The following is a 55,320-nucleotide window of genomic DNA, read 5'->3' on the forward strand; positions in this document are numbered from 1 at the left end:
TTGCTCGCTTTAGCTCTCTAGGGTCTCGATTGCTAGCTATAAATTCTTCCAGAGTCATGAGAACATGGTGGTAAATTTATATTCCATGATATCTCATTTTTCTTCAAAATCATTTAGGATTGGTATAGTATGGCAAGGGTATTACGCAAGAACCAGTCAAATCACTGTATTCGGTTCCCCCAGGACATTGGCAAATGCTCGGATAGCCACACACATTGATGTCTGCTGTGCAAATACCCTGAGGTGGGATTGAACACTTGCCCTCAACAGGTTCTCCAGGACCGTCTGCCAAACGAATGTCTTCGATGATGCACTTGCCGACAGATGCATCATAGGAATATGCAGGCGGGCACTGGCAAAAGCTAGGATTGCCACAAGGATTGATGTCGCGAGTACAGGGCACAGCAATATCAGCCAGATTTAGTACACAAGGGCCAATGGGCTGTGCGATCGCGCCTGGTGCGCTACTTAAAAACAGTTGTGCCGCTACCAACAAAGCGCACAGGACTTTCAACGCTGGGGCGAATTTGAAGTCCATGCCGTTTTTGATAACTTTTAAGATTTTCATCACCTAACTTATCTCTAATGTTTGTTTCTGATGAAACCAAGCTGATATTACTTGGCAACGGATATTATTATCAAGTTATTATCTCCGATCAAATCAAAATAACTGACATGTTCCCCATAGAATAGGTAAAAAATAGCAGGAATATTATTAGTTTAAATAAATAACGTCAATTGCCTATAACATATTAGGCTTAGACGCCATTAAATCGAATATTTTTTTAGTTTTATTAGAAGATAAATTAGTAAGTATTTGTGATATTTTTGAATTCCAACTATCCTACTCCCTACTCCCTACTCCCTACTCCCTACTCCCTACTCCCTACTCCCTACTCCCTACTCCCTACTCCCTACTCCCTACTCCCTACTCCCTATTCCCTACTCCCTACTCCCTAATAGTTTGGCTAGATTATTTAAGTAATGGCTAATAATAAAGTCTATTATAATAAAGGATTTTACCGAGTTTTACAGAAGCATATTATACCAAATACGGCTGGTAAATCTACCATTACCGATAACTAAGCTATGGATGATGGCAGCCATGAAAAATTAATTATCAGCCAGGGAAATAAAGATATGATCAAAGCGGAGTCGGTATTCAGCAAAGATTTTGCAAAATTTTTGTTCAAGATGTTTATTGATGAAAAATATTGGGCAACAATAAGGACATGGCTCGATTTAAACCAATAAAAGGCTATCTATACCTTGTTGACTGTTGACTGTTAAACGTTAACTATTGACTGCCCCCGGGATCTTCATTTTAGGGTTAGATAGAGAGAATTATAAAGGGATAAATTCTGTCAAAATCCGAATATTTGCCGAAAATTAGGCTCCGCTGCTCTACTGCTCTGCCCCCCTCAGTCTAAATCGAAAATGAAACAGCTCTGCCGATCTTCGGGGGTAATGGGGGGAGCAACTGTTGACAGTCAACGGTTAAAACTCAACAGTGAACCAAACTATACAGGTTACATCTTCATTGGTTAACACTCAACAGTGAACCAAACTATACAGGTTACATCTTCATTAACGTCTTATTAACACGAAAAACCAATGATTCGTTACCGACAAAAGAAAATTAGCATTTTATTTGGCAGTCTCTTAATGGTTGGGGCATGGTGGTTACCGGTCCAAGCGAAACAGACCACTAATTTAATCTTAGAGAAAGCCGTTACCACTGACGATCCAACTATTCCGATTGAGGAGCTAGAGCTAATGCTCAAGCCTTTGACTAAGGATGAGCTGGATGGTGAAGCTGAGGCGTGGATGTTCTTGCTTAAAACTAAAGTTAAAGAACTTAGCGATGCTGAAATTGCTGTCAAGCGCAAAAATCGAGAGCTTCAACAAACTAAAGAAGCTGTTGATGCCCTAGAAGATGCCAAAGAGGCTCTTGAGGAAGCGACAGACACTAAGCAAAAAATAGAGACTGAGGGATCGCCGGAGGATCGCGTTAAAGCTTTAGAAGCTGCTAAAGATGCACAAGAAGCTCTCGAAAAAGCTCAGGAGTCAGTAGAAGAAGCAGTCAAAGAAGAGGAAAAGACCAAGCAAGATCAAACTTTGCAAGGGGCGATTGATAAAGCAGTTGAAGGTACTGAAACGGAGAAAGATAAAGCCAAAACCTCAAACGAGGATGTTGCTAAGGTTCAAGAGAAGATTGGAACAATTAGCAACAAAATCGTTACTGATGAACAAGAGCAGAAAAAGACTGGACAGGGAATTGACCAAGCCAAGCAAGACCTAGAAGAAGCGGTCGAGGCGAAGACCGAAGTTAAAAAGCAAGTGCTGGTCAACATGACCACACTGCGGGAGCAACGCACTGCTTTAAGCGATCGCTTTGAGGTGGTACTGGAAGAGCTGGAAACTAAAGGCGGTGATGTTGAGTTGTACGACAAATACATCGATGCCATCAGTGGGATTAAGGTAGACGTCACTGACACTGAAGGAACCTGGATTACCATCGTCGGCTGGCTCCAGTCTAAAGAAGGAGGTCTGCGCTGGGCGAATAACATTGGCAAATTTTTAGGAATTGTCGCTGGCTTTAGCATCCTCTCCCTGATTATAGGGAAAGTCCTCGAGAAATCTTTGTGGATGTTCCCGAATATGTCAGCTATGCTGCGTCAGTTCGTAGTTAGGATAACCCGCCAAGGATTATTTTTGGTGGGTCTTCTTTTAGGGATCACTGCCCTAGAGGTCAGTATTGGTCCACTGATGGCCATGATTGGAGCTGCTGGTTTTGTGGTAGCATTTGCGTTCCAAAATACCCTCGGTAACTTTGCCAATGGGTTAATGATCTTGCTCTATAAACCTTTTGACGTGGGCGATATGATTGAAGTAGCTGGGGTAAAAGGTACGGTTAAGGATGTCAACTTAGTTTGCACCACCATCAAGACTTATGAAAATAAAATCATTATCGTGCCAAACAACTCAATCTGGGGTAACGTTATTGAGAATGAAACCAGTAGCCCCGTCCGCGCTATGTTTCTCACGGTAAGGATCAGCTATAGCAATAGTATTACTCAAGCGATCCAAGTTCTTAAGGATATTGCCAACTCTCATCCTTTAGTATTAGAAGACCCTGCACCTTGGATTGACACTGGGGAATTGGCTGAATATGCTGTTAATATTTGGTTTATGGCCTATACTAAGAAAGAGGATTACTGGACAGCCTATTGTGACATCAGCCGAATTATAAAAGAAAGATTTGAAGAAGAGGGGATTGTGATCCCACTGCCTCAGCAGGAAATATACATCAGCGAAGTTATGGCTCAGCAAGACCTTCCCCGAGCAGGAAGTCATGGCCAGATAGCAAATCCAAAGCCCCATAGCTCTTTCCCCAATGGTAAGACAGCTTGAATCTGTAGACTTTTCTGTAGAATGCCTACTTTCGTATAGCAGCGGTCCAAAATCTATCTAATTAACACAACTGATCCCAAATCCGGGTGCAATACTCCAGTTTAATTAGCTTTTCATTGCCCAGAGTTTTGTAGAGACCTAGCATGCTAGGTCTCTACATTTGTGTAGCCGCAACAATTGGCTGGTCAGGGCAAGGAGGAAATCCCAACAGAGGTAGTAAACCGTCAACCTTGGCCTTTCGGCCACACGTGCGCGTTCAACCGTCAACCGTCAACAATCCTGATTGTAAGAGCAAAGAAATCTCAAGCTCGGGATCATTATATAGTAGTTGGAAATTCCTTAGAGTAGACCCAGCCAAGTCAACAAACCTTGACCAGTGAGCAACTCCAGTAACACGATACAAACTAAGGCAACCATGGCAAACCTGCCATTGATTTGCTCAGCATAGGGAGTCCAACCAAAAGCTGGTTCAGGTTGGTTAAAAGACTCCTGAGACGATTCACTAGAATTGGGTGTTTCAGAACTCATGACTGATCAGATCCTTCAGACTCCAAATTTTTTACCGATTCAATTAGCGATCGCACTTGTGATGTGCCTGCTGATGGAGAAAAGCTCAAGGGAAACTTACCTCTAACTAGCATTCGTAATCCCAGTGGTCCTAGGCTCGCCAAACCTTGGATATCTCGAAATGAGTTACCAACCACCTGCAAGCCAAACTTACGCTCATCAATCCAGCCTCCCTCTTTGACTAAATCAATTAGGACTTTGCGGTGGCGGATTGGACGACTATCATAGGTCTCAATGCCTTCAAGAATATCCTGTTTAATCTTACCGATTTGATCCATAGGAGCCACACCCATCGGGCAAACCGCATTACACATCATACAGCGGGTACAACCCCAGACTCCTTTTGTTCCTTCGTTATATTTCTCCAAACGATTTTCCGTGGTATTATCACGGGAATCTACCACCAGACGCTGTGCTTTAGCCAAGGCATGAGGACCGACAAAATCTCGATTAACTTCTTTGGCATTACACTCAGAATAACAGGCACCACACATGATACAATTACCTGCCTGAGCCAAATGCGATCGCTCTTCAGGACTCTGTAAAAATTCCCGTTCGGGAATCTTCCTAGCAGCAGTGCTGACGTAGGGATCAACAGCTTCTAAGTTATCCCAGAAGCTGCTCATCTCAACGACTAAATCCTTGATTACTGGCATATTACCCAGAGGTGCTATAGTAATCTCCGGGATTTTAGAGTCATCTGGCAGCTGTTGCTTGCCCAATTCATTGCCCACATTTTCCTTACAGGCCAAAGCCGAGCGACCATTGATTCGTATGCCACAGCTACCACAAATCGTGTTGCGACAATTTTTGCGAAAAGCTAAAGTACCATCTTGTTCCCACTTAATACGATTCAAGCATTCCAGAATCGTGTTTCCTTTCTGGACATCCAGCCTATAAGTCTGGAGTAGTGGCGCAGTGTTTTGAGTCTGTCGAATGATTTTAAAATCAACTTGCATAAAACTAAGCTCTTGAGTATTCCAACATATACAAGGATAATCGGTAAGGTTAAGGGATGATATGAGCAACAGGACTACTGTTGAGGTAAGTAGTTACTCTTGATAATTAGGCCATACTTGTTTGAGTAGTCCCTAGGGAAGCAATACCCCTCGCTAGTTGACTTCTGGTGTAAGAGTGCAATCCTATTGGTATGTTTCCTGGATTATTTTCATAGTTATCATCTTACTGCCCCTAAAGGCTTAGGCAGAGATTGTCTGATCTGTTATTATTGAAATACGTAAAGATTTAAACAAATGATCCAAAATATCTTGTCAACTGAGATAGATTTAACGATATATTTTTAATAGAGCCAAAGTTTGGCCATTAATGATCTTGACCACTCTGAAGTTTAAAGGATATCTCGTGAGATTATGCCAGAGATTTCAACTACTCCCCTAACTGGTAAAGCATTACTTCAAAAAGTAAAAGAGCTATCACACTTGCCTCGCCGAGAGACAGCCAAGCGTTGCGGCTATTACACTATAACTAAAACAGACCAGACCCGCGTCAATTTAACAGATTTTTATGATGCGGTTTTAGGAGCCAAGGGTGTTCCCCTGGATCCAGAAGGCACAAAAGATGGTCGGGGGCGTGAACCGACTTATCGTGTGAGTGTCCATAAGAATGGTCAAATTGTTATTGGTTCAACCTACACTCAGTCTATGGGATTAGAGCCTGGTGATGAGTTTGAAATTAAACTAGGCTACAAGCATATCCATCTTAAGCAGGTGGATGGCGATTCTGAAGCTGAATAGGTATCTACTCACAAAGCAAAGAAAACAGCCACTTGGTGTGTGTTCACGCTTCGCTCTCTTGGTGCGCATTCACGCTTCGCTTAAAAAAAAGCGTGGGGTCGCACTGCTTTGAAGTAATCCTTCTTACAGAAAATCCTGCGAGTTTGAAACCCCCGTCTCTAAGGGAGCGGGGATGAAAAACGACAGTTTGGGGCGAGCGACGCCTCCCCATGAAGATTCTTTGGGGACGTGAGCTTTGAAGAATTTATTGGCGACGTGATGGGTAAAGCCCCCGTGATTGATCCGGGGGATATAAGCTTGCTTGACGAATAAATTCGCAACGGATATTTTTTTATTCTGTTGTTGGTAATCCCTAAACTAGCGCTGTCCTATATAATAGGAAGTCAGACAACCAACTTGCCTGAATATAAGTAGACAACGTAAAAACCTGTTAAAAGAATGATACGTGCACCTCGGTTTCGTCTAACGATCTGGGAGTCTATGAAACGAATAAGGTAGATATTGTATTAAAGTTGATTGTCTGCCATTCTAAAAAAGGTACTGTGGGGCACACCATAACCTAGAGCTTAAATCCAAACCCTGGGGCAGATTTGGCCTCTACTTTGCTTTGTGAAAACCATGATAGGTGCGCTCTTACCATTAAGAATTAAATTCGCGTGATTGTCGCACCTGTAGAAACAAAAATCTTCTTTCTACTACCTGAGGAGTCGGTAAACCAGGCTATTATTAAGCAGCCCGATTTACTCTCTCGTTAGGCAACTTGCCATAGTAAAAAAGCAGCCACTTATGGTAGTGTAGTTGAGACCTTATAGTAATTTGATAGTAATTTGATAGCAATTTGCAAATCTCGCCAATGGCTATTCTTGATCAGGCAACTAATGGGTCGTTTGTGTCATTAATGACGTCAACTACTATTTTGAAGCTAGGAACTTTTTTCCTAGCTTGGGTAGTTTTGTGGCTGCCCCTAGCTCTCCCTATAGCTATGGTTTTAAAGTGGCGTCCAAATCAGCCTTTAGCACCAGGCCAAAAGTTACCACTACTCGCAGCACTTTACCTAATTGCTCCCCTAATTTTATGGGGAGCTTCTCAACTAGAGGGGGTGCCTTTCTCCGATTACGGATTGGATTGGAAATTAAGCGTTTTAGGGTCTTTAGGATTGGGACTAGGAGTAGGTATTTTCAGCTTAATCATAGTATTTACTGGGCAATTATCACTAGGCTGGGTGCGCTGGAATTCTGAAAATTGGCAGCGTTTGGTACCGATATTACTGCCAGTGATGTTATTAGGTCTGTGGATTGGGCTTACAGAAGAGTTAGTCTTTCGTGGCTTCTTAGTGAATCAACTAAAGCAGGACTATTCTATCGGGGTAGGAGCAGCCATCTCTAGTGGGGTTTTTGCCCTATTACACCTAGTTTGGGAACAAAAAGATACTATCCCTCAGTTACCAGGATTATGGCTAATGGGAATGGTATTAGTCCTAGCCCGTTGGGTGGATGGAGGCAGTCTGGGTTTAGCATGGGGACTACATGCTGGTTGGATTTGGGGTTTAACTTGCTTGGACTCAGCTGAATTAATTGCTTACACAGGCAGTGGACCAATATGGATAACGGGTTTGGGAGGAAAACCGTTAGCTGGGATAGTTGGTCTTCTTTGTTTATTGGGAGTTGGGGCTTTATTATTACTGATGTTGCCGAATCAGCTGGTCAACATTTGGTGACATCCCCTCAATTAACCTAGGGGAGCCCATGTATCCTCATAAGGGTAGGTTTTTAACAAAGACGTGAGGTGTGGGGTGTGGGGTGTGGGGTGTGGGGTGTGGGGGATAAGAAAGCGATGCAGCGCGGTCTTGGGGGAAACCCCCTGTTCCGAAGCTGCATCGCTAAAAATCATCATTGTCTTGATGCAAAGCGCGAGTGGGGGAAACCCCCTGTTCCGAAGCTGCACCGCTTTTTCGTTGTTTTCCTTTTCTTCTCCCTCTGGGTCGCCCCATGTTTGACCCTAATGAAAAAAACCTACCCCTGTGAGGCCCATGTATCCCGGCGCTAACAAGATCGGATATAGCGCGGGTCTTATCGCTGCCCCAGACCCCCTCGATTAGATAAAAATTTAAGCTGTTTTAAATTGGCTTTAAACCTCTCAACAGACTCCTATATCCGGCAGGCTGTCTTAGCAACTAATGACCAAAAAAAATACCGCCAGCTCATGTTAAACCAGCGATTATCCTATTGAAACAAGAGGCAAATTACTCACAACCATATCAGAGATTATGGTCGGATCTACCATTGACATCATCACGGGTTAAAACCGCATGAATTATTAGGTGCGCTTAACCCATTAAGCATAAAATTGACTACGGGTTGCACCTGTGGCTAGCCCACAACAAAAGGCATAAAACCCTATTGGCTTTAAGCCTTTCAAGGATTTTTTAGGTTTCAAAACCTTGTTATAATGGAAACCTATCACCAACTAAATCAGGAAATTATAGTTGGTGATAAATTACAGGTTCCTGTTAATCAGAGAAATCGGTCAACCTTACATGGAAGAACCAACTCCCACATAGGCACCATAGAAGAAAAGACCAACCACTACGAGGACACCAGTACCAGCGATAGTGGCAACTATCCATAAAGGAATTCTTCCCCCTCCAGACACAGCTTATACCTCCAATTTTAAATCAAGTTTTTTTTCTTACATGTAGTTAACGATAGAAGGCTTAATAACTAGTAATTTCGTTGAAAAGCCTCCCTCGTGGCTTAGATTTTGCGCAACTCCTATCAGGAGTAATCTTTGCCGGACTTCTTCCTGCTTCCGCGAACGGCAGCGATGCAGCAAGGGAACAGGGGGTTTCCCCCATGAGCGACTGCATCAAGACAATGTTGTAAAGGCTTGTTGAGCTAGCAGCACTTTTCCCTTAACTTAACTACTAGTGACAGGGCTACGAAATAGCGTTCATTCGTAGGTGCCATAACCTAAACAACTTAGGAAAAATGTCTATCGCGGTGCATCTTAGCTAGGAAATTAGCGATTAACCGGAAATTACCAGGGAATTAACTAAGAGTCTTTTCCAGTTTACATCCGAGCCGTCTCCAAGATGGGGATTTAGGCGAATCTGTTAAATCAGTTAATTAAAGAAATAACTGGAAAACAGAATACCAAGCACAAAAATCAGTAATAGACCTAAGTAAAGAGACGTCCGATTGAGTTCAACCGGCTGTCTATTGGGATTGGAATTCCGCTCCATAATTGCTTCTCCTATCGTTGAATAAATTGCATGGCTGCGATCGCGCCTAAGAAAAAGACTGAAGGAACGGCTAGGGTATGAACCGCTAACCATCTAACCGTGAAAATCGGATACGAAACTGGTTGATTGGGATTACTGCTAGTCATGATTGTCTGCCTTTATCTAAAAAACCTTATGGAGCAAATTCTTCAACTTGCTGTTTAGCATTGTAGCGGTCGGAAACGATTGGTAGTTCCATCCGCTCTTGAGTAAAGTATTCATTAGGACGGGGTGTGCCAAACGCATCGTAAGCCAGACCAGTGCTCACAAAAAGCCAACCAGCGATAAATAGGGCTGGGATAGTAACACTGTGAATCACCCAGTAACGAACGCTGGTAATAATGTCACCAAACGGACGTTCTCCAGTTGTACCTGCCATCGTAGATTCCTCCTACCAACAACCGTTTAAAATTCCATAACTATAATAGTTCTAAGTGCCGTTTTTTTCTACATCTTGGATGTTGAAAGATAAAACGAAACTGACTGGCATCGATCATAGGGATTTCCAAGCCCTAAGCTTCCTGGCTAGGCAGCTCATACTTGAGTAAAATCCCTTTCTGACCAATGACAAACCCCTGTTCTGGTGTTACAAAGACTATTTTGTAAAAATTCGAGGGAACATCCCTAAGATCCCGGTCTTTTTGCCAGGTTTTTCCACCATCAAAGCTACAAAGCAAATTACCGCTGCCACCTGCTACCCAAATTTCATTGGGTGTGCGATAGGCTAAGTCAAGTAATCCCAAGCTGTTGGAAAAATCTGGATAAATTGGTTCTTCCCACTCTTCTAGGTTTTCGGCAGTGCTAAATTGTACCTGACCACCCCGGGCCAAAATCCACAGACGACCATCGGGGGTAAACCCCATATTCTGGAGACGCTTGGAACTGTAACGATTATGCTGTAACCAAGCACTCTGACCTGGATCCCAAGTGGAGTAAAAGTTCCCTCTAGCAGACACAGCAACGTAACTACCATCTTCAGAGCGGGAAATATTACGGGTGACTCCGACCGCTTGTGCTACCTGTGCCTTCCAGGTTTTACCAGCATCCTTAGTCTGATAAATTGCGCCAACATCAGTGGTCATCTCTGCTGAGTTGGGTCCGAGAGCCAGGATTCTGTTGGGTGAACCTGGTAACTTTTCACTTAAGAGAATGCGAGACCAAGATTCACCCCCATCATTAGTATGAAGCATGATCGAGGGTTGACCAACAATCCACCCCTCATCACCAGCAAAGCTTACAGAGGAGAAGCGATAATTTTCATCTCCTAGATCCAAGCCTTTCTGTTGCCATGTATTACCCCCATCCTTAGTCTCAAAAATTGTGGCATAGCTACCCACAATCCATCCATGACTAAGATCCCCGGTAAAGCCAAGGTCTTGCATGGTCGCTTCTGTAGGTAAGGAAATAACCGCCCAAGGATTATAGCTTATGGATGAAGGAAATTTGCAGCTGACACAAATTAATGCCACCGCCAGTAATATTAAAATTTGTTTCAGCGTTTTCATCAAATATCTCATTATTTCCAGAACTTCTTGAGTATGGCAGCGTTCTCCGTAGGTTTTCAGACCCCACCAAGGGCGATGGCTTCTAGATCTAAGCTTTGGTGATGCCAGCAGTTGCTCACGTTCACGCATACAAGCCAACTGCCCTGATTTCAGTTCAAACCGTAAAGGCTCAGAAAAAACAAAAAGCCTAATCCTAAAGCGGCAAAAATTAAAAGGTTCTTTTGTGCTGGTGTCATGCGGTTAACACCGAAGCCATAGGTAAGATTCTCCTGAAATCCAGACGGGGCATTAACAGCACCAATATTAATAAACTGAATTTTCGGAGCGCTGCACACTGGACAGCGCCAATCATCTGGCAAATCCTTATATAATGTCCCTCCTGGAACATTGCGATTACTATCTCCCTTGGTCGGATCGTAAACATAGCCACAAGCACGGCATTCATAGCTGCTGGGTGCCTGTTCAGCTAGGGTTTGCTCTGGGGCTCGTTCAGTCATTCCTCTGTAAGCTTAAGCAGCAAATCTTAATAACTATGTTAAAAAATATTATCACACACTAAGTGTCAGATTTTCTTAACTTTCGATTTAAGCTCAGGAGTTTCTCCGAGATGCCTGACCCGATTTTTGATCAACCCTTGAAAGAGTAGGGTCTTCTAGGGAGAGGGAGTACAATCAACTACGAGCAACCTTGAAGTCTATGGTAGTCATTGGCTTTTGAGAACCAACCACTGACCCCTGAGGACCGTTCAAAAGGGCAGACCACCTATAATAAAGTTTGTAAAGAAGTACTAACGCCAGTTTTTACCTGGCACTGACCAATTGTGTTTGTTCTTAGCGGTTACGAGTATCTCTTAGGCTTCATACTAGCTTGCAGCTTAGTTCCCTTACTAGCCCTGTCGGCTTCCAAGCTTTTGCGACCTAGCCATCGGGAGCCAGAGCGGCGCACCACCTATGAATCTGGTATGGAACCAGTGGGGGGTGCTTGGATTCAGTTCAACATTCGTTACTATATGTTCGCCCTGGTGTTCGTGATTTTCGATGTTGAAACTGTATTCCTCTATCCCTGGGCTGTCGCCTTCAATCGCCTGGGATTACTGGCATTTGTGGAAGCCCTAATTTTTATTGCAATTCTTGTGGTTGCTCTGGTTTACGCTTGGCGCAAAGGAGCCTTGGAATGGTCATGAAATCTAATGTTACAAAAGATAGTGCTGCTATAGAACAGCAGCAAACAAACAAAATTCTTAACCCGATTGAGCGAACCCAAATCACTCAAGACCTATCGGAAAATGTAATCTTAACTACAGTAGACGACCTTTACAACTGGGCGCGGCTTTCCAGCCTCTGGCCGATGTTGTATGGTACCGCTTGTTGCTTCATTGAATTTGCGGCAATGATTGGGTCGCGGTTTGACTTTGACCGTTTTGGTTTGGTTCCTCGTTCTAGCCCCAGACAAGCGGATTTAATTATCACAGCGGGTACCATAACCATGAAAATGGGACCAGCACTGGTTCGTCTTTATGAGCAGATGCCAGAGCCGAAGTACGTGATTGCCATGGGAGCTTGTACTATCACTGGCGGCATGTTTAGCGTTGATTCTCCAACAGCAGTGCGTGGTGTGGATAAATTGATTCCAGTGGATGTCTATATACCTGGGTGTCCCCCTCGTCCAGAAGCAATCATGGATGCTATTGTCAAGCTTCGCAAAAAGGTGGCTAACGAGTCGATTCAGGAGCGTGGTCAGCTCAAGCAAACCCACCGTTACTACAGCACCACTCACAACATGAAAGTGGTACCAGAGATTTTGACCGGTAAGTACCTGCAATCTGACGAGCGCTATACTCCCCCCAAAGAGTTGACCGAGGGGATGGGAATGGCAGTACCACCAGCACTCAAATCCTATCAAAAGCAGGAGGTAGAGCGTGGCTGAAGAGTCAAAACCCGTAGAGCAAACCACACAATCCTCTGAGATAGTTGAAGCGGGAAAAGTCTCGGGATGGCTCAAGGAAAACGGTTTTGAGCATGAGTTCATGGAGTTGGATCACCTAGGCGTTGAGGTACTCAAAGTTGAAGCAGATGTCTTGCTTCCCATTGCTACTGCTCTGTATGCCTATGGGTTTAACTACCTCCAATGTCAAGGAGGCTATGATTTTGGTCCTGGGGCAGACTTGGTGAGCTTTTACCACTTGATTAAAGTGAGTGATAATACTGATCAGCCTGAGGAAGTGCGTGTAAAAGTATTCCTACCGCGAGATAATCCTAAGGTTCCCTCGGTGTACTGGATTTGGAAAGCTGCTGATTGGCAGGAGCGGGAAACCTACGATATGTTCGGTATAGTTTTTGAAGGGCACCCTAACCTGAAGCGGATTTTGATGCCAGAAGATTGGGTGGGTTGGCCTTTGCGGAAGGATTATATATCACCGGACTTCTACGAATTACAGGATGCTTATTGATTAGCTGTCCGGCAAAATTCATCCCACACCTAATGCGCAGCATAGGTGTGGGATGAATTTTGCACAGAGTATGTATGGAATTGCTATAATATATCTACTGATAAACAAAGCCGTTCACGTAGCGTGGCCTACGGCCTTAAATGCTGGTTTGTCAGCTATTTACTAGGGAAAAAATCGAATTTTTGTATTGTTCCGGCACGGAGGGGCATCCCGGAGACGAAACCTTAGAATAGTGGAGCCTTAATCATAAAGTTTTAACCAAAGGTGCGCTTTCCGTTGGCGAATTAAATTCGCCACGGGTCGCACCTCTTTTATGCATAGCCTGCTAACCATTTTGGCTCCACTATTCTTGCGGTAACTTCTGACCGTGTCGTTAATAAAGCTCGCCGTTCGCGTAGCGTGGCCAAAGGCCTTGTATCCGTTTGCGCAGCGTCGGCGAAAGCCGATACCGTTGGGTGGAGTTGGCAAGAAGCCTAAACTGACTCTTTGAGTTCAGTGTAGGAGTATGTCACTTATGGGTTTGTGATCGTTTCCGATACTTTTTAGCTACCAAAGTCTACCAAGATAGACGTTGGTCCGCCAATGCAAGATGCTTTAACATCCAGGGGGTATCTCCGCGCTTCTCTGACGGAATATCCCGCGAGCGCCATAAAAATGTCAACAAAGTTGGTTCCACCGGGATAGAGAGCGCAACTATTAAACCCTTGGTTTTCGGCTTTAATTTAAGTTACATAATAATCCCTGTCGGTGTTCCCCTAACTTAAGTTTAACAAATAATAAGAGTTTTTGGTAGACTCTGCGACATTTTCTTGTGCTGTTCACTAACATCCCTTAAGTATACCAAATAGTTTGAGATATTGATAGACTATGTGACACTTTTTATAACTGTATACAAACCCTGATGCGATCGCAAACTCAACATCGCACTTTCCTCACTCCCTAAGAGGGCTGATGGGTTATAGTCAAATCAACTTACTTAGGATTCTCGATGACCTGATCAGCTTTTAGCTTCCAGGAAAAAAAGCCCCAAATCTGCAAGCGTGATCGACCACCCATGGCCTACCGCCAAGTGTGAGTGTGGGATTTTTGCACAAAGTCTTTGACACAAAACCGGCAAGATGCCTTATATTATATTGACTGACAAGCAAGGTCGAAAATGCTGCTTGTTGGTGAAATGCTTCACGTATTTGGATGCATCAGTTACCTTAAATCTTTGTCGTTGCTCGTAACTTTGCTCTAAATATCTTTCATTCTGATTACTTTTCAAATATAGCTTAGGCACAAAGATGGTGCCAGTTTTGAATAGATAAACAAAGAGCGCATTTTCCACCATGAAATAGCCCTGGTTAGATATACTTATGCATTGGTTAAATGAGCTAGGTTTTTATTTTTGTCTGATCAGGTACAAGAGCTGAGTATACTTAGATACTGCACCAAGTTAAAATTTTACCTGTAAAACTAGGGAACAGGGAACGGGAAACAGGTAAAAGTGATAATATTTGACTATTTAAGTACTGAAATTGATTGTTATCACTGCCGTTATTAAGTTTTTTGTAGTTGTGCAATATTTCATTATATAGTGTTTTGGTAATTCAATAAACACTATATAATTTGGAAAATCCCTTGTCAACAAGCACAATAAGCCATGGTTAATTAAGAAATATTACCGATTACCTAACAAGATCAAAGATTTATTTATTCTAAATTGCTGTCCGCCTCAGGAGAATAGTATATTAATCCAGGTGAATAAAATTAATGTACTGCTTGGATTTAAGAGATGGTTTATACATCAGACCAACCGCAACAAAGCTTAAGTACTCAAACAGCGCGTAATTTAGCGACGACGACTAAAACAGCGCCCCAAATGCGGGGGAAGACCCCACGTTTACTCCTCAAGCTTCTACCTTGGGTTGAGGTTTCTGGTGGTACTTACCGGGTGAACCGCCGAGATATCAGAGTTACAGAAGAGATGCCCACGAACGATGATGGGGAAAAGAACATTGAAATATTAAGTGGTCACGAAGGCGAACCCACCATAACCCAAACCTTTGTTGACTACGATGATGCACCTCCGGAGTATCCCCTGAGTATTGTCCAGACAATCTTGAAGGTTCATACCCGAGTCGGTGATCTCTACAGCAATGCCACGGATCAGGTGCGAGAGCAGTTGCGCCTCACCGTTGAAGGATTGATGGAACGTAAGGAAAAGGACATTATTAACCATGATGGTGATGGTGATCCCGACAAAGCCTATGGCTTACTCCATGCCGCAGATCCATCTATGCGCATCTCCACTCGTACTGGGCCACCCACACCGGATGACTTTGATGAACTATTGGCAAAGGTCTGGAAACAGCCAGCATTTTTCTTAGCTCACCCCCAAGCGATCGCTGCCTTTGGTCGAGAATGTACGCTTCGGGGTGTTCCTCCTGCAACCGTTCAACTATTTGGTTCACCCTATATCACCTGGCGAGGGGTTCCGGTAGTTCCCAGTAATAAGTTGAAGGTAAACGAGGGCAAAACCAATATTCTGCTGATGCGAGTTGGCGAAGCCGCCCAAGGGGTGGTGGGTCTACACAAAACTGGCGTGTCTGGAGAACAAGTGCCGGGCGTGTCCGTGCGCTTAATGGGGATCAATGACCAGGGGATTGCCACTTACCTGATTACTACCTATTTTTCCGTAGCCTGCCTTGTGCCCGACGCCCTGGGCGTTCTGGAGAACGTAGATATTACGACCTACCATAATTATGACTGAACAACAAGGTTTAAATCTTTCCCCATCGCCTCAGAACAGTCAACCCCTTGAAAGTTCTTTCGGAGGGGATCTATCCGATCCCCAAATGTTAGATCAAATATTGAATCAGCTCTTGGCCCAGCTACCCGAACCGCTAACCTCACCACAGGCAATGGCTGGCATGATACCACAGATGTTGACTCGACAGGGTTTAAGTCAACCCGTAGCGGCTGCTCAATCCCAATCCAGCAGCCAGAGTCCCAAGCAACCGGAGGCTCAACCCCAGCAGACCACTAGTGGGCAAAGTTCAGAGCAATTGCTGTCTGATGCCCAACAGCAGCTGTCCAGCCTACAGGGTCTAGGCCAAATAATAGACCCAATCATCTCTGAGGCTCAACAACTTATGTCTGGTCTGGAGAGCCTAGACCTATTGGGAGCTGAAGCTCAACAGCAGCTGTCCAGCGGGTCAACCCCAGACCAGATGGCTGGAACTAGTCAGCAATCTCCTGATTTCCAGGGAAAAACACCCACATCTGCCCCATTAACGTCAGTGCCTCAGGGGGATACCTCTGGCTCTGCCTTAATGCCTAAGATCTCCTCAGCACAAACCCCCAACTTGTCTCCGACTCAAACCAGTGAGGCAGCAACCAAAAGCAGAACTGCACCCAGCACTGCTACCGAAGCCAATCGGCCAGGGCGTCAAGTACCCAGTCAATCTCCAAGCAGTGAAAATGGCATGACAGGGATGGGGGATCTCAGCCTCAGCGAGTTCCTACCCGACTCAGCCGAATTACAGCGTCTGTTTGAGCAAGGCATGGCAGCCGTTCTGCCAACCAAACCTGCTCTTCCAGCTTCCCCTCAATTTGGCTCAGACCAGATGGGAGCAGCAGGATCTACCAATACAGTATTGCAGAACCCTGAACAGGTAGGATCGGAGGTTGAACCAAAAGCTAAAACGGTGTTAAACCCCGAACAACCTGGTGCAGTAGGCCAACAATCCTCTCCTGATATCCAGGGGAAAACACCGGCTTCTTCCCAACCTGCATCTTTGTTTGATGGAAGTTCCCCCGATTTTTACTTTTTACCGAATCTATCTTCAACCATGAGCTCTGATGCTTCTACGCTACCGGATGGGTCAGCAGCAGGTAGCAACATGGTGGCTCCCGAACAAATTGGAAGGGCAATAGAAACCCAAAGCCGTGAGCTACAAGGTCAAGGGGAAGGGGAAATCCAAAACCTCAAACAACTTGGGGGACCGAGCACGAGCGAGGCTCTACCTCAGGTTGAGATGCTACCCGGTGCCGAGTTCCTGAGCATTTTAGAAGAAGGGGTTGGTCGCATTCCTCTGAGTGAAGCAGATCTGCATCAGTCTCTAACCGAACCTCCAGCAGCGGTGCCCCTGCCCCCTGGAAGCACACCTAAGTTTTACTTTTTGCCAGACTCAAAACCGGCGGAGTCAAGCTCATCCAAGCCTTCCACTGATCAGCAAACCTCGCAACTGCCCCAGGATGGCTTTGATGTGGAAGCGGTAAGGCGAGACTTCCCAATTCTGCACCAGCAGGTTCATGGCAAGCCACTGATCTGGATGGATAATGCGGCCACCAGTCAAAAACCCCAGAGCGTGATCGATACTCTATCCCAGTTCTACGAGCAGGATAATTCCAATGTACACCGAGGGGCTCATACCCTAGCGGCGCGCTCTACCAATGCCTACGAAGACGCTCGGGAAAAAATTCAACGGTTTCTGGGCGCAAGTTTAGCCAAGGAAATTGTCTTTGTACGGGGTACGACCGAAGGGATTAATCTGGTGGCGCAAGCCTATGGTCGCAAGCATGTTAAAGCTGGGGATGAGATTTTGCTCACTACTTTAGAGCACCACTCTAACATTGTGCCCTGGCAGATGCTAGCCCAAGAGAAAGGAGCTGTGTTAAAGGTTGCTCCTATTAGTGATCAAGGGGAAATCCTACTGGAGGAATATCAAAAACTGCTCAGCGATCGCACCCGTATCGTTGCCCTGAGTCATGTTTCCAATGTGTTGGGAACAGTGCTGCCCATCAAAACTATGGCAGCTATGGCTCATCGCCATGGTGCTACGGTGGTGGTCGATGGGGCTCAATCGGTTCCCCATTTCCGAACCAATGTTCAAGACCTCGGGGCTGACTTTTATGTTTTCTCCGGTCACAAGCTCTTTGGCCCCACTGGTATTGGTGCTCTATATGGCAAGGCAGCTTTACTCAAAGAGATGCCCCCCTGGCAAGGTGGTGGCAACATGATTGAGTCTGTTTCCTTTGAAAAAACCACCTTTAACGACATTCCAGCTAAATTTGAAGCAGGTACCGGCAACCTGGCGGCAGCCGTAGGTTTAGGGGCAGCCATTGACTATCTCAATCAAATTGGTTTTGAAGCAGCGGCTAAACATGAAGAAGCATTGATGGCCTATGCCACAGCGGCAATGGCTGCTATTCCAGGATTGCGCCAGATTGGTACAGCGCCGGGTAAGGTCAGTACGTTGTCCTTTACCCTTAAGAATATTTCTTCAGAGGATATGGGGAAATTCTTGGATAGTGAAGGCATTGCCGTACGTGCTGGACATCATTGCGCCCAACCCACCCTGAAACGGTTTGGGTTGACTAGCACTGTGCGCCCATCCTTAGCGTTTTACAACACCTTTGGAGAAGTAGATAAGCTGATTGCAGCAATTAAAAAGGCCAAACACCAGCTATCGTAAAACTCAGTCTAAATATCATAATCAGGGTAAACGCATCTTGTCAATAAACTGGGAGTATTTTTCAATAAACCAGGCTTTATTGCGCTTGTTGACAAGGAATTTTATACATAAGATAGTGTTTATTTAATTTTAAAAACACTATATATATCAATCGTGCCAATTAGATGCGTTTACCGCTAGACCCTAATCGTTTAAGAGAACCGATTCTATGGTTTACACATCGGAGCAGCCACAACAGAGTTTAAGTGTTCGGGCCGCCAAGAAACTAGCCTGTACCACCAAATCCCCGCTGCAAATGCGGGCAATTTCACCACGCTGGTTGCTCCAGCTATTGCCTTGGGTTGAAGTTTCAGGGGGGACTTACCGTGTCAACCGACGGGATGTCAGGATTTCAGAGGGTTTTTCCGCAAACGATGACGGAGAAAAGAACATTGACATCTTAAGTTGTCACGAAGGGGAACCCACCCTCACCCAAACCTTTGTTGACTATGACGATGATCCGCCGGAATATCCCTTAAGGGTGGCTCAAACAATTGTGCGGGTGCATACCCGGGTCAGTGACCTCTACAGCAATGCCAGAGATCAGTTGCAAGAGCAGTTGCGCTTGACTATTGAAGGGCTAAGGGAGCGCAAGGAATGGGAAATTGTCAATAACGATGGCAATGGTGATCCAGACCGAGCCTTTGGGTTACTCCACAGGGCGGATCCTTCCATGCGACTCTCAACACGCACAGGTCCCCCCACCCCAGATGATTTCGATGAACTCCTGGCTAAGGTGTGGAAACAACCTGCTTTTTTCTTGGCTCACCCCAAGGCGATCGCCGCCTTTGGTCGGGAATGCACTCGTCGTGGGGTTCCCCCAGCCACAGTGAACCTGTTTGGATCGCCCTTTATCACCTGGCGTGGAGTTCCCATTATTGCCAGTAACAAACTTGCCGTGGATGCCAAAGGCAAATCCAATATTCTGCTGATGCGCGTGGGTGAAGCGCAGCAAGGAGTGGTAGGGCTACGTAAAACAGGTTTGATTGGCGAACATGAAGAGATTCCAGGTGTGTCCGTACGGTTGATGGGCATTGACCAGAAGGCGATCGCCTCCTACCTCGTCACCCTTTACTTTTCCGCCGCCGTGCTGGTTCCCGATGCTTTGGGGGTACTAGAAAATGTAGATATTGGTTGCTACTATGATTAGGTGTTAGGTGTTAGGGAAATTCCCTTGTGTTCTGCAACGTTTTCTGGTATTATTATTTTATAATTAGATAGATATCTTCGAACTTAAGGTGGGACGCTTTATATAGCAAGGGCTTCAGCTTTTGGACAATTGAGCTATGCTTGGTCGGAATTTTGTCCCGGTTTACAACAGCTGCTCAATATTTTCGTAGAGCTTGGCGATCGCACAAGAAAAGCCAATGCTGGTAAACTTGATTGTGTCTCCGGCTCGATAGATCTGGGGAACCCACAGATTGTTTGACTTACGCTGGAATTGCTCCACTAGAATTTGTTTTTGGTGGATTAGCACATACTCCTCAAATTCTGCGATTGTCTTGTAGTCGGCAAATTTCTCACCTCGATCAAATGCTTCGGTGGAGTCTGATAACACTTCAATAATCAGTTTGGGGTGCATAATAAAGTCTTCATTGGAGTAGCGATCCCTGTCGTCACAGGTTACAGCTAAATCGGGGTAATAGAAGAGATTTAAGGAGGGCAAGCGAAGCTTCATGTCAGTTGCATAAGAGATGCAACCTTTACCGCGTAAATGATTTACTAGTAAAGCCGAGAGATTTCCTGTGATAATGACATGGGCTTTACTCGCACCTGCCATAGCAACAATTTGACCCTGAAGATATTCATGCTTGATGGGACTAACCCGTTCAATTTCCAAGTACTCTTCCGGTGTAAAGTAGCTATGGCTTTTGCTAATTGTCATGAGGGAATAGGGAATAGGGAATAGGGAATAGGGAATAGGGAATAGGGAATAGGGAATAGGGAAGCGTTTATCGTTGCTGCTTCGATGTAAATGGTAAGGTAGACAAGGGAGATGGGGATAGTGAGAAAAAAATCTATTCCACACTCCCCTAACTCTTTCTAAATGGAGCGATCGCTTCCCTTGTGTTTTGAACGTTTTTTGCTATTCTTATCTAATAATGCGATAGGTGTACGCCTATAAATGCAATTTGTCTCCCTTGATTTAGGGGCGGGTTCAACCGAAATTTGGCAACCACACGATAATTGAGCTAAACCCGCCCCACCGGTATCACCGGGGCGGGTTTACCGAATTGATTTGTAAATGTGTCTGCCCAATACTGCATTCTCAATTATTAATTCTCAATTCTCAATTCTCAATTCTCAATTCTCAATTCTACATTCCTCAGGGTAATTGGCATAGTTTCCGGAGCAGGAATAACCCTACCAATCAAGGAGCTTTGCTTGTGGCCAAATGTTTTCAACTTCTTGATACATTCATCAACGTTTTCAGCTGGAATAGCAGCCAGGAGTCCACCAGAGGTTTGAGGGTCAAATAACAACTGGTATTTGGCTAAATCACTAGCCTGGGTAGCATTATTGATGTAGATGGCTAGTCGTAAATTTTGAGGGTGTAGGGAACTGGTAATTCCTGCTTGCACGGTTTCTATGGCTCCTGGCAAAATCGGTATGGCATCTAAGTCTAATTCAACTCCCACTTGGGAGGCTTTTACCATCTCGAACAGGTGTCCGAACAGCCCAAATCCAGTAATGTCAGTGCAGGCTGTTGCGCCGGATTCAAGAAGGACTTGGGCAGCAGTTTGATTGGAGAGCAACATGGATTCAAGGGCCTGCTCAATCCAGCGACCTTTAGCTTGGTAGCGCATATCAGCTGCAAACAGTGTTCCTGTACCAATAGCTTTGGTTAGAATCAACACTTGCCCAGGTTTCATCCCACTTTTGCGCAAAAGTTGCTCGGGATGAACTAGCCCGTTGCAGGACAGACCAAAGGCTAATTCCGCGCCTTCAGTGGTATGACCACCAATTAAGGGACTCTGACAGTCTTGGAGGATTTTATTGGCTCCCGACATCAATTGATAGAGGGTTTCCTCGATCTTTTCGTCTGTCCCGTAGGGAATGGTGACGATGGCTAAGGCACTTTGAGGGGTTGCTCCCATGGCAAAAATGTCACTCAAACAGTGATTGCTGGCAACTTGACCGAAGATATAGGGGTCATCGATCAAGCTACGAAAATAATCGACTGTCTGTACCAGCAGTTGACCGGCTGGCACTTGCAAAACAGCTGCGTCATCTGGGTCCCCCAATCCAATCATAATATCGGCTCCTCCCATGATCGGCAGCCGTTTGATCACCTTTTCTAGGATTGTACTACCCACCTTTGAACCACAGCCTGCACAGTGCATTTTGGGTTTGCTAATCGGTGATGGCAACAGGGAACTGGAGAGATTGTCTTCTTGTCTTTTGGACTCTTGATCTCCCCTACTGCTTGGTTCTTCCGCTTCCATTGACGGTAAATCGTCAAACTTATCCATGAATTTGCGGTCAATTTGGTCTTTCCATAGCCACAGCAGCGGTGAGCGCCACTCCAAAAATGACCAAGAAGCGATCGCTTGTTTGTCCCCCGTGCCAATTAAACTTAAATATCGAGCCTGGGGATGGTAAGGGAGCAGTTTTTGGCCTAAGACAATCCGTCGCAGGTTTTCAAATAATGGTTTTCCCTGACGAACAGCAAATACCCCAGCTTTAGGCCGCTGGTAGTTTTGCATGGTGGCAATATCTCCAGTAGCAAAGACATGGGGATGGGAAATCGACTGTAAGGTATCGGCAACGAGAATGAACCCGCGCTCATCAGTGGCTAGTCCTGAGGCTTTAATCCAACTGGGAGCCGAGGCTTGAGTCACCCAAAAGACATGGTGGCATTCAACTTTTAAGCCAGAGTCACAGATCACCTTGAGGGGTTGGGATTGATCGGCATCAGCAGATATTTGACTCACTTCTTCCCTTAAATGGATTCTAATTCCTCGTTGGAATAAAATTTTTTCTAAGTGACCCCGGACCCAACGATTGTGCTGGGGTAACAGTTGAGTACCTCGATGGAATAAATGAATTTGTAACTTCTCCGTCGGTTGACCAGCATCGGTTAAAATTTGATGCAATTTTGCTTGCATGTTCAGGGCCAGTTCTACTCCACCAGCTCCACCCCCAACAATACCCAAGGTGAGAGGGCCCATGGGATTGTGTTCCACCTGGGCAGCGATTTGCTCCCAGGCTGCCAAAAACAGGGGAACCGGTTTTGCAGGAATCGCATACTTAGCTGCACCAGGTGTTCCAACCCTTGCTGGCGTACTGCCAATATCAATGGATAAATAATCAAAGGCAACAGGGGGATGATTGGCACAAATTACTTTCTTTTCAGTTAACTCCAGACCAATCGCTTGGTCTAAATATAACTGGGCTTTGGAAAACACCGCCAGACGACGCAAGTCGATGTGAGCTTCATCGTAGGTGTAAAAACCGGCAACATGACCTGGTAGCATTCCCGAATAGGGGGTGTGGGCATTGTCGGTAATCAGGGTTATACGGACACCAGGCAGAGGTTTCATGGCAAACTTTTTGAGAGCGATCGCATGGCTGTGACCACCACCAACTAAGACTAAATCTGTGGTGATCGGTTGAGGAGCTGGCTGCATGAGACCCGTTGAAAAAATTGAAAAAGCTGTCTTCAGTTTATCTAATTTTGCTTCAATAAAACCCACATCCCAGACTTGACAGTGTCATAGGTAATAATCAGGCTTTATCTGTGGCTGATCAAACATCGATAGCGCCAAATTCACTATTTATAGGTAAAAAAAATCGCCAAGCTACACAGAATTATTAGCGTATTACTTTAATACTACAACTTGATCGGCGAAATCTGGGATAAAAAAATTAAATTTTTACCTTAGCCAAAGTATAATCTTCACAGTTTGATGATCAAGGAAGAAAACAATGAACAAAAAAATCTTACTAGGTTTTCTTTTAGTCCTATTACTACCGGTTACTGCCTGTGCCCCTAGCTCCGATTCTACATCCTCGTCTGGAAATGGGGCTCAGGTTCAATCTTTTACCACTGGAGCAATCCCCGATCAAGATCCTGAAAAGTTACAGCGACTCTACGGCAAGCTTGCAGCTTACCTAGAAGCGGAGTTAAAGGTTCCGGTAGAATACAAGCCCGTGATTGACTATGCAGCAGCGGTAACAGCTTTTCGGGTGGGGGACTTGGATCTGGTCTGGTTTGGTGGACTGACTGGGGTTCAAGCACGGTTACAGGTAGAAGAGGCTGAAGCGATCGCTCAACGGGATATTGATGCTGAATTTCACACCGTTTTTATCGCCAATAAAAGCAGCGGGCTCAAACCCATTAAGGATATTAAAGATTTAAAAGTTTTGAAAGGTCATACCTTAACTTTTGGCAGTGAGTCATCTACCTCTGGACGCTTGATGCCCCAGTATTTTCTCGAACAAGCAGGGGTAACCTTAGACGATTTTAAAGGTGAAGTTGGGTTTTCAAAATCCCACGATGCCACCATTCAATTGGTTGAGGCAGGGAGCTACAAGGTAGGAGCCTTGAACGAACAGGTCTGGAAGAGTCGCGTTGCAGCTGGAAATGTGGACTTAAAAAAAGTAGAGTTGATTTGGCGAACTCCAGCTTACTATGATTATCACTGGGTGATTAATCCTAAAGTCAAAGAACGCTACGGGGATGATTTTGTCGAGCGGGTTCAAGCCGCCTTATTAAAGCTAGATCCTAATGTTCCGGAGCAAAAAGAAATTCTTGACTTATTTGGAGCTACTAAATTTATTTCTACAAAAAATGACAACTATGCCCAAATTGAGAAAATTGGACGGAAAATTGGCAAGATTAAGTAAATAAGCTGATCTACATTTAAATTGGCTATTCCCCGTTCCTTTATCCGCTGTTCCCTGTTACCTTTGAGCAATTTAGGTGGCGTTGCGTCAGTCTTCGAATGAATAGGAGTAGGGTGGGCATCCTGCCAGCCAGAAAAGATCGCCGAACAGGCAAGATGCCCATTCCACAGGTGCGACCCGTGGCGAATTTAATAATTAGATGCGGAAAGCGCACCTAAAAACTTTTAAAATCATTCCAATATTAAGCAACGCCAAATGCTGAAGAGCTTATCACTAATCACCAATGACTAAAATTCCTATCTTTGAACTCAAACAGGTATCCCAGCAATTTGGCCAGTTTCGGGCATTGACTAACCTTAACCTCAAGATTTATCCTGGGGAACGAGTTGCCCTAGTGGGGGCGAGTGGTGCAGGTAAAAGTACCTTGATGCGCCTGCTCAATGGCATCTTACTCCCCAGCGAAGGAGAAGTCTGGGTCTTAGGTCGTAATCTAGCTAGAATCTCCCCGCGCCAATTGCGTCAGGTGCAGCGTCGCCTTGGCACCGTTTACCAACAGTTCAATCTAGTCAATAACCTCCGGGTGATTCATAACGTTAATGCCGGTCATTTAGGACGCTGGTCATTGATGAAAGCTCTTATTTCTTTATTGTTTCCCCAAGAGGTAGACACTGCTCTCAAGGCTTTAGCTCAGGTAGGAATTCCCGAAAAGCTTTATGCACCAACCGAGGAACTGTCTGGAGGACAGCAACAAAGGGTTGCCTTAGCTAGAGTGCTGGTGCAAAATCCTGACGTGATTCTTGCTGATGAACCGATTTCTAACCTGGACAGGCAAATGAGTCGGGAAATTATGGATTTGCTAAAGGAGATAAGTGAAACCGGGGGAAAGACATTAGTAACTAGTCTGCATTCTATCGAATTCGCCTGCAGTCATTGCGATCGCTTGGTGGGATTGCAACGGGGAAAGATTGTCTTTGATGTTCCTCCAGGGGTTTTGTCTCAGAGCATGATCGACAAATTATATGCTACAGAGACTGATCTGATGAATGTATAGTTTGAAATTTTTAGGAACCTTTCCGTCTCAAATCCTATAGCACTTGGAGTAAATATTAAAACACATTAGAGGTCTATAAATCATCTTTAATCGACTCAACTGAATCAAACTAAACGTTCCAAAAATGATGATTTAAACTTGAATTTTATCAACGATATTACCGTGACCAAAGTAGTTCTATTAATTTTCTAAATTTTGACTACAGTAAAGCTAAGTTATTACATATTTACACTACCATTTATTTCGTTTGTTTCGTCTATTAACCTCTAGTTTTAGGGTGTTATGGTATTCTATAAATTTCTATTTGTGTTCCCTGTTACCCGTTTGATTTTCCCTGTTACTTTATCCACTGTTCCCTTGAAACCAAAATACTATTAAACTAATATACTTCCGTTGCAATAACTTAGATGACTCAAAGTTTATCTCGTCCACCATTACTGAATCGCAGCCTGCTGTGGGGAATTTGTTTTGTCATTTTTATCGGGATGGCGGTTGTTAAAGCTGGTATCTTTGAGCAAGATCTTGTTAATGTGGGAGGATTTTACCAACTATTGCGATTCTTGCGGGCGAGTTGGCACCCCGAAGTGAGTCCTGAGTTTCTGCAGCTGACCCTGAAGGCTACCCTCACGACCCTAGCTTATGCCGCCTGCGGCACTTTTCTGAGTATCTTGCTCGGCGTGGTGGCAGGAGTTATCACCTCCCAGGTTTGGTGGTTGACAGTCTTGCCTCACTGGACTCTGCGACAACCCATCTGGCTGGGAATTCGGGGACTGCTGGCCTTCCCCAGAGCAATTCATGAGATGATCTGGGGCATTTTTTTTGTCAGTATCTGGGGTTTAGATCCTCTGGCGGCCATTATGGCCATCGCCATTCCCTATGGGGCAATAGTCGCGAAGGTCTTCTCAGAAATTCTGGATGAAACGCCCCGGGGTGCTTTGATGGCATTACTCAGTAGTGGCGTGTCCCCCTTGATGGCCTTTCTTTACAGTATCATTCCGCAAGCCTTTTCAAATCTCCTGTCCTACACCCTCTATCGCTTTGAGTGTTCCATTCGTTCAGCTACTGTACTGGGGCTGGTTGGGGCTGGTGGGTTGGGCTATGAGATCTTGCTGAGTTTACAGTCTCTGCGTTACGAACAACTATGGACATTTTTCTATGCCCTAGTTTTATTAAGCGCTGGGATTGACATCAGTAGTGTCATCTTGCGCCGCCGGATTAATTTGAGAGTAGTTTTAATTTTATTGGCTTTGTGCTGTTTGGGGTTTTTGTATGTCAGTCCTGATGTGAGCAAGTTTTGGTCTCCCCGAACTCAAAAACTCTTGGGTGACATTGCCCAAGCATCATTTCCCCTCGATTTTAAGGCTGTGCCCTTGTCGCAGCTGTGGAAGTTATCACTACAAACTCTAGTTATGTCTGTCCTGGCGAGTGCTGGTTCTGGTCTTGTAGGGATTGTTCTGTCTTTTCCAGCAGCCCATAATTTTTTGCTACCAGGGGGATTGCTCAATCCCAGTCCAAAAGCTTCGCGATTAGCTGCCTTACAAGGCTGGTCTATCCTAGTATTCACCAGGATCATACTAATGTTTGGCAGAGCTATTCCTGCCCCAATTTGGGCATTAGTGGTGATGTTTGTCATGTTTCCGGGAGTTTTACCTGGTGCGATCGCCCTAGGATTGCATAATCTAGGCATCCTTGGCAGGTTGATGGCAGAAATAAATGAAAATTTGGAAAAGCCTCCCTTAGAAGCCTTAAAAGCACAAGGAACTCCAGGAGCACTCTTGTTTCTCTATGGGATATTCCCGATGAATTTACCTCGTTTTCTGGCTTATATTTTCTATCGCTGGGAGGTGTGTATGCGGGAGACAGTCATTGTAGGATTAGTTGGAGCTGGAGGATTAGGGGTATTGTTGACCGAACAACTGAGCAGCTTTGATTATCCGAGTGTGGGCATGACGCTGGTTTGTTTTGTCTTTTTGACTTTTTTCGTTGATTGGGTGAGTGCTGCCGCTAGAGAATCGATAACTCCTCATAAATCTCTAAACTATTGACACTCCCCGCTAATCGCGAGACGGGGATTCTTCACTCAATGACTCGGCTTGCTGAACCTGACCGGAATCAAGGACAGTAGAGGCCAAATCTCCTGAAGCGTTTGGATTAATAATCCAAGTTCCGACGTGCCCCGTCGTACTTATGGCTCGATTTCGGATGTTGATAGCGGCATTGTGGTCTCTATCAAGTTCACACCCACATTCACATACATGAGTCCTAGTAGATAGGGACTTTTTAACAGTTTCACCGCATTCAGAACAGTTCTGGCTAGTGTAGGCAGGATTCACTGCAACAGTCATCCTGCCAAACTTAATCCCAAAATGCTCCAACCATTTCCTAAATTGATACCAACCAGCGTCATTAATAGATTTGGCGAGACAGTGATTTTTTACCAGATTCTTAACTCTTAAATCTTCGTAGGCGACCAGATCGTTAGATCGGATTACGCAACGTGCAAGTCTCTTTGCATGTTCTTCACGCTGCCTACTTATTTTAAGGTGCTGTCTACCTAGTATATTGACCGCTTTTCTTCGGTTGGATGAGCCTTTCTTTTTTCGGGAAACCCGACGTTGATAAAATTTTAAACGTCTTTCCCCTTTTCTATAGAATTGGGGGTTAGGTTCAGAATGACCATTGGAGTCTGTATAAAACTCTTTGAGTCCTACATCCAGACCAATCATTTCACCTGTGTGCTCTACTTCCTCTTTTACGTTAACTGCAACGCAAAATTGAACATAGTACCCATCAGCTCGTTTAACTATCCGAACCCGATTAATTTGCTTCTTGTCGAAGCGCCACAAGTCCCAAGTCCCCTTTAGCTTAAGCTTTCCAATCCCTTTTTTGTCTGTGAACGTTATCGACTTTTTATCAGGAGATAACTTCCATCCTGACTTCTTGTACTCGACAGAGCGAGCACGCTTTTGGAATCTAGGAAAACCCTTTTTGCCTGGAACTTTTTTCTTGCAGTTATCGTAGAAGCGAACAATCGATGACCATGCCCTCTCAGATGCAGCCTGACGAGCGGTAGAGTTTAATTCATTAGCAAAGGTAAACTCTTTAGCTAGTATTTTAGAGTACCGGCTAAGGTCACTTTTTCCTGTCCCTTTGTTGTCTAACCACAGGCGAATACAACTATTTCGGATAAACTTAACTGTCCGGATAGCTTCGTCTATAGCTGAATATTGATACTTTTTGCCCTTGGCTTTAAACTCTAGAATGATCATTGACCTTAGATCACGCTACGCGAACGAAATTCGACCTCCTCGACCTTGACCAACGGTCACGCTACGCTAACGGTCGCGCTACGCGAACGATATGTCTTTACTCTAGCAATTTTATATAAAAGCGTCAAGTACTAGTCAAGATTTTTTTCACGGCGACTCAAGTCGCTGCTAGTCTTCATCCCGGAGACGAAACCTTAGAATAGTGGAGCCTTATTACAAAAACCTTCAAACTTTTACTCATAACCTGCCGACTATAAAGGCTCCACTATTCTTGCGGTAAATTCTAACCCGGTTTAAAAACGCGGGGCTTTCGACTTGTGCGTCCCCTCGTAATGGGATTATGCTTCTGCCTTACTGGCGTTGCACAATAACAGGATGATGTACCTATTTGCCGAAGGAAGTTTGAACTGTAGACTATAAGCCACTTTTAGTTATGTGCAAAAAATGGTAACATCCCACAAATGTGCAACGGCTCCTCACTAACCTAAAGCTTGGGCGAGATCTTCTAGTAGATCATCAGTATGTTCAAGACCAACAGACATCCGTAACAGATTGTCTGGGGTTCTGGTACCAGGAAATTCCATGGAAGCACGATGTTCGACTAAACTCTCGACACCACCCAAGCTAGTGGCTCGTGTAAATACTTTCACCTTGGCAGTAAAGGCAAAGGCATCTTCGATGTTTCCTTTCACCTGGAAAGAAATCATACCCCCAAACAGGTTCATCTGACCAGCAGCAATCCTATGTCCTGGATGGTTTGGCAATCCGGGATAATGAACAGCTTCTACTTTGGAGTGTTCTTCTAAAAACCGTGCCACCTTCAAGGCATTTTCTGAATGAGCTCTCATGCGGTAGGGTAAGGTCTGAATGCTCCGCAGGAGTAACCAACAGTCGAAAGGAGCGGCTACTGAACCGCCAGCCATCTGAATTGTTTTAATTTTTTGAAAAAATTCATCCTCAACCTTAGTAATCACGGCACCTCCTAAGACATCACTGTGTCCACCGAGATACTTGGTTGTGGAGTGTATAACCAAATCTGCCCCCAACTCCAAAGGACGTTGGCTAATCGGTGTTGCCCAAGTGTTATCGCAAACACAACAAACATTATGCTGATTGGCAATGTGGGCAATCTTGCTGATATCAGTAATCCTTAACATCGGATTGGAAGGGGTTTCTATCCAAATCAGCTTGGTGTTGGGTTGAACTGCCTCCATGACTGTGGTAGGATTAGCCATATCTACAAAAGTAACCTCCAAATTCCAAGGGCCGAAAATTTCTCGCAAGAGAAACCCAGTTCCTGTGTAACTATCTAGAGGTGCAACTACATGGTCTCCAGGAGACAAAGCCTGGAAGATACTCAAGGTAGCTGCTGAACCAGAAGAAAAAGCGGCGGCGGCTGCTCCCCCCTCCAATTTAGACAGGCATTTCTCCAAACTATCCCGATTCGGGTTATTGTCTCGACTGTAGTTATAACCCTGAGGGTAGCTGCCGTCTGGCTGACGTTCAAATGTAGTAGATAGATAAATTGGGGACACTACTGCCCCTGTGGCTGAGTCAATATTATGGCCAGCATGCACTGCCAGTGTCTCAATTTTCATGCAACCTTTTGCTCAAATCACTGATAATACCTTTTCATAGGGAAGACGCCACATCATCTATATATTATGTATATATATAGAATATAGCGTTCCTCATACTTATGAGGTACAGTCAATTTTCTCCCGCCCTTATTAAGGGGGGCAAGGGGGGATTATTACTCCCTACTCCCTACTCCCTACTCTCTAGTCCCTATTCCCTAAAACCCAGGACTTTGTACCTCACCCAATTGAAAACTACTATATATACATGTTGGCCATATCATGCCGCATTAATCCGGTCTACGTTGTGTGATTGATTACATAAGACTTGCTTATCACTGACAATAGGGGTAAAACTTAATCAAAACCTATAATCAGTAAGGTTTGTTGCCAAATTGCCAGTACCATAAGAAAAATTTACCAATTGTTTTAATGGGGTTGAGTTACTTATGGGCTTCCCATTGCCCCGGTATGATAGGGGAGTTGTTGGTAATTATAAAAAAATTGTGAAAAAAATTACACTCTTAGGTTCCACTGGCTCAATAGGTACCCAAACTCTCGATATTGTTAATCAATACCCCGAGCAATTCCAGTTAGTGGGATTGGCAGCTGGGCGCAATGTGGAAATGTTAGCCGCTCAAATTCGGCAATTTCGACCGATAATTGCCGCAATTCGTGATCAAGAGAGATTGCCAGAACTCAAAGCAGCAATTGCTGACCTTGACCCCCAACCTATCCTCCTAGGGGGCGAAGCTGGAGTGGTAGAAGTGGCACGCTATGGTGATGCCGAAGCTGTAGTTACTGGCATTGTCGGCTGTGCGGGTTTGTTGCCTACTATTGCTGCTATTGAAGCGGGTAAAGACATTGCTTTAGCGAATAAAGAAACTCTAATTGCAGGTGGTCCAGTGGTACTACCCTTAGTGGAAAAACATGGTATTAAGCTGCTACCAGCTGACTCAGAACATTCGGCAATTTTTCAGTGTCTTCAGGGAGTTCCAGCAGGGGGATTGCGGCGGATTATCCTAACCGCATCCGGGGGGGCTTTCCGAGATTGGTCCGTGGACAAGTTAGCTTCAGTGAAGGTTGCTGATGCCCTGAAGCATCCCAACTGGTCCATGGGACGTAAAATTACTGTAGACTCTGCCACTCTCATGAATAAGGGATTGGAAGTGATTGAGGCTCACTTCCTGTTTGGCATGGATTATGACCACATCGACATTGTGATTCATCCCCAGAGTATTATTCACTCCCTGATTGAACTACAAGATACCTCAATGTTAGCTCAGTTAGGTTGGCCAGATATGCGCTTACCTTTACTCTATGCCCTCTCATGGCCGGAACGGATCTATACCGATTGGGAACCACTAGATTTGGTGAAAGCTGGTAATTTGACTTTTAGGGAACCGGATCATCAGAAATATCCCTGTATGGGCATCGCTGATGCCGCTGGTCGGGCTGGTGGGTCGATGCCAGCGGTATTGAATGCAGCGAATGAGCAGGCAGTTGCCCTATTCCTACAGGAGAAAATTGGTTATTTGGATATTGCTCGTTGTATTGAATCTGTATGCGATCGCCACCAAGCTGATAACTGTTCCAATCCTTCCTTAGAGGATATCTTGGCAGCAGATCAATGGGCAAGACAGGAAGTTTTAGCTGCTAGTAAGTTGCTCCGGGATTCGATCACTTTCCCGCAGCCTCTAGCTTCAACAAGTTGATTAGGTTCAAGACCTGCTCAAAAATCTAAAAAACGTTTTGGCAACAATCGCCCATAGCCCCGACCTCAAGGGCTAGCTCAGTCGGGGTAGTTTACGCTATGTGCTTGCCTTAAACTTGTGAGTGGACAATAAAAGAAGTTGGAGAGCTACTTATGGACGCCGCTGCACTCTGGCAACGCTATCAGGATTGGCTTTATTACCACAAAGGGTTAGAGCTTTACCTCGATATCAGCCGTATGGGGTTTGATGATGCCTTTGTGGAGGCGATGCTGCCTAAGTTTGAAAAGGCATTTAAGGATATGGATGCCCTAGTCAACGGTGCGATCGCAAACCCTGATGAAAACCGCATGGTCGGTCACTACTGGCTAAGAGACCCGGACTTAGCCCCAACTCCAGAACTCCAACAAGACATTGTCAACACTCTCGAAAAGATTGAAACCTTTACCCAAAATGTCCACACGGGTGCCATCCATCCCCCTAGGGCACCAAAATTTACAGATGTTCTTTCCATTGGTATTGGGGGCTCTGCCCTTGGTCCTGAGTTTGTCGCTGAAGCCCTCGCGCTAGACTCTCCTCCTTTGGCTATTCACTTTATTGACAATACTGACCCAGCTGGCATTGATGCTGTGCTTACCCGACTCCAAGATCGATTGTCTAGCACTCTGGTATTAGTTATCTCTAAATCTGGGGGAACACCAGAAACTCGTAACGGCATGGTGGAAGTTAAAACAGCCTACGAGTCTCAGAATCTAGACTTTGCTGCCCAGGCTGTTGCCATTACGGGTGTTGGCAGCAAACTAGATCAATTGGCAAAATCCGAAGGTTGGCTAGCCACCTTTCCCATGTACGATTGGGTAGGAGGACGTACCTCTGAAATGTCCGCCGTGGGACTACTTCCAGCGTCACTACAAGGGATTGATATCCGTCAGATGCTGGCTGGTGCTAAAGATATGGATAGCGCGACCGGTAGCAGCCAGCTCAAAAGCAATCCAGCCGCCTTACTTGCCCTATGCTGGTACTTTGCTGGCAATGGTAAGGGGGAGAAAGATATGGTCATGTTGCCTTACAAAGACAGTCTATTGCTATTCTCCCGCTACTTACAGCAGCTGGTAATGGAATCTCTAGGTAAGGAAAAAGACCTAGAGGGCAATACGGTTTATCAGGGCATTGCAGTTTATGGTAACAAAGGCTCAACGGATCAACATGCCTACGTACAGCAACTTCGGGAAGGTGTTCCCAATTTCTTTGTCACCTTCATTGAAGTCTTAGAAGACCGACAAGGCAAGTCTCCAGAAGTAGAACCTGGTGTAACTGCGGGAGACTATCTATCAGGTTTATTACAAGGCACTCGGCAGGCGTTGTATGACAATCAACGGGATTCTATTACTGTAAGCATTCCTCAGGTCAATGCTAGAACGGTGGGGGCATTAATTGCCCTGTATGAACGTGCTGTTGGTCTTTATGCATCCTTGGTGAATATCAATGCCTATCACCAACCTGGGGTAGAAGCGGGTAAAAAAGCCGCCGCTGCCATTCTGGATTTACAGAAACAGGTGATGGAGGTACTACACCAGGAAAGTGTTGCCATATCTATTTCAGAGTTAGCTGAGAAAGCGGGAGCCCCTGACCAAATTGAAGGGATTTACAAATTGCTGCGTCATCTGGCTTATAACCAGCGGGGTATTGTCTTAGAAGGGAATCTGGGGCAACCAAGTACTCTAAAAGTTTCTGCTGTATAAGCTAAGACACATTTCACCTTTTTTGTTGACGGTTGACTGTTAATCCTTGACAACTAACCGTCAACTTAAAGGCTAGTTAACAAAAAAGACGTTAGGCTTCCTAGTCAACTCAAGAAACTTGCTAGAATAGAAATCATAAAAGGTTAGATCATATCTTAAATGTAACGTTTTTTACAAAAAATGTAACGTTTCTTAAAATTTTGGTTACAATGCTGGGCATAAAGGTAGCTGAATTAAAGAGGTCAGAGGTGCAATGGCTCAGTCCGATGTAGTAACTGTCGGTCAATACCTTACTCAACGCCTGCAAGCGGCTGGTGTCAAGCATATTTTTGGCGTAGTGGGAGATTACGTCCTGGGTCTGATGGATGTCTTGATAGACAGTTCTGTAGAGTTAATCTACACCTGTAACGAACTCAATGCCGGATATGCAGCTGATGCCTATGCCCGCCTGAATGGTGTTGGTGGGTTGTGCGTTACCTATAATGTCGGTGGACTCAGTCTAGTCAATGCGGTGGCGGGTGCCTATGCTGAGCTAGTCCCCTTGATCGTGATTAGTGGAGCGCCTAACAGTTCCCAGCGGCAACAGAAGTTACTCCTACATCACACTGCAGGTAATTACAATCTACAGCTGGAAATTTTTGAAAAAATTACAGTGGCAGCCGTGAGGCTTACCAGCCCTAGTCAAGCGGCAAGGCAAATCGACCAGACTATTGCTGCTTGTTTGCGCCACCGCAGACCTGTATACATTGAAATTCCCTCAGACATAGTCAATCAACCTTGTCCTGTTACTGGGGAACGTGACTTACCAGAAGCCCCAATTATGGATGTCCACGCTTTATCAGAGGCAGTTGAAGAGGCCGTAAGTTTACTAGAGCAATCCCAGTATCCCGTTGTTATAGCTGGGGTTGAACTCCACCGCTACGGAATAGCAGACCAACTTACCCACCTGCTGGAGCAGACAGGATATCCCTTCGCTACTACTCTGTTAGGCAAGTCAATCATCTCGGAAAGCCACCCACAATTCATTGGTAGTTATGCAGGAGCGTTCAGTCAGGACTATGTACGCCAACGAGTTGAAACAGCAGACTGTATTTTATGCTTGGGTGCCTTCATGTCAGACATTAATCTGGGTGGTTTCACTGCCCAACTGCCCGAAGAGCGATTAATAAACGCTAATTCTGACAAAGTTAAAATCAAACACCACTTCTATTCTCCAGTGTATCTACCGGATTTCATTGCTGGTCTAACTGCCAAACTTAAGAAGAAAAAATCTGATGTCTTGGATATAAAGCCAGCTATAGAGTCTTTGTCTAAAGGCTTTGAGTCACAACCTGAGCAAAAGCTAACCAACGCCAGATTCTATGAGCGGATGACTCACTTTATTGATGATGACTCAATCGTGATTGCTGAAACTGGTGATGCTTTAATTGCTACCGTTGATTTGGTACTCCAAGGAGACAGCGACTACATTGGACAGGCCCTTTACACATCTATTGGCTTCTCAGTTCCTGCCTGCCTAGGAGTCGGTTTGGCTGTTCCTAACCGTAGACCGATTGTGTTTGTCGGTGATGGTGCCTTCCAGATGACCTGTCAGGAACTTTCTACGATTATTAGGCATCAACTTAACCCGATTATCTTCTTAATTAATAATGACGGGTACACTATTGAGCGGGCTATCCATGAAGGCTCGTACAACAATATTCAACCTTGGAAATATCATCAGTTACCCCAGGTTTTTGGCAATAGCTGGAGTTGCCAAGTGGGTACTGAAGGTGAGCTAGAACAAGCTTTAGAACAGGCAAAAGTAAACCAGAATAGTGTCTCCTTTATCGAAGTTCATTTAGATCGCCTCGATTGCTCTGATGGTGTCAAGCGCTTGGGGAAAGCCTTAAGTGCTATGCAAGGATTATCAGAGTAGTGGCTGGTTTAGGCAAGAGGGGGTGCTGACTGACTAATTAATCACAAGGGTGATTATTTGTGAACCCTGAGCTATGTTGTTGTCTAGGTATCTATATTAATTTTACCAGGCAACTCCTATCTCCAGACAGTTCTGACGGAGCTGGCGTCGCCTTTCGGCGACGCTACGCGAACGAAGTATTTTTAGTCACCAATTGAGCACCAGATGACCTAGCTTAAGAGTAGGTTTGTTCTAAATGTCAGTACTATAGTTATCCCATGCCATTGATTATTCTGGTTGCAGATGACGACCTGGGCACTCGTCTGTCTGTAAGCGATTATCTGGAAATGTCAGGTTATTCAGTTATTACTGCTGAAAATGGTCAGCAAGCGCTGTCTATGATTGAGACTTATCACCCTCACCTTCTGGTTACAGATATTAATATGCCCCGAATAGATGGCTATGAACTGGTGAGAAAAGTGCGTCAGAAGCCCCCATTGCGGTTGTTACCTGTTGTATTTTTAACCGAACTCAATAGTACCAATCAACGCATCAAGGGTTATCAGTCGGGGTGTGATGTCTACCTACCTAAGCCCTTTGAGATGCAAGAATTGGGTGCAGTCATTCAAAGTTTACTAGTGCGATCGCAAATGATTCATACAGAGTTACGATTCTCATCACCACAGACTACAAAAGAGCTAGTTGATAAATCGGCATCGAGATCAATCAACTCCCTAGAGATTAATCATCAATCAGGGAATAATACCCAAGCTCATGCTCTACAGCTGACCGAGCGGGAACAGCAAGTATTGAATTTACTGGCTACAGGTTTATCCAATGTCGAAATTGGTAACCAACTACACCTGAGTCCCAGGACAATCGAGAAGTACGTTAGTCGTCTGTTCAGAAAAACTGATACGAGTAACCGAGCCGAACTCTTACGATTTGCCTTAGAACACCATTTAATCAAATGAATTCATCCAGTTAACCGCCAATGGCATAAAAGCTAAGTTCACCATTGGCAATTAGTAGTAGTTGGCAGTTTTTAGTTTTGCCTAGTCTTGGTGTAATTGTCAACAACGTGTTCCAGCAGACCTTCGCAAGCGTCTAGCAGTAAATCAATCACCTTATTAAAACCCTCTGGTCCACCGTAGTATGGATCGGGGACTGAGCGCTCGGTGTGATGACGGGCAAAATCACACATTAGCCTTACTTTATCTTTATACTTCCCAGCTGGATCAAGAGAGATAATATCTTCGTAGTTTTGCTGATCCATAGCTAAAATCAGGTCAAATTCTTCCAAGTCAGACCGATTAAACTGCCGTGCTTTCCCCTGGAGTACAATCCCCCGACGTTTGGCAGCTGCTGTCATACGCCGATCCGGGGGAGAGCCAATATGATAACTGGAAGTACCAGCGGAATCGCCGACAATTTGGTCAGAAAGATTTGCTTGTGCTATCAAGTGATTCATGATGTTCTCAGCTGAGGGAGAACGGCAGATATTACCAAGGCAGACAAAGAGTAACTTGCAGGGCATGGGTATATTATTTGGTCAACTACGAGCTGCGCCGTGTTAAGTTTAGCAACGAAATTGCTCTATGGGATAGTTGAACCCATGTGGTGGGATGTCGCTTCATGGTTCAATGTCTAGCAACGCAGTGATTTAAAGACACCAACTTGTAAAGGGATACCTCCTAATTTAACGGTTATGCAAGGAAGAGATTTACTATTTAAGTCGCGCCGTAGCCTTTACCGCAAGCGCCGCCGACGGTTTAACCTACTGACGATGCTCGCAGGGATAGTTCTAAGTTTGATGATTGTGGAATTGTTGGCTCGTTTATTAGTGGCTGCGGTCGGCAAAATTAATGAGATAGCTACCTACAAGGGGGCACCCAGAGATTTCACTGTTTACCGTCCCAAGTTCGTTGACCAGACACAGCAGCTTTATGATGGATTACCAGACATTGGTGATCTAGCTGTCCAACGGGATCTAGCTGTAGGTTACAGTTTATTGGGGAAGCAACAGAGTGATTTCTGGCGCATTAATGAGCAGGGTTTCCGGGACGACGACCCCGTTCCCTTGGTCAAACCCAAAAATGAAATTCGGATTTTTTTGTTAGGTGGCTCGACAGCCTTTGGTCAAGGGAATGCCAATAATCAAGTTACCATAGCCAGCTACTTAGAAGCTCGTCTCAATCAACGGATAAAACAGCAAAGGCGTTCCCCACAGAAATACCGGCCAATGACCTTACCCCCCTCTGAACCGGAATTAAAGCAAGCACTTGCTCTGCCGCCAAAGATTCGAAATGGTAAGTATCGTGTCATCAACGCCGCAGTACCAGGGTATACCTCTGGCAATGCACTAGCTCAGTTAGCTCTCAAAATTTTACCTTACAGCCCAGACGCAGTAATAGTGTTGGGTGGATACACAGATTTGATCACCCCCAGTGACCAAAATTTAACAGATATTCCTAACACAGAAGCCTTCTTACAAAATGCGACTGGGCATTTTTGGACTCATCTCACCCAGCAGTTGAAGCATTTAGTTACAAAAACTTATCTCGCTAAAGCAATCACATACTGGGTCTTTGATCCTCAGCCGTCAGTGAGTCAGCGGTCTCTAGTGGTGAGGGGGGAGGTTATGCCACTGAAGAAGTATCTTCCTCAGAAATCCGATGAACTGGAACGTCGATTAACGCGCTATCGCAATAACCTCAGACATATGCTGCGTTTAACAGCAGGACAGGGAATTCCTTTACTAGTTGCTGTCCAACCAGAAATAACTGGTCGTGGCAACAAAACGATCAAACCAGCAGAGAAGGAAATTTTGCAGCAGTTAGGAAAAGTTTACCAAAAACAAGTGCAAGCCAATTATCCCAAATTGGTGGTAGCGGGTCAGCAACTGGAGAAAGGCTTTCCCAAAAATATCAAGGTTCTCAACTTGTACACAATTTATCAAAACTTTCCCGAACTCGCCTTTAATGATGCCATTCACTTGACAGAAGCAGCCAATATAGAGGTGGCTAAGAGCTTATATTATGGACTTACGTCACTGCCAAAACTACAGGTAGCTTCGTTTTACTCAAATCTTGATAAATAGTCAGGAATTAAAAGGACATTCGGCATGAGGTTTGGAACCATTGAGAATGATTAATTTCCTCATGCCCTTAGTTTTTTCCTAGGGAATCCCGATCGGGAATTGACCGAAGAGGTTATAAACCTGGCAAATTTAACCCACTGGTAAGTTCTTCCATGCGCTCCCGCATAGTGGCTGTGGAGGTCTCATAGGCATTTTTCATGGCTGCTAACACCAGTTCAGATAAAGCCTCAGCTCCTTGATTGATAGCATCCTCAGAAATCTCTACACGTAGGGGTTCCTGATTGCCACTGAGAAACACCTTCACCTTACCGTCTTCCCCTGATGTTCCCTCAATTTCCATTTGCTCCAACTGATCCTGGAGCTCTTTGGCACCCTTTTGAACTTCTTGAGCTTTTTTGAACGCTTCGGCTAGTTCTTTCATCTTGCCGAGACCGAGACCAAATCCTTTTCCTTTGTCTTGTGTCATAAAAAATCCCAGTTAAGTTTAGAAACCCCCTGTCTAATGACCGGGGAGGAAAAACAAACGTCAAGCGCGGTTTTAACCGCTGCCCAGGTTGGCACTAAGCCCAGTCTATGGGCAAGGGGTGCGCTGACATTAGAAATCCTGTGGTGATTAACCTTTATCTATTGTGTATCTATCGTGTATCTATTGTGATGCTATTTGACCTTTTCTGGCCTTAAAAGCAGCAGGAAATAGGGGAATAACTTCCCGGTGTCCTTATTCATACATGGGCTGAAGTCATATAGTTAACTTCCTCCCGTTCTTTTCTAGTTTAGCCATGGACAACTATAAACTAAAAATTGATCATGTTGCTGATCAGCTTTGAACTGATATTCCAACAGGATCGGTTTTGGGATATCCACTGGAACCATAGCAGGGAATTTATACCCTCGCTGGTTTTTATCCCTGCTCTAAAGACATAGGGCTTTCAACTGCTAGTTTTTTGGTAAAATCACCTAAAATCCTCACTTCTGGCTCTAAACACAGTGACCAGTGCTTTTCTACTTGCTCCTGTATATGGTGGATCATGCGGAAGATATCACTAGCCTTAGCATCACCACAGTTAAGTATAAAGTTGGCATGGCGTTCAGCGATTCTAGCACCACCAATTTGGTAGCCTTTTAGACCAATTTGTTCAATTAGCCAGCCAGCAGCATAGGGGTCAGGATTGCGGAACACACTGCCACAGCTAGGTAGGTGGTATGGTTGGGTAGTGTGTCGTCTTGCCAAATGATCCGATGTCAATGAGCGCACCTGTTTTGGGTCAGCACCCGGTTTTAACTGAAATGTTGCCTGGCTGACTATGCGATCGCTACCTTGAAGGATTGAGGTGCGATAGCTAAAGCCTAGGTCTTGGCTACTGAGTTGGGCTATTGAGCCATCAGGGGATAGAACATCTGTATGAAACAGAATATCAGCTGTGGAATTTTTGTGGGCACCAGCATTCATCACCACAGCACCACCAACGGTTCCAGGTATGCCCACAGCCCACTCTAGCCCTTCCCAGCCTCGTTTGGCAGCCTGCCATGCCAGTCTGGCAATCGGTACACCAGCACTGGCGGTAATTCTCCCTGTATCTGCATCAAAGTGAGTATGGCGCAGATAGCGAGTACAAATTACCAAACCCGGCAAACCGATATCGCTGACTAGAAGGTTGGAACCGGCACCTAATAGGGTTAGGGGTAATTTTTGGGAGTGAGCCCACTGGAAACTAGCTTGTAGATCTTCTAGGCTCCGAGGCGCGACGTACCACTGAGCTGGACCTCCCACACGAAATGAGGTGAGTTTGGCTAAGGATACCTGGGACTGAAGTGGACAATTGGTTCCTGGAATATACAACTGTAACTGGGAAGGAGTTTTTTTCTGGGTTAGCACGCTAGTTATCATCAGGAAAATCAGGGTAGAGATTCGGAGCTACAGGCAATGAAAATAATGCCGATTGGTTTTTGGCAGTGGAATTGGCTGAAGTTGCTAGGGGTTAGAGTACCCAGAATAGTTCGTGGAAAGTTGATTCACGAGGATAGTAGAGGATTGAGATCATACTGACCTTCTGAGGTAGGTCTATAGTTAAGATTCCCTAGCTTAATTCACAATTATTGATGCTTTTGGGCTAAATTTTGGTTAACTAAGCCATTGTCAGGCTGTTGGTAAAACCCCATGACCTTAGGAATAATCTGATTCAGATTACCGGCTCCCAAGAATAGGGCTAAGTCCCCAGGACACAGAATTTGGTTGAGAAACTCTACCACTGATTCGAGAGTTGGTTTGTAATGCACATCCTTATGGTTAGATGCGATCGCCTGATAAAGGTTTTCCCCACTAATTTCTCCTAAATCTGGTTCCCCAGCACTGTAGATATCACTGATAACCACTAAGTCAGCATTACTAAAGGAAACACTAAACTCGGGAAGAAACCTCAGGGTACGACTATATCGGTGAGGTTGGAAAATTGCAATTATTCGCTGGTCAGGTTTGACCTGAATTCTTGCGGCAGATAGGGTTGCCTGAATTTCACTGGGGTGGTGAGCATAGTCATCCACAAAACTAATATCATTGCACTTGCCCCGCAGCTCAAATCGGCGTTTGGCTCCCTCAAAGCTAGCGATCCCGGAAGCAATTGCCTCAAATTCCAACCCCAAATTTCGTCCTACTGCTACTGCGGCTAGGGCATTGCTGAGATTATGTTTGCCTAGCAATTTCAGCTCCAACCGACCTAAAACCTGATTCCCCTCCCAAACTCTGGCGCTAGTGCCATGAGCTTCATAAGTTACATCATCAACGCTATAGTCAGCTCCCATATCCCGCCGTAGACTATAGCTGATATTCGGTTTTAGTTGCGTACGCACTGTCTCGCAATCAATACATCCCACTAAATTTTTACAGCGCTTCGCGAACGTCTGGAATATTTCAACAACCTCCTCTAACTTCTGGTAATGGTCTGGATGATCCAGCTCAATATTGGTGACTACACCAATCTCGGCGGAGAGCTTAACCAACGAACCATCGGATTCATCAGCCTCAGCAACCAGTAATGGTCCATTTCCCAGCCTGGCATTACCACCGATAGCATCCACCTCACCACCGATAATCATGGTGGGGTCACAACCCGCTTGCCACAGTAGATAACCGAGCAAACTACTGGTTGTAGTTTTCCCATGAGTCCCAGCAACTGCTATACTGGAATAGTCTTCAATCAACGCCGCTAGTAAATCTGAGCGATGGAAAATCGGGCAACCTAGCTTTAAAGCTGCCTGATACTCAGAGTTTAATGGGTTAATTGCTGTGGAACAGATAACTTGAGGCAAGCCTAAACAGGGTTCGGCTAAAGATATAGTCGGACTTGATTGTGATATTTCTGTGAGCGCTTTTGGGTTCAAACTCGTGCTAACCGTTTTAGCTGCTACGTCTTCACAAGCTGGTGCATTCCTGGATTGGAAAAATTCTAAGTTGGCGGCACACTGCTGTTTGAATATATGAGCACCTACTGCTTGCAAACGTTGCGTGATATGGGTTGTCCGAGTATCTGAGCCAGATACTCGGAATTGGCGTTTGGCTAGGATGTAGGCAAGAGCTGACATCCCAATTCCGCCAATACCAATGAAATGAAATGGTTTATTACTGAAATCAACAGTCTTTGGCATTTTAACTCCTTACACACCACACCGCACACGCCTAATTTGCCAATAACACGCGCTATCATATCAGGAAAAAACAATTCCAGGAATAATTTTTGGGAAATAAGTACATATGTACTGTAAATTAAGACAATAATACCTGAAGTTTGATAACGTAACTGTTACATAACTGATTTTTGAGTACCTCGATTGTCGTATATATTACACGTCAACAAGAGTTCTCAATCCGGAAAAACGTCCTAAGACCCATAAACACCCATAAAATAGCACTAGAGCAGAGCTAGTGGTGATTTTTTGAGCTGATCTCCATCACTCCTAACCATGGGGGTTTAGGACTTACATACCAAACTAATCGCTTGAGACTGGTTAGGGGAGAGGGGCTTTGGGAGCGACTGCATGAAGACATGGCGTGAGTAAAATCAGGTTGCCGAAGCAATATCAGATCTGTGCCATGCCCAGAGGGGACTCTGCTGCCAAAACCTCCAGCTTTGGAGATAAGTATACCCATCTAGCTTTAAAAGGAGTACATCAAACCAGATTAGTTCAGTAAAAGTTTCAAATTGTTTCAACCTTTGCGATATTATTAGAATCATTAAGAAAATATTTACTTTGAATTACAGAGGGCAAGAAGCAGTGATTAGAGTAGCGATCAATGGTTTTGGACGCATCGGACGCAACTTTATGAGATGCTGGCTGACTCGGGAGAATAGCCAGTTAGAGATAGTGGGAATCAATGATACCTCTGATCCCAAGACAAATGCCCATCTGCTCAAATACGACTCAATGCTGGGCAAACTTGATGCAGATATCAGTTGTGATGAAAATTCCATAACAGCTAATGGAAAAACTGTCAAGTGTGTATCCGACCGGAACCCCTTGAACTTGCCCTGGGACTCTTGGGGTGTTGACCTAGTTATCGAAGCGACTGGTGTCTTCCGAGATCAAGATGGGGCTGGCAAGCATATAGCTGCTGGTGCGAAGAAAGTGCTCATCACTGCTCCTGGCAAAGGAGACGTCCCCACCTACGTCATGGGTGTTAATCACGAAGACTACATCGACGAAGGAAATAATGTGATTAGCAATGCTAGCTGTACTACCAACTGTCTAGCTCCCTTTGCCAAAGTACTGCATCAACAGTTTGGCATTATCAAAGGAACAATGACCACAACCCACAGCTACACTGGTGACCAGCGGCTTCTTGATGCCAGCCACCGGGATGTACGTCGGGCTCGGGCAGCAGCGCTCAACATTGTCCCTACCTCCACTGGTGCGGCTAAAGCAGTAGCCCTAGTGATTCCTGAACTGAAAGGGAAACTCAATGGTATCGCTTTGCGGGTACCAACTCCCAATGTATCTATCGTTGACTTGGTAGTTCAAGTGGAGAAAAGTACCATTGCTGAGCAGGTCAATCAAGTCCTCAAAGAAGCAGCTGAAGGTCCACTCAAGGGAATTTTGGCTTACGGCGACGAACCTCTTGTTTCCTGTGATTACAGGGGTCATGATGCTTCCTCAATTGTGGATTCTAGCTTAACTATGGTCATGGGTGGCGATATGGTTAAGGTAGTTGCCTGGTATGACAATGAGTGGGGATACTCTCAGCGGGTTGTAGATTTGGCTGAGTTAGTTGCCCAAAAATGGTCGAATTAGTTGTTAGAGCCTAGTTCGTAAAGCAAGAGACTGGGGAAGAGTGTTGATTCGTTAGGGTTCATAGTTCATTGAACCAATACGTTGAACTTATTCCCCTCTCTCGCTCTAAGTTATTGAATCTAACTTATTAGATTTTGAAACAGCCCTGCTCCCTTAACCGTTTCAATCACCTTCTTGGAAGGAGGGGAGAGGTAAATAATCCCTTAATAAGCATCATCTAGAGTCTTTGTCTAGCTCGACGATATAAAGCCATAATTTTTGGTCTGCCAACATTTTGGGAAAACCCTAATCCTAAACGAAATATTTCTGAAATGTAATACTTATCGCCTTCAGCGATAATGACGCCATTTTCCTTAAGGAGGCTAATGTGTTCTGCAGATAAGCGAATACTTTCTAGTTTAAAAGGGCTTTTTTTCTTATCTGGTTTTAATTGACGTAATTTATTAAATACTTTTTTTAACGGTTCATTTTCTACCTCTATTTCTGTAATTTTTGCTTTGCTGCAGTCAGCCAAACAATCTCGAATTGCTTTGGGAGCTAGAACTCGGTCTTGCCAATAATTCTTATCATCAATGGAAATGGATTTTTCCGCCGCAATTTTAAGAAGACGCACGACATCCCTAGACTGGATTTGTCCATTGTAGTCAGATAATGCGGCAATAACAAACTGACCGGAAAACCTGGATCAAAAACCTGGATCAACGGGTCGAGCGACTACAATCCCAAGGGAATGTCTAACATGTCTGGCATACCGTTGTAAATCACGGGCAATGGTGACTCTACCAGCAGGTGATGCATGAATAAAACCGATATTCCCGTCAGCAGTACGATACACTAACCCAGTGTGGGTGACATCTAGACCAGGAATAGTAGTAGCAATGCCAATAATATCCCCTGGTTGCAGTTGATTGTAGGCTTTCCTAATCTGATCATGGGGAATGAAATTAACAGTTGTCTGCTTCAGATTAGCTTCCATGGCTACAATACACTGGTAATTTGACTCATACCTGACCAAAGATGGGTAATTACCCCTGTGTTTACTCATGTAGTTGAGGGTTTTCTGGCGGGATACTCCTCCTAACTCTAGCGCTATGTTTTTAACTGTGCCCCTTCTCTGATTGTCATCAATCCATTGAGAGAAATAGTGTAATCGGCTGCAATAACCATTGAGATTACCATCCCCATAACGCTGGTCAAGAAGGTGATTTACAAAGGTCTGTTGAGAATAATCCTTTACGGCTATCCCTCGCGCTAGGGCTAGAATGGTTTCGACAAAGAGGACGCAGTCAAATTTATTGAGAGTGATAACTAGGGTTTCTTGGCTAGCTTGGTCTAATAAGTGAGCTTTGTAGCTTGCGCCCAAAAATTGCTGTGCGATCGCTTGCATGATCTCTGGGAGCGGACGCTCAGACAAGTGGTTTGCGATCGCATACTCCATCACCTGCTCGAAACGCTTTTTATCTGCTGGGTCACTAATTTCTGGTAGGGGAAATTGGGCTATCATCAGTGACTCAGCCCGATCGTTTAATGATTCGGATATAGTGCTAGTAATTAATTTGCTAGTAATTAATCGTTTATGGCCTAGTTGACCAGATTCGGACTCAACAGTAGCTTGAGATTCTAAACCAGAAGCCACACAACACGTGAGTATATACAAAAGCGCAGCTAGCCTCAAGCTTTTTTTCATTCTTAAACCTATAAACCTAACCTAAACCGAACGCCAAGGGAGAACCACTTTTGATCTGTTAACCCATATCTATTCACTGGTCAGTGTTAACTATTTCACTAGCCACTTTAGGGTCCACAAAATTATTTTCCTGTTCAACGTTGGCCAATTCTTCTTCTAACACTTGAATCGCGCCAGCGATCCGCAGCAACGTTTGCTTGACATTAGCTTGCTTAGTTTCTAATTCAGCCAAAACTTTTTGACCAGATTCGTACTCAGCTTTGAGTTGTTGAAGACGTTTCTCTAGTTGTTCTTTCATTGTTTAGATATTCTGCTTTAGAGGCTTGTGACTGGCTAGGAACTAATTTAACATTTGTATAATAGTTGACATCACTTGAGTTTATACAACAATAGATCAAAATGTTGTGATCTATTCTCAAGTGATGTCTAGTTAACCAGCTACTAGTTAATCGGCTACTAGGAAACAACTCCCCAATCCATATAAGGCAACCTAGCCGCTGTCGCCCGAATCGCTTCTACTTGAGCAACCAGTTGTCCACAAGTATCCCAAGTCCCAGTCAGCAGCATGTTTCTTGGTCCATCCTCCATAAACACAGAAGCCTGCAACTCACCACAATAGACTTGCATCTCTTCCAAATCCAAGGTCATCGGGATTTCAGGATTCTGATGGAGGCTTGTTTGTAATTGCTTCACGGTTTCTGAGTCAGCTGTGACACAGGGAAGCCCCATCGCCAAGCAGTTACCAAAAAAGATTTCGGCAAAACTCTCTCCGACAATACCTTGAATCCCCCATCTTGCGATCGCTTGAGGGGCATGTTCCCGTGAAGATCCACAGCCAAAGTTACCATTTACTACTAAAACCGTTGCACCTTGATACTGGGGTTGGTCAAAGGGATGTTGTCCGTTAGCTTGAGCGCGGTCATCAACAAAAACCTGTTGTCCGAGACCATCAAAGGTCACACAGCGCAAAAATCGAGCTGGGATAATCCGGTCGGTGTCGATATCATTCCCTACTACAGGAATTCCTGTTCCGGTAATCATCTTTACTTCACTACTCATCAGACCTGCTCCTATACCATCAACTCCCGAACATCAGCCACTTCCCCTTTAACCGCTGCGGCTACAACCATTGCTGGACTCATCAACAACGTCCGTCCTGTGGAAGACCCCTGACGACCTTTAAAATTACGGTTAGAAGAGGAAGCACTAATCTGACTCCCTTGGAGTTTGTCCGGATTCATTGCCAAACACATTGAGCATCCGGGCTCTCGCCACTCAAACCCAGCCTCCACAAAGACTTGATCGAGTCCTTCTGCTTCCGCTTCTTGCTTGACCCGTTCCGAACCTGGAACCACAAAGGCTTTGACTCCCTCAGCCACATGATGACCTTGAGCAAATTTAGCGGCTTCTCGCAGGTCAGTCAGTCTACCATTGGTGCAGCTACCTATAAAACACACATCCACCTTTGTGCCTTGAATTTCTGTGCCTGGAGTTAGCTGCATGTACTCATAGGCTTGTTGTGCGATCGCTCTTTCTGTTTCTGGCAAACTCTCCGGTATCGGAATAGTTTCATTAACGGCAATTCCTTGACCCGGTGTAATCCCCCAGGTCACTGTAGGCGCAATGTCCGCCGCCTCAAACCTAACCACATCATCATATACCGCATCTTGATCGGACCGGATACTGTTCCACCAAGCCACCGCCTGATCCCAATCTGCGCCCTTGGGAGCAAAATCTTTGCCCTTAAGATAATCAAACGTTACCTGATCCGGGTTAACGTAGCCGCACCGAGCGCCCCCCTCGATGGACATATTACACACAGTCATCCGTCCTTCCATCGACATCTGATCAAAGGTAGTACCAGCATATTCATAGGCATAGCCAACTCCACCTTTGACCCCCAACGTCCGGATGATGTGTAAGATTACATCTTTCGGGTAAACTCCTGGGCGTAAACTACCATTCACCTCTATTTTGCGAACCTTAAGCTTAGACAAGGCCAAGGTTTGGGAAGCTAAGACATCACGGACTTGAGAAGTACCAATGCCAAATGCGATCGCACCAAACGCACCATGAGTAGACGTATGGGAATCTCCACAGGCCACCGTCATGCCTGGCTGAGTCAACCCTTGTTCCGGAGCAATCACATGGACAATGCCCTGATTCCCAGAGCCGATATTATAAAATCGAATCCCAAACTCCTTACTACTGTTTTCCAACGCTTGCATCATCTCCTCTGCTAAGACATCAGCAAACGGACGAGCTTGGTTTTCCGTCGGAACAATATGGTCTACCGTTGCCACGGTTCGTTCTGGAAACAGCACCTTCAATCCCCGTTCCCGCAGCATCGCAAAGGCTTGGGGACTGGTAACCTCGTGAATTAAGTGTAAACCAATAAATAGTTGAGTCTGACCCGAAGGCAACGTGCCAACACTATGTAAATCCCAAACTTTGTCAAACAGTGTTCTCGCGCTCATTTAGAAAAGGCTTCTTACCTGGAATCCAAGACAGGGGTAATGTATTTTATCCCCAGATTCTACATTCTATTCTAAAATATGTTCTTTTCAACACATATTTGACAATCTTGGTAAAAAAATTAACAGCGTCCCCATAAGTATTCAGCTATCAGCTATCAGCTTATGGGCTACATCACAGCGCTTGTGGCCTGTGCCACGGTACTTGAGGTGCCATTAGCGATCAGCATTTAGCTTATGGGCTATGGGCAACCTACGATAACAGCTTTTGAATAAAACCAGTGAATAAAACCGGTAAGCATTTGTTTAATCTGTGTTACGGAAAGCTGACTGCTGACTGCTGACCGCTGACCGCTGACTGCTGACTGCTGACTGCTGACCGCTGAATGCTTACGCCTCCCCACCAATGACTAATCATCAAATAAACCTAAGATTGGACCAAGGATAGCTCCGAACACAAATCCACCAGCATGAGCCCAGTAAGCAATTCCTCCCCCCTCCATTCCCACTTGAGCCTGGGCTCCCAGACTAGCTATGCCATTAAACGCTTGCTGTAGAAACCAAAACCCTAGATAAAATACAGCTGGTATCCTAGCTACGAAAAATATGAAAAATAGGGGCACTAGAGTCAGGATTTTAGCATTAGGAAACCTGAGAATATAGGCACCCATCACTCCAGCAATTGCTCCACTAGCTCCTAAAGCAGGGATAGGAGATAGAGCTGAAAAAAACCATTGGGCTAACGCGGCTAAAGCCCCACAAGTGAGATAAAAAATTAAGAACCTTATCCCCCCAAGTTTTTCTTCAATGTTGTTACCAAAAATCCACAAAAATAACATATTGGAGCCAACATGAAGAAAGCCAGCATGGAGAAATTGGGATGTGATGAGAGTCAAGGGTTCTGGCACAGGCTGGCCCACAGGAAAACCCTCGAAGCTAGCGGTTAACTCCCTAGGTACCACAGCATAAAGCCTAAAAAACGTGTCTAGTTCTGGTTTATTTAAGCTAAGTTCATATATAAATACTAAAATATTAATAATAATCAGAAGTATCGTAATATATGGCGTGATTGTGATTGGGTTTTCGTCTCTTAGGGGTACCATAAGTAGTTTCTATGAGTTCACCGAAATATTAACACCAGACTTGCATCTTTGATAGCAGTTCTCAATTAATTTCAATTAGTTGAGGTACTTACTAGGAGTCGAGCTTAGGGAGTAGGGAGCTAAGGCCGTCAGCCACGCTTGTGGCCGAAGGCCAAACGCGAACGGAGTAGGGAGTAGGAATCTACCCAAGCCCCCCTCAATCAGTGTCAGTTACCAGTTACCAGTTACCCTCAATCATGCCACAATTGAGCAACGCCATATTCTATTTAGCTTCTTTCGCGAGAAGCCCCACATCTCAATGGGCAGCATGAGTGTGGGATGAATCGCGGACAGGGTCCCTTGGATGTGGCTTACGGCCGACCCTACGCGAACGGGGAAACGAGCTATCAAACTTCTAATTAATTCGGATTGGGTCATTCCAGGTCGATTTGCTTCCTGCTCTAACTGCCTTCTTTCAAAATTTGTAACTCTAATTGTTAATTTTTTATTTTTCATTTTCGCTTGCCATTTGGCAGTAATTGTGTTATTATAAGTCGATAAACAAGGGTAAGCAAGCGTGAAAATTGCATATCAATATCGATTAAAGCCAACAAAACAACAAAGGGCAAAAATAGATCATTGGCTTTCTATGCTATGCTCCCAGTACAATTACTTATTGGCTGACCGGTTTTCCTGGTACGAACAGAATCGTTGTCCCAGAAATGCTTGTCCCCTTGTTTGTCACCTTGCTGAGTTAAGAGATAACCCAGATTACTACAGTCAAAAAAAGACTTTACCTAATCTCAAAAAAACTCACCCTTGGTACAAAGACATACACTCCCAGGTACTTCAGGATGTTGTAAAAAGGGTCAAGTTAACTTTTGATCGATTTATCAAAGGAGACAAGAACGGGAATAGAAGCGGCAGACCCAGATTTAAAAAGAAACACCGCTATCGCACGTTTACTTATCCCCAAATGAAGGAAGGGTGTTTAGAGGACAATCTGATCAACCTACCAAAGATAGGAAAGGTTAAGGTTATACTGCATCGCCCTATTCCTGAAGAATTCAAGATTAAGACAGCTTCGATAATTAAAAAGTGTGATGGCTATTACCTGGTACTATCCCTAGAGGACGAAACAGTTCCTGAGGTCAAACCTGATATTAACCCCGACTCAATAGTTGGCATTGATGTTGGACTTAAAGAGTTTTTAACCACATCCGAAGGCGAGACGATTGAAATCCCCCAATATTACAGAAAGTCACAAAAACGTCTGAAAGTAATTCAGAAGCGTGTGTCTCGGAGAAAAAAAGGGGGTAAAAACAGACTCAAAGCTATCAAGCAACTTGGAAGACAGCATAAAAAAGTAGCGGATAAACGGAAGGATTTCCATTTTAAAAGCGCTAATTATTTGCTTTCAAAGTATGACGTAATAGCTCACGAAAAATTAAACGTCAAAGGACTGGCTAAATCCCGATTGGCATTATCTGTATTGGATGCCGGGTGGTCAAGCTTTCTGACAATCCTGACAAGCAAAGCCTTAAATGCTGGTTTGTTGGCGGTTCCAGTAAGTTCCCGAGATACTTCGCAGGATTGTTGCAATTGCGGAAAAAAAGTCCCTAAAAAGCTGCATGTCCGTTGGCACGATTGTCCCCATTGTGGGTGCAGCTTGGATCGCGATCATAATGCTGCGATCAACATCCGAAATAGAGCGGAAGGGCAGTCCGTTCTTAAAGCCCAGCGCCTCCTAAGGGATACCCGGATTGGCTGGGAAGCCTACACTGAACCTGCAAGGTCAGTGTAGGAGCTGTCACCTTTTGGTGAATCTACCACTTCAGCAGATTAAATTGTTCCATATCCACCGTATCCCGATTACGATATATCGACAGCACAATAGCTAAACCCACCGCCGCTTCTGCAGCTGCTACGGTAATTACAAACACAGTAAAAACTTGACCCTTAATCCCTGCTGAGTCTAGAAAATTAGAGAACCCCATTAAATTCAGGTTCACCGCATTCAGCATTAGCTCAATGGACATCAGCACCCGCACGGCATTGCGGCTAGTCACTAGACCATAAATCCCGATGCAAAACAAAGCCGCAGCAAGCAGTAAAAAGTATTGGAGTTGAAGTTCCATAAATTATGATGTTTTATGTAGGTAATAGTAGCTTTTCAATGGGTAATTAATGGTTGATTTTTGCTCCTTGCTCGTTGACAGTCAACCTTCAACCAAACACTAACAAACACTAAACTGTTGTCTTATTTAGAATCACCTGGGACAGAAGCAAGCTCCCGAGGACGCTCAGGTAATGTCAAAGCTGTAGCAATTTCCTGATCTCTCGACACCAATTCCTCAGGAATATAATCCCGACGAGCTATGATAATTGCCCCTACCATTGCCATTAACAAAAGTACAGAAGCTAGCTCAAACGGCAATAAAAAGTCACTGAAAAAATGCTGACCAATCTCCACAGCAGTATTAGTAACAACCATAGCTGGCTCAATTTCGACTGACCATGGCGTTACCAAAACCATTGTACTCAGAAGCGCAAACAAACCAATACAGACTATAGCCGTTGACCCAGTGCGCACCCAGCGCTTAGTCATTGGTGTAAAATCCTCTCGCTTATTCACCAACATGATGGCAAATAAAATTAGGACATTGACCGCCCCAACATAGATTAATATCTGTGCTGCTGCCACGAAGTCAGCATTTAGGAGAATATACAATCCAGAAATACCGATGAAAACACCAGCCAGTAAAAACGCTGAGTATACAATGTTGGAAAGAAGGACAACCCCTAAAGCCGCCCCAATCATCATCACCGATAGTATGGCAACAGAAATTATCTGAACCCCTTGGGCTAGATTCATGTTTAACTTATCTCCTCGTGATATATTTTTTGCTAATCGTGATTAGTTATAAGTCATTGGTCACAGTCAACATTCACTAGTTAACCGCCACTAGTTAACAGTTAGTATTAACTATTTTGATAGTTAACCTTGGCCCATAGCCCACGGGAGCGTTTCCAACCTACCCTTGACCGAACGCCAAAGGCGAAAAACCTTGGCCCATAGCCCACGGGAGCGCTTTCAACCTTGAACATTCAACATTCAAGCCTTAACCTTTAACCATTAACTGTCAACCTTGGCCAATAGGCCACGCGATCGCGTTTAACCTCGAAAAGACCAATGACTAAGAACTAACTCTTAACGTCTTCTTCCTTTGATTCCATTTGCTCGAGAATTTCCTCTGGACGCATACCAGCCCGTTGAGAACCTGCTGGCAAATCATGAGGATCCATAACCCCTTTTGGTAGATAAGCCAATTCCCGTAGAGGAGTTACCATCGGGTCTTGGGTAACTTTATAGGGGAGGCGTCCCAGGGCTACATTATCATAGTTCAACTCATGACGGTCGTAGGTAGAAATTTCATACTCTTCCGTCGCTGATAGACAGTTAGTGGGGCAGTATTCAATGCAGTTAGCACAGAAAATACAAACTCCGAAATCTATACTGTAGTGCTTGAGATTTTTCTTCTTAGTAGCTTTATCAAACTCGTAATCTACCACTGGCAAGTTAATCGGACAAACCCGCACACAGACTTCGCAGGAAATACACTTATCAAATTCAAAATGAATCCGACCGCGATAGCGCTCAGAGGGGATTAGTTTTTCGTAAGGGTATTGTACTGTAATGGGACGCCGTTGCATGTGATCAAAAGTCACCGATATCCCTTGACCAATGTAGCGAGCAGCCTGCACAGTTTCTTTAGCGTAGTCGCCAACCTGTTTGAGGAACTTCAGCATAATAATAGTTTAGTGTCTCTCTCTTGTCTTGATTGTATTGCTGAGTATTGTGGTACTGATTTATGAATTCTCAATTATGGACTTTTTCCTAATTATATCCTGTCCGTTTTACTACTTATGAGTATGGATTTATACTGTTTTTTTTACTCAAAAATTATAAATTAAACAGACTTGATATAACTAATAACTAACCACCAAAGGCAATTGGAAATGCCAATTTAAGAGCAGCAGTTAATAGAAGATTTACCAAAGCTACTGGTAGTAGAAACTTCCAGCCTAAGTTAAGCAATTGGTCAATCCGAACCCGAGGCAGTGTCCAGCGTAACAGAATAGCTGTAAAGATCAGGAAGTAAGCCTTGAGCAGGGTCATGGTAATCCCTAAAGAAGCAGTAATCACCTGCAACCAGGAACTGGTTTCACTCACCCCTAGCCAGCCGGCGAGTTTATCCAGAGGAATGGGGAACTCCCACCCACCCAGATAGAGCACTGCTACGAGCAAGGCAGACAACACGAGATTGACGTAGGAACCAACATAGAACAAACCAAATTTCATCCCGGCGTATTCTGTCTGATACCCAGCTACCAGTTCTTCTTCTGCTTCGGGTAAGTCAAAGGGGAGTCGCTCGCATTCTGCCAAGGCCGAAATCCAAAAAATTAGGAAACCTACTGGTTGACGCCAGACATTCCAACCGAGAATGCCGTATCCGGATTGCTGATCAACGATGTCAATGGTGCTGAGGCTGTTGGACATCATGACAACAGCTAGAACCGCTAATGCTAGAGGAATCTCGTAGCTGATAGACTGAGCTGCAGCTCTTAAGCCTCCGAGTAAGGAATACTTATTATTAGAGGCGTAGCCAGACATTAACAAACCAATCGGCTGAATGCTCGACAAAGCAATCCACAGGAATATGCCTGTGCCCACATTGGTAATTACCAAGTTTTGTCCAAACGGTACAATTAGGTAGGAGATAAATACAGGCAGTACAACCAGGATTGGTCCGAGGGTGAATAATAAAGAATCAGATTTGGCTGGAATAACATCTTCTTTGAAGACGAGTTTGATGCCATCTGCTACAGGCTGGAGTACCCCTAGAGGTCCAGCGTATTCTGGACCAATGCGCTGTTGAGCAGCAGCAGAAATTTTTCGTTCTAACCAGACCACTACCAAAACCCCTACGGTGGCAACGGTAATCATTAGAAATAGGGGTAATGGCATCCAAATGGCTTTAGCTGCACCAGCGGGGATGCCTAGATCACTTAGCGATTGAATAAAACTGCTTTGGAGGTCAATTCCTGGATTCATATTTTCCCATGAAGGTTATCATTGAGACCATCGATACCGCTGGTATCAGTGGGTATAAGTTTCTTTATGAAGATTTTTTGAGAACTTCAGTGTCTAGTATATACTTGAGAGCTGAATTTCTCCCCATCACCCAATCACTCCTTGTCTATCCTAGACCTAAAGCATTGCTAGGATAGCTCTATCGCTATTGTTTTTATATATAGGGTTCATCACCAATTGGATGGGAGTGCGATCGCGCTGTATTGATACCGCTTAGGCCACGCTACGCGAACACATTTCTACTTCAAACTTCTACTTAACAGACTTCAAGCTAAACTTTCAAGTACATCGACCCATCTTTGACCCCAATGAGCCTGTGCATAAATCCTGGGTGTCCTCAGCCCCGTAACCCTGATACAGACCTATTCTGCTCAAGCTGCGGTTCTGAGTTATTGCTGGCGGGACGTTATCGGGTCAGCCGATTACTTGGAGAAGGTGGCTTTGGACGAATCTATGAGGTGACTCACAAGGGAATTGCCAAGGTTCTCAAAATTTTGATTAACGATGAACCTAAAGCTGTAGAACTTTTTGAGCAAGAAGCCAGAGTTCTGACTCAGCTCAATCACCCAGGTATTCCTAAAGCAGAGGAAAATTTTACCTTCTTTCCCAGAAACCACCAAACCCCCCTATACTGTTTGGTTATGGAAAAAATCTCTGGGCTTAATTTAGAGGAGTATCAAGAAAAACGAGGAAATCGCCCAATTGATGAAAAATTAGCCTTGGATTGGTTATTTCAAATCGTTGATATTCTCCAAGCAGTTCATCAGGAAAACTTTTTCCATCGAGATATCAAACCTTCTAATATTATTTTGCGTCCAGATGGACAACTAGTATTAATTGATTTGGGTGCGGCTCTTATAGAAAGACGATAGAATGGGGAAGAGTTTTTTAACCCAAGCTGTCCTGTAGCAGTGTTTTGAGAGAAAAAACCGAAGGACTCGACAGGCGCAACCGCAGCAGTATGAGCCAGG

Annotated in this window: 53 protein-coding genes; 23 read left to right on the forward strand and 30 right to left on the reverse strand. The window is 44.7% G+C overall.

Annotated elements, in window-relative coordinates; genetic code table 11:
- Nucleotides 1-109: 109 nt before the first annotated feature.
- Nucleotides 110-568, reverse strand: coding sequence for a hypothetical protein (locus tag F6K46_RS18750; RefSeq protein WP_293069112.1), 459 nt, complete (start codon nucleotides 566-568; stop codon nucleotides 110-112).
- A gap of 260 nt (nucleotides 569-828) precedes the next feature.
- Here F6K46_RS18750 and F6K46_RS18755 point away from each other — a divergent pair, with 260 nt between their 5' ends.
- The 3 genes from F6K46_RS18755 (at nucleotide 829) to F6K46_RS18765 (ending at nucleotide 3,414) form a co-directional block, all read left to right on the forward strand.
- On the forward strand, nucleotides 829-960 hold the full coding sequence (locus F6K46_RS18755) for a hypothetical protein (protein ID WP_293117236.1): 132 nt from the start codon (nucleotides 829-831) through the stop codon (nucleotides 958-960).
- A gap of 129 nt (nucleotides 961-1,089) precedes the next feature.
- Complete coding sequence (locus F6K46_RS18760) at nucleotides 1,090-1,254, forward strand: hypothetical protein (protein WP_293026145.1); 165 nt, start codon at nucleotides 1,090-1,092, stop codon at nucleotides 1,252-1,254.
- A 360-nt stretch (nucleotides 1,255-1,614) separates the two neighbouring features.
- Nucleotides 1,615-3,414 (forward strand): mechanosensitive ion channel domain-containing protein, encoded by a 1,800-nt coding sequence (locus F6K46_RS18765; RefSeq protein WP_293067856.1) that lies wholly within the window; start codon nucleotides 1,615-1,617, stop codon nucleotides 3,412-3,414.
- Between the two features lie 339 nt (nucleotides 3,415-3,753).
- Here F6K46_RS18765 and F6K46_RS18770 read toward each other — a convergent pair whose 3' ends face one another.
- Complete coding sequence (locus tag F6K46_RS18770; RefSeq protein WP_071103444.1) at nucleotides 3,754-3,942, reverse strand: chlorophyll a/b-binding protein; 189 nt, start codon at nucleotides 3,940-3,942, stop codon at nucleotides 3,754-3,756.
- Complete coding sequence (locus F6K46_RS18775) at nucleotides 3,939-4,940, reverse strand: succinate dehydrogenase/fumarate reductase iron-sulfur subunit (protein WP_293045253.1); 1,002 nt, start codon at nucleotides 4,938-4,940, stop codon at nucleotides 3,939-3,941. Before F6K46_RS18775 ends, F6K46_RS18770 begins: the two co-directional genes overlap by 4 nt.
- Nucleotides 4,941-5,351: 411 nt before the next feature.
- Here F6K46_RS18775 and F6K46_RS18780 point away from each other — a divergent pair, with 411 nt between their 5' ends.
- Complete coding sequence (locus F6K46_RS18780; protein ID WP_075897544.1) at nucleotides 5,352-5,735, forward strand: AbrB family transcriptional regulator; 384 nt, start codon at nucleotides 5,352-5,354, stop codon at nucleotides 5,733-5,735.
- An 898-nt stretch (nucleotides 5,736-6,633) separates the two neighbouring features.
- A complete protein-coding gene (locus F6K46_RS18785; RefSeq protein WP_366510873.1) occupies nucleotides 6,634-7,452 on the forward strand; it encodes a CPBP family intramembrane glutamic endopeptidase in 819 nt (272 codons plus the stop codon).
- Between the two features lie 11 nt (nucleotides 7,453-7,463).
- Here F6K46_RS18785 and F6K46_RS18790 read toward each other — a convergent pair whose 3' ends face one another.
- The 8 genes from F6K46_RS18790 to F6K46_RS18825 all read right to left on the reverse strand — a co-directional run bounded on the left by F6K46_RS18790 (nucleotide 7,464) and on the right by F6K46_RS18825 (nucleotide 11,017).
- Nucleotides 7,464-7,628: a hypothetical protein gene (locus tag F6K46_RS18790; protein ID WP_293117239.1), complete on the reverse strand. Its 165-nt coding sequence runs from the start codon at nucleotides 7,626-7,628 to the stop codon at nucleotides 7,464-7,466.
- Between the two features lie 639 nt (nucleotides 7,629-8,267).
- Nucleotides 8,268-8,387: a photosystem II reaction center protein J gene (locus tag F6K46_RS18795; protein WP_071986820.1), complete on the reverse strand. Its 120-nt coding sequence runs from the start codon at nucleotides 8,385-8,387 to the stop codon at nucleotides 8,268-8,270.
- A 61-nt stretch (nucleotides 8,388-8,448) separates the two neighbouring features.
- A complete protein-coding gene (locus F6K46_RS18800) occupies nucleotides 8,449-8,601 on the reverse strand; it encodes a hypothetical protein (protein ID WP_293060621.1) in 153 nt (50 codons plus the stop codon).
- Between the two features lie 255 nt (nucleotides 8,602-8,856).
- Nucleotides 8,857-8,976 (reverse strand): photosystem II reaction center protein L, encoded by a 120-nt coding sequence (locus F6K46_RS18805; protein ID WP_071986819.1) that lies wholly within the window; start codon nucleotides 8,974-8,976, stop codon nucleotides 8,857-8,859.
- Between the two features lie 11 nt (nucleotides 8,977-8,987).
- Complete coding sequence (gene psbF, locus F6K46_RS18810; protein ID WP_075897540.1) at nucleotides 8,988-9,122, reverse strand: cytochrome b559 subunit beta; 135 nt, start codon at nucleotides 9,120-9,122, stop codon at nucleotides 8,988-8,990.
- 26 nt (nucleotides 9,123-9,148) lie between these two features.
- Nucleotides 9,149-9,394, reverse strand: a complete 246-nt coding sequence (psbE, locus tag F6K46_RS18815) for a cytochrome b559 subunit alpha (RefSeq protein WP_070391736.1) — start codon at nucleotides 9,392-9,394, stop codon at nucleotides 9,149-9,151.
- A gap of 133 nt (nucleotides 9,395-9,527) precedes the next feature.
- Nucleotides 9,528-10,532 carry a photosynthesis system II assembly factor Ycf48 gene (locus F6K46_RS18820; protein WP_075905841.1) on the reverse strand — a complete coding sequence of 335 codons (1,005 nt, stop codon included), beginning with the start codon at nucleotides 10,530-10,532 and terminating at the stop codon, nucleotides 9,528-9,530.
- A 137-nt stretch (nucleotides 10,533-10,669) separates the two neighbouring features.
- A complete protein-coding gene (locus F6K46_RS18825; RefSeq protein ID WP_293026129.1) occupies nucleotides 10,670-11,017 on the reverse strand; it encodes a rubredoxin in 348 nt (115 codons plus the stop codon).
- Between the two features lie 323 nt (nucleotides 11,018-11,340).
- Here F6K46_RS18825 and ndhC point away from each other — a divergent pair, with 323 nt between their 5' ends.
- Genes ndhC through F6K46_RS18840 form a run of 3 tightly spaced genes read left to right on the forward strand, consistent with a single transcriptional unit; the run spans nucleotide 11,341 to nucleotide 12,969 of the window.
- On the forward strand, nucleotides 11,341-11,703 hold the full coding sequence (ndhC, locus tag F6K46_RS18830; protein WP_070391734.1) for a photosynthetic/respiratory NAD(P)H-quinone oxidoreductase subunit C: 363 nt from the start codon (nucleotides 11,341-11,343) through the stop codon (nucleotides 11,701-11,703).
- On the forward strand, nucleotides 11,700-12,446 hold the full coding sequence (gene ndhK / locus F6K46_RS18835) for a photosynthetic/respiratory NAD(P)H-quinone oxidoreductase subunit K (RefSeq protein ID WP_070391733.1): 747 nt from the start codon (nucleotides 11,700-11,702) through the stop codon (nucleotides 12,444-12,446). Before ndhC ends, ndhK begins: the two co-directional genes overlap by 4 nt.
- Nucleotides 12,439-12,969, forward strand: a complete 531-nt coding sequence (locus F6K46_RS18840; RefSeq protein ID WP_293026125.1) for an NAD(P)H-quinone oxidoreductase subunit J — start codon at nucleotides 12,439-12,441, stop codon at nucleotides 12,967-12,969. Before ndhK ends, F6K46_RS18840 begins: the two co-directional genes overlap by 8 nt.
- Nucleotides 12,970-13,209: 240 nt before the next feature.
- Here the strand turns inward: F6K46_RS18840 and F6K46_RS18845 are convergent, their stop codons facing one another.
- Nucleotides 13,210-13,437: a hypothetical protein gene (locus F6K46_RS18845; RefSeq protein WP_293060624.1), complete on the reverse strand. Its 228-nt coding sequence runs from the start codon at nucleotides 13,435-13,437 to the stop codon at nucleotides 13,210-13,212.
- A 1,309-nt stretch (nucleotides 13,438-14,746) separates the two neighbouring features.
- Between F6K46_RS18845 and F6K46_RS18850 the strand changes: the two genes are divergently transcribed.
- From F6K46_RS18850 to F6K46_RS18860, 3 genes are all read left to right on the forward strand, one after another.
- Nucleotides 14,747-15,724 (forward strand): family 2A encapsulin nanocompartment shell protein, encoded by a 978-nt coding sequence (locus F6K46_RS18850; RefSeq protein WP_293060626.1) that lies wholly within the window; start codon nucleotides 14,747-14,749, stop codon nucleotides 15,722-15,724.
- Between the two features lie 1,477 nt (nucleotides 15,725-17,201).
- Complete coding sequence (locus F6K46_RS18855) at nucleotides 17,202-18,431, forward strand: cysteine desulfurase (protein ID WP_293060675.1); 1,230 nt, start codon at nucleotides 17,202-17,204, stop codon at nucleotides 18,429-18,431.
- A gap of 208 nt (nucleotides 18,432-18,639) precedes the next feature.
- Nucleotides 18,640-19,620 (forward strand): family 2B encapsulin nanocompartment shell protein, encoded by a 981-nt coding sequence (locus tag F6K46_RS18860; RefSeq protein WP_293060628.1) that lies wholly within the window; start codon nucleotides 18,640-18,642, stop codon nucleotides 19,618-19,620.
- Nucleotides 19,621-19,782: 162 nt separating this feature from the next.
- Here F6K46_RS18860 and F6K46_RS18865 read toward each other — a convergent pair whose 3' ends face one another.
- Nucleotides 19,783-20,499: a Uma2 family endonuclease gene (locus F6K46_RS18865; protein WP_366510737.1), complete on the reverse strand. Its 717-nt coding sequence runs from the start codon at nucleotides 20,497-20,499 to the stop codon at nucleotides 19,783-19,785.
- A gap of 268 nt (nucleotides 20,500-20,767) precedes the next feature.
- Nucleotides 20,768-23,101 carry a selenide, water dikinase SelD gene (gene selD / locus F6K46_RS18870; protein WP_293060630.1) on the reverse strand — a complete coding sequence of 778 codons (2,334 nt, stop codon included), beginning with the start codon at nucleotides 23,099-23,101 and terminating at the stop codon, nucleotides 20,768-20,770.
- 298 nt (nucleotides 23,102-23,399) lie between these two features.
- On the opposite strand from selD, the gene F6K46_RS18875 reads away from it, so the two are divergent.
- The 3 genes from F6K46_RS18875 (at nucleotide 23,400) to F6K46_RS18885 (ending at nucleotide 27,416) form a co-directional block, all read left to right on the forward strand.
- A complete protein-coding gene (locus F6K46_RS18875) occupies nucleotides 23,400-24,320 on the forward strand; it encodes a putative selenate ABC transporter substrate-binding protein (RefSeq protein ID WP_293043608.1) in 921 nt (306 codons plus the stop codon).
- Nucleotides 24,321-24,603: 283 nt separating this feature from the next.
- Nucleotides 24,604-25,371: an ATP-binding cassette domain-containing protein gene (locus F6K46_RS18880; protein WP_293060632.1), complete on the forward strand. Its 768-nt coding sequence runs from the start codon at nucleotides 24,604-24,606 to the stop codon at nucleotides 25,369-25,371.
- A gap of 407 nt (nucleotides 25,372-25,778) precedes the next feature.
- Complete coding sequence (locus F6K46_RS18885; RefSeq protein ID WP_293060634.1) at nucleotides 25,779-27,416, forward strand: ABC transporter permease subunit; 1,638 nt, start codon at nucleotides 25,779-25,781, stop codon at nucleotides 27,414-27,416.
- A gap of 9 nt (nucleotides 27,417-27,425) precedes the next feature.
- Here F6K46_RS18885 and F6K46_RS18890 read toward each other — a convergent pair whose 3' ends face one another.
- A complete protein-coding gene (locus F6K46_RS18890) occupies nucleotides 27,426-28,640 on the reverse strand; it encodes an RNA-guided endonuclease TnpB family protein (RefSeq protein WP_075897520.1) in 1,215 nt (404 codons plus the stop codon).
- Nucleotides 28,641-29,119: 479 nt separating this feature from the next.
- Nucleotides 29,120-30,238 (reverse strand): PLP-dependent transferase, encoded by a 1,119-nt coding sequence (locus F6K46_RS18895; protein WP_293060636.1) that lies wholly within the window; start codon nucleotides 30,236-30,238, stop codon nucleotides 29,120-29,122.
- A 101-nt stretch (nucleotides 30,239-30,339) separates the two neighbouring features.
- Between F6K46_RS18895 and F6K46_RS18900 the strand changes: the two genes are divergently transcribed.
- From F6K46_RS18900 to F6K46_RS18920, 5 genes are all read left to right on the forward strand, one after another.
- Nucleotides 30,340-30,534 (forward strand): hypothetical protein, encoded by a 195-nt coding sequence (locus F6K46_RS18900; protein ID WP_293060642.1) that lies wholly within the window; start codon nucleotides 30,340-30,342, stop codon nucleotides 30,532-30,534.
- Nucleotides 30,535-30,723: 189 nt separating this feature from the next.
- Nucleotides 30,724-31,932 (forward strand): 1-deoxy-D-xylulose-5-phosphate reductoisomerase, encoded by a 1,209-nt coding sequence (gene dxr, locus F6K46_RS18905; RefSeq protein ID WP_293060644.1) that lies wholly within the window; start codon nucleotides 30,724-30,726, stop codon nucleotides 31,930-31,932.
- Nucleotides 31,933-32,084: 152 nt separating this feature from the next.
- Nucleotides 32,085-33,671, forward strand: coding sequence for a glucose-6-phosphate isomerase (locus tag F6K46_RS18910; RefSeq protein WP_293060646.1), 1,587 nt, complete (start codon nucleotides 32,085-32,087; stop codon nucleotides 33,669-33,671).
- Between the two features lie 253 nt (nucleotides 33,672-33,924).
- On the forward strand, nucleotides 33,925-35,589 hold the full coding sequence (locus tag F6K46_RS18915) for a thiamine pyrophosphate-binding protein (protein ID WP_293060648.1): 1,665 nt from the start codon (nucleotides 33,925-33,927) through the stop codon (nucleotides 35,587-35,589).
- A 257-nt stretch (nucleotides 35,590-35,846) separates the two neighbouring features.
- Complete coding sequence (locus F6K46_RS18920) at nucleotides 35,847-36,542, forward strand: response regulator transcription factor (protein WP_293060650.1); 696 nt, start codon at nucleotides 35,847-35,849, stop codon at nucleotides 36,540-36,542.
- Nucleotides 36,543-36,613: 71 nt separating this feature from the next.
- Here the strand turns inward: F6K46_RS18920 and F6K46_RS18925 are convergent, their stop codons facing one another.
- Nucleotides 36,614-37,105: a low molecular weight protein-tyrosine-phosphatase gene (locus F6K46_RS18925; protein WP_075897510.1), complete on the reverse strand. Its 492-nt coding sequence runs from the start codon at nucleotides 37,103-37,105 to the stop codon at nucleotides 36,614-36,616.
- 171 nt (nucleotides 37,106-37,276) lie between these two features.
- Here F6K46_RS18925 and F6K46_RS18930 point away from each other — a divergent pair, with 171 nt between their 5' ends.
- Complete coding sequence (locus F6K46_RS18930; protein ID WP_293060652.1) at nucleotides 37,277-38,668, forward strand: SGNH/GDSL hydrolase family protein; 1,392 nt, start codon at nucleotides 37,277-37,279, stop codon at nucleotides 38,666-38,668.
- 112 nt (nucleotides 38,669-38,780) lie between these two features.
- On the opposite strand, the gene F6K46_RS18935 is transcribed toward F6K46_RS18930, so the two are convergent.
- From F6K46_RS18935 to murC, 3 genes are all read right to left on the reverse strand, one after another.
- Nucleotides 38,781-39,134, reverse strand: coding sequence for a YbaB/EbfC family nucleoid-associated protein (locus F6K46_RS18935; RefSeq protein ID WP_008180753.1), 354 nt, complete (start codon nucleotides 39,132-39,134; stop codon nucleotides 38,781-38,783).
- A 435-nt stretch (nucleotides 39,135-39,569) separates the two neighbouring features.
- A complete protein-coding gene (gene murB, locus F6K46_RS18940; RefSeq protein ID WP_293060655.1) occupies nucleotides 39,570-40,556 on the reverse strand; it encodes a UDP-N-acetylmuramate dehydrogenase in 987 nt (328 codons plus the stop codon).
- Nucleotides 40,557-40,762: 206 nt separating this feature from the next.
- Complete coding sequence (gene murC, locus F6K46_RS18945) at nucleotides 40,763-42,310, reverse strand: UDP-N-acetylmuramate--L-alanine ligase (RefSeq protein ID WP_293060657.1); 1,548 nt, start codon at nucleotides 42,308-42,310, stop codon at nucleotides 40,763-40,765.
- 627 nt (nucleotides 42,311-42,937) lie between these two features.
- Here murC and F6K46_RS18950 point away from each other — a divergent pair.
- Nucleotides 42,938-43,951 (forward strand): type I glyceraldehyde-3-phosphate dehydrogenase, encoded by a 1,014-nt coding sequence (locus F6K46_RS18950; protein WP_293060678.1) that lies wholly within the window; start codon nucleotides 42,938-42,940, stop codon nucleotides 43,949-43,951.
- A gap of 217 nt (nucleotides 43,952-44,168) precedes the next feature.
- Here the strand turns inward: F6K46_RS18950 and F6K46_RS18955 are convergent, their stop codons facing one another.
- From F6K46_RS18955 to F6K46_RS18980, 6 genes are all read right to left on the reverse strand, one after another.
- Entirely contained in the window at nucleotides 44,169-44,564 is a 396-nt protein-coding gene (locus tag F6K46_RS18955) for a hypothetical protein (protein WP_293060659.1), read from the reverse strand.
- A 72-nt stretch (nucleotides 44,565-44,636) separates the two neighbouring features.
- A complete protein-coding gene (locus F6K46_RS18960) occupies nucleotides 44,637-45,587 on the reverse strand; it encodes an N-acetylmuramoyl-L-alanine amidase-like domain-containing protein (RefSeq protein WP_293117243.1) in 951 nt (316 codons plus the stop codon).
- 124 nt (nucleotides 45,588-45,711) lie between these two features.
- The gene (locus F6K46_RS18965) at nucleotides 45,712-45,936 is read right to left on the reverse strand and encodes a hypothetical protein (RefSeq protein WP_075897494.1); all 225 of its coding nucleotides are present in this window, start codon (nucleotides 45,934-45,936) and stop codon (nucleotides 45,712-45,714) included.
- A 158-nt stretch (nucleotides 45,937-46,094) separates the two neighbouring features.
- Nucleotides 46,095-46,697 carry a 3-isopropylmalate dehydratase small subunit gene (gene leuD, locus F6K46_RS18970; RefSeq protein ID WP_075897492.1) on the reverse strand — a complete coding sequence of 201 codons (603 nt, stop codon included), beginning with the start codon at nucleotides 46,695-46,697 and terminating at the stop codon, nucleotides 46,095-46,097.
- Between the two features lie 11 nt (nucleotides 46,698-46,708).
- The gene (gene leuC, locus F6K46_RS18975; RefSeq protein WP_293060665.1) at nucleotides 46,709-48,115 is read right to left on the reverse strand and encodes a 3-isopropylmalate dehydratase large subunit; all 1,407 of its coding nucleotides are present in this window, start codon (nucleotides 48,113-48,115) and stop codon (nucleotides 46,709-46,711) included.
- A 407-nt stretch (nucleotides 48,116-48,522) separates the two neighbouring features.
- The gene (locus F6K46_RS18980; protein ID WP_293060667.1) at nucleotides 48,523-49,215 is read right to left on the reverse strand and encodes a rhomboid family intramembrane serine protease; all 693 of its coding nucleotides are present in this window, start codon (nucleotides 49,213-49,215) and stop codon (nucleotides 48,523-48,525) included.
- 556 nt (nucleotides 49,216-49,771) lie between these two features.
- On the opposite strand from F6K46_RS18980, the gene F6K46_RS18985 reads away from it, so the two are divergent.
- Complete coding sequence (locus F6K46_RS18985) at nucleotides 49,772-50,998, forward strand: transposase (protein WP_293060669.1); 1,227 nt, start codon at nucleotides 49,772-49,774, stop codon at nucleotides 50,996-50,998.
- Between the two features lie 22 nt (nucleotides 50,999-51,020).
- Here the strand turns inward: F6K46_RS18985 and nuoK are convergent, their stop codons facing one another.
- The 4 genes from nuoK to nuoH all read right to left on the reverse strand — a co-directional run bounded on the left by nuoK (nucleotide 51,021) and on the right by nuoH (nucleotide 54,310).
- Complete coding sequence (gene nuoK, locus F6K46_RS18990) at nucleotides 51,021-51,332, reverse strand: NADH-quinone oxidoreductase subunit NuoK (protein ID WP_071103186.1); 312 nt, start codon at nucleotides 51,330-51,332, stop codon at nucleotides 51,021-51,023.
- A gap of 122 nt (nucleotides 51,333-51,454) precedes the next feature.
- The gene (locus F6K46_RS18995; protein ID WP_075897486.1) at nucleotides 51,455-52,069 is read right to left on the reverse strand and encodes an NADH-quinone oxidoreductase subunit J; all 615 of its coding nucleotides are present in this window, start codon (nucleotides 52,067-52,069) and stop codon (nucleotides 51,455-51,457) included.
- A 329-nt stretch (nucleotides 52,070-52,398) separates the two neighbouring features.
- Nucleotides 52,399-53,001 carry an NAD(P)H-quinone oxidoreductase subunit I gene (ndhI, locus tag F6K46_RS19000; RefSeq protein WP_293060680.1) on the reverse strand — a complete coding sequence of 201 codons (603 nt, stop codon included), beginning with the start codon at nucleotides 52,999-53,001 and terminating at the stop codon, nucleotides 52,399-52,401.
- Nucleotides 53,002-53,191: 190 nt separating this feature from the next.
- On the reverse strand, nucleotides 53,192-54,310 hold the full coding sequence (gene nuoH, locus F6K46_RS19005) for an NADH-quinone oxidoreductase subunit NuoH (RefSeq protein ID WP_071103183.1): 1,119 nt from the start codon (nucleotides 54,308-54,310) through the stop codon (nucleotides 53,192-53,194).
- Nucleotides 54,311-54,657: 347 nt separating this feature from the next.
- Between nuoH and F6K46_RS19010 the strand changes: the two genes are divergently transcribed.
- Nucleotides 54,658-55,221, forward strand: coding sequence for a protein kinase (locus tag F6K46_RS19010; protein WP_293060673.1), 564 nt, complete (start codon nucleotides 54,658-54,660; stop codon nucleotides 55,219-55,221).
- Nucleotides 55,222-55,320: the final 99 nt, after the last annotated feature.

Source organism: Moorena sp. SIO3E8 (assembly GCF_010692445.1).
In the GTDB taxonomy this organism is placed as follows: Bacteria; Cyanobacteriota; Cyanobacteriia; order Cyanobacteriales; family Coleofasciculaceae; genus Moorena; species Moorena bouillonii.

What these genes read in the sequence shown, in the direction of transcription:
- F6K46_RS18980 (WP_293060667.1), bottom strand. Translation starts at nt 49,215, where the DNA reads ATGGTACCCCTAAGAGACGAAAACCCAATCACAATCACGCCATATATT.
- F6K46_RS18785 (WP_366510873.1), top strand. Translation starts at nt 6,634, where the DNA reads ATGACGTCAACTACTATTTTGAAGCTAGGAACTTTTTTCCTAGCTTGG.
- F6K46_RS18935 (WP_008180753.1), bottom strand. Translation starts at nt 39,134, where the DNA reads ATGACACAAGACAAAGGAAAAGGATTTGGTCTCGGTCTCGGCAAGATG.
- F6K46_RS18820 (WP_075905841.1), bottom strand. Translation starts at nt 10,532, where the DNA reads ATGAGATATTTGATGAAAACGCTGAAACAAATTTTAATATTACTGGCG.
- F6K46_RS18825 (WP_293026129.1), bottom strand. Translation starts at nt 11,017, where the DNA reads ATGACTGAACGAGCCCCAGAGCAAACCCTAGCTGAACAGGCACCCAGC.
- F6K46_RS18880 (WP_293060632.1), top strand. Translation starts at nt 24,604, where the DNA reads ATGACTAAAATTCCTATCTTTGAACTCAAACAGGTATCCCAGCAATTT.
- F6K46_RS18925 (WP_075897510.1), bottom strand. Translation starts at nt 37,105, where the DNA reads ATGCCCTGCAAGTTACTCTTTGTCTGCCTTGGTAATATCTGCCGTTCT.
- F6K46_RS18890 (WP_075897520.1), bottom strand. Translation starts at nt 28,640, where the DNA reads ATGATCATTCTAGAGTTTAAAGCCAAGGGCAAAAAGTATCAATATTCA.
- nuoH (WP_071103183.1), bottom strand. Translation starts at nt 54,310, where the DNA reads ATGAATCCAGGAATTGACCTCCAAAGCAGTTTTATTCAATCGCTAAGT.
- F6K46_RS18800 (WP_293060621.1), bottom strand. Translation starts at nt 8,601, where the DNA reads ATGCAGTCGCTCATGGGGGAAACCCCCTGTTCCCTTGCTGCATCGCTG.
- murB (WP_293060655.1), bottom strand. Translation starts at nt 40,556, where the DNA reads ATGATAACTAGCGTGCTAACCCAGAAAAAAACTCCTTCCCAGTTACAG.
- F6K46_RS18910 (WP_293060646.1), top strand. Translation starts at nt 32,085, where the DNA reads ATGGACGCCGCTGCACTCTGGCAACGCTATCAGGATTGGCTTTATTAC.
- F6K46_RS18780 (WP_075897544.1), top strand. Translation starts at nt 5,352, where the DNA reads ATGCCAGAGATTTCAACTACTCCCCTAACTGGTAAAGCATTACTTCAA.
- F6K46_RS18750 (WP_293069112.1), bottom strand. Translation starts at nt 568, where the DNA reads ATGAAAATCTTAAAAGTTATCAAAAACGGCATGGACTTCAAATTCGCC.
- leuC (WP_293060665.1), bottom strand. Translation starts at nt 48,115, where the DNA reads ATGAGCGCGAGAACACTGTTTGACAAAGTTTGGGATTTACATAGTGTT.
- F6K46_RS18850 (WP_293060626.1), top strand. Translation starts at nt 14,747, where the DNA reads ATGGTTTATACATCAGACCAACCGCAACAAAGCTTAAGTACTCAAACA.
- F6K46_RS18760 (WP_293026145.1), top strand. Translation starts at nt 1,090, where the DNA reads ATGGATGATGGCAGCCATGAAAAATTAATTATCAGCCAGGGAAATAAA.
- ndhK (WP_070391733.1), top strand. Translation starts at nt 11,700, where the DNA reads ATGAAATCTAATGTTACAAAAGATAGTGCTGCTATAGAACAGCAGCAA.
- leuD (WP_075897492.1), bottom strand. Translation starts at nt 46,697, where the DNA reads ATGAGTAGTGAAGTAAAGATGATTACCGGAACAGGAATTCCTGTAGTA.
- F6K46_RS18875 (WP_293043608.1), top strand. Translation starts at nt 23,400, where the DNA reads ATGAACAAAAAAATCTTACTAGGTTTTCTTTTAGTCCTATTACTACCG.
- F6K46_RS18765 (WP_293067856.1), top strand. Translation starts at nt 1,615, where the DNA reads ATGATTCGTTACCGACAAAAGAAAATTAGCATTTTATTTGGCAGTCTC.
- F6K46_RS19010 (WP_293060673.1), top strand. Translation starts at nt 54,658, where the DNA reads ATGAGCCTGTGCATAAATCCTGGGTGTCCTCAGCCCCGTAACCCTGAT.
- murC (WP_293060657.1), bottom strand. Translation starts at nt 42,310, where the DNA reads ATGCCAAAGACTGTTGATTTCAGTAATAAACCATTTCATTTCATTGGT.
- F6K46_RS18915 (WP_293060648.1), top strand. Translation starts at nt 33,925, where the DNA reads ATGGCTCAGTCCGATGTAGTAACTGTCGGTCAATACCTTACTCAACGC.
- selD (WP_293060630.1), bottom strand. Translation starts at nt 23,101, where the DNA reads ATGCAGCCAGCTCCTCAACCGATCACCACAGATTTAGTCTTAGTTGGT.
- nuoK (WP_071103186.1), bottom strand. Translation starts at nt 51,332, where the DNA reads ATGGAACTTCAACTCCAATACTTTTTACTGCTTGCTGCGGCTTTGTTT.
- F6K46_RS18900 (WP_293060642.1), top strand. Translation starts at nt 30,340, where the DNA reads ATGAGGTACAGTCAATTTTCTCCCGCCCTTATTAAGGGGGGCAAGGGG.
- F6K46_RS18930 (WP_293060652.1), top strand. Translation starts at nt 37,277, where the DNA reads ATGCAAGGAAGAGATTTACTATTTAAGTCGCGCCGTAGCCTTTACCGC.
- F6K46_RS18995 (WP_075897486.1), bottom strand. Translation starts at nt 52,069, where the DNA reads ATGAATCTAGCCCAAGGGGTTCAGATAATTTCTGTTGCCATACTATCG.
- psbE (WP_070391736.1), bottom strand. Translation starts at nt 9,394, where the DNA reads ATGGCAGGTACAACTGGAGAACGTCCGTTTGGTGACATTATTACCAGC.
- psbF (WP_075897540.1), bottom strand. Translation starts at nt 9,122, where the DNA reads ATGACTAGCAGTAATCCCAATCAACCAGTTTCGTATCCGATTTTCACG.
- F6K46_RS18965 (WP_075897494.1), bottom strand. Translation starts at nt 45,936, where the DNA reads ATGAAAGAACAACTAGAGAAACGTCTTCAACAACTCAAAGCTGAGTAC.
- F6K46_RS18790 (WP_293117239.1), bottom strand. Translation starts at nt 7,628, where the DNA reads ATGATGATTTTTAGCGATGCAGCTTCGGAACAGGGGGTTTCCCCCAAG.
- F6K46_RS18805 (WP_071986819.1), bottom strand. Translation starts at nt 8,976, where the DNA reads ATGGAGCGGAATTCCAATCCCAATAGACAGCCGGTTGAACTCAATCGG.
- F6K46_RS18860 (WP_293060628.1), top strand. Translation starts at nt 18,640, where the DNA reads ATGGTTTACACATCGGAGCAGCCACAACAGAGTTTAAGTGTTCGGGCC.
- F6K46_RS18775 (WP_293045253.1), bottom strand. Translation starts at nt 4,940, where the DNA reads ATGCAAGTTGATTTTAAAATCATTCGACAGACTCAAAACACTGCGCCA.
- F6K46_RS18920 (WP_293060650.1), top strand. Translation starts at nt 35,847, where the DNA reads ATGCCATTGATTATTCTGGTTGCAGATGACGACCTGGGCACTCGTCTG.
- F6K46_RS18885 (WP_293060634.1), top strand. Translation starts at nt 25,779, where the DNA reads ATGACTCAAAGTTTATCTCGTCCACCATTACTGAATCGCAGCCTGCTG.
- F6K46_RS18895 (WP_293060636.1), bottom strand. Translation starts at nt 30,238, where the DNA reads ATGAAAATTGAGACACTGGCAGTGCATGCTGGCCATAATATTGACTCA.
- F6K46_RS18770 (WP_071103444.1), bottom strand. Translation starts at nt 3,942, where the DNA reads ATGAGTTCTGAAACACCCAATTCTAGTGAATCGTCTCAGGAGTCTTTT.